At 31.1% G+C, this 57,671-nt stretch carries 40 protein-coding genes and 1 pseudogene (2 of these 41 cut by a window edge); 11 read left to right on the top strand and 30 right to left on the bottom strand.

What is annotated here, in order from left to right; all coding sequences use genetic code 11:
• The 5 genes from J3359_RS16905 to J3359_RS16885 all read right to left on the bottom strand — a co-directional run.
• Window positions 1-1,393, bottom strand: partial view of a glycoside hydrolase family 13 protein gene (locus tag J3359_RS16905; protein WP_208078274.1) — the 5' portion only. It extends 563 nt beyond the left edge of the window; only the first 1,393 of its 1,956 coding nucleotides appear in the window; it begins with the start codon at window positions 1,391-1,393; its stop codon lies off the left edge, out of view.
• Window positions 1,394-1,432: 39 nt separating this feature from the next.
• Window positions 1,433-3,739, bottom strand: coding sequence for a glycoside hydrolase family 65 protein (locus tag J3359_RS16900; protein WP_208078273.1), 2,307 nt, complete (start codon window positions 3,737-3,739; stop codon window positions 1,433-1,435).
• Window positions 3,740-3,887: 148 nt separating this feature from the next.
• A complete protein-coding gene (gene pgmB, locus J3359_RS16895) occupies window positions 3,888-4,544 on the bottom strand; it encodes a beta-phosphoglucomutase (protein WP_208078271.1) in 657 nt (218 codons plus the stop codon).
• 8 nt (window positions 4,545-4,552) lie between these two features.
• The gene (locus J3359_RS16890) at window positions 4,553-5,923 is read right to left on the bottom strand and encodes an MFS transporter (RefSeq protein ID WP_208078269.1); all 1,371 of its coding nucleotides are present in this window, start codon (window positions 5,921-5,923) and stop codon (window positions 4,553-4,555) included.
• 144 nt (window positions 5,924-6,067) lie between these two features.
• On the bottom strand, window positions 6,068-7,090 hold the full coding sequence (locus J3359_RS16885; protein ID WP_208078267.1) for a LacI family DNA-binding transcriptional regulator: 1,023 nt from the start codon (window positions 7,088-7,090) through the stop codon (window positions 6,068-6,070).
• 198 nt (window positions 7,091-7,288) lie between these two features.
• Between J3359_RS16885 and J3359_RS16880 the strand changes: the two genes are divergently transcribed.
• The 7 genes from J3359_RS16880 to J3359_RS16850 all read left to right on the top strand — a co-directional run bounded on the left by J3359_RS16880 (window position 7,289) and on the right by J3359_RS16850 (window position 28,524).
• On the top strand, window positions 7,289-10,408 hold the full coding sequence (locus J3359_RS16880; protein WP_208078266.1) for a SusC/RagA family TonB-linked outer membrane protein: 3,120 nt from the start codon (window positions 7,289-7,291) through the stop codon (window positions 10,406-10,408).
• Between the two features lie 11 nt (window positions 10,409-10,419).
• Window positions 10,420-11,994, top strand: a complete 1,575-nt coding sequence (locus J3359_RS16875) for a RagB/SusD family nutrient uptake outer membrane protein (RefSeq protein ID WP_208078265.1) — start codon at window positions 10,420-10,422, stop codon at window positions 11,992-11,994.
• 22 nt (window positions 11,995-12,016) lie between these two features.
• Window positions 12,017-13,147: a SusE domain-containing protein gene (locus tag J3359_RS16870; RefSeq protein WP_243765948.1), complete on the top strand. Its 1,131-nt coding sequence runs from the start codon at window positions 12,017-12,019 to the stop codon at window positions 13,145-13,147.
• A gap of 29 nt (window positions 13,148-13,176) precedes the next feature.
• The gene (locus tag J3359_RS16865) at window positions 13,177-14,853 is read left to right on the top strand and encodes a SusE domain-containing protein (RefSeq protein WP_208078263.1); all 1,677 of its coding nucleotides are present in this window, start codon (window positions 13,177-13,179) and stop codon (window positions 14,851-14,853) included.
• A 62-nt stretch (window positions 14,854-14,915) separates the two neighbouring features.
• Window positions 14,916-17,714, top strand: a complete 2,799-nt coding sequence (locus J3359_RS16860) for an alpha-amylase family glycosyl hydrolase (protein ID WP_208078262.1) — start codon at window positions 14,916-14,918, stop codon at window positions 17,712-17,714.
• Window positions 17,715-17,921: 207 nt separating this feature from the next.
• Window positions 17,922-26,954 carry a T9SS type A sorting domain-containing protein gene (locus J3359_RS16855; protein WP_208078261.1) on the top strand — a complete coding sequence of 3,011 codons (9,033 nt, stop codon included), beginning with the start codon at window positions 17,922-17,924 and terminating at the stop codon, window positions 26,952-26,954.
• A gap of 232 nt (window positions 26,955-27,186) precedes the next feature.
• A complete protein-coding gene (locus J3359_RS16850) occupies window positions 27,187-28,524 on the top strand; it encodes a transposase (protein ID WP_367890392.1) in 1,338 nt (445 codons plus the stop codon).
• 359 nt (window positions 28,525-28,883) lie between these two features.
• Here the strand turns inward: J3359_RS16850 and J3359_RS16845 are convergent, their stop codons facing one another.
• From J3359_RS16845 to J3359_RS16835, 3 genes are all read right to left on the bottom strand, one after another.
• Window positions 28,884-30,080, bottom strand: coding sequence for an IS256 family transposase (locus tag J3359_RS16845; RefSeq protein ID WP_208078260.1), 1,197 nt, complete (start codon window positions 30,078-30,080; stop codon window positions 28,884-28,886).
• Window positions 30,081-30,262: 182 nt separating this feature from the next.
• Window positions 30,263-31,261, bottom strand: coding sequence for a glycosylasparaginase (locus J3359_RS16840; protein WP_208078258.1), 999 nt, complete (start codon window positions 31,259-31,261; stop codon window positions 30,263-30,265).
• 2 nt (window positions 31,262-31,263) lie between these two features.
• Window positions 31,264-33,600 carry a GH92 family glycosyl hydrolase gene (locus J3359_RS16835; protein ID WP_208078257.1) on the bottom strand — a complete coding sequence of 779 codons (2,337 nt, stop codon included), beginning with the start codon at window positions 33,598-33,600 and terminating at the stop codon, window positions 31,264-31,266.
• Window positions 33,601-34,089: 489 nt separating this feature from the next.
• Between J3359_RS16835 and J3359_RS16830 the strand changes: the two genes are divergently transcribed.
• Together J3359_RS16830 and J3359_RS16825 are read left to right on the top strand one after the other, a co-directional pair.
• Entirely contained in the window at window positions 34,090-36,384 is a 2,295-nt protein-coding gene (locus J3359_RS16830) for a beta-N-acetylhexosaminidase (RefSeq protein WP_208078255.1), read from the top strand.
• A 53-nt stretch (window positions 36,385-36,437) separates the two neighbouring features.
• Complete coding sequence (locus tag J3359_RS16825; protein WP_208078254.1) at window positions 36,438-37,136, top strand: copper homeostasis protein CutC; 699 nt, start codon at window positions 36,438-36,440, stop codon at window positions 37,134-37,136.
• 1,243 nt (window positions 37,137-38,379) lie between these two features.
• Here J3359_RS16825 and J3359_RS16820 read toward each other — a convergent pair.
• The 9 genes from J3359_RS16820 to J3359_RS16780 form a co-directional block, all read right to left on the bottom strand.
• Complete coding sequence (locus tag J3359_RS16820) at window positions 38,380-39,336, bottom strand: glycosyltransferase family 2 protein (protein ID WP_208078252.1); 957 nt, start codon at window positions 39,334-39,336, stop codon at window positions 38,380-38,382.
• 258 nt (window positions 39,337-39,594) lie between these two features.
• Window positions 39,595-40,401, bottom strand: coding sequence for an enoyl-ACP reductase FabI (locus tag J3359_RS16815; protein WP_208078251.1), 807 nt, complete (start codon window positions 40,399-40,401; stop codon window positions 39,595-39,597).
• A 37-nt stretch (window positions 40,402-40,438) separates the two neighbouring features.
• Entirely contained in the window at window positions 40,439-40,960 is a 522-nt protein-coding gene (locus J3359_RS16810) for a hypothetical protein (RefSeq protein WP_208078250.1), read from the bottom strand.
• Between the two features lie 26 nt (window positions 40,961-40,986).
• Window positions 40,987-42,639: a DNA repair protein RecN gene (recN, locus tag J3359_RS16805; protein ID WP_208078249.1), complete on the bottom strand. Its 1,653-nt coding sequence runs from the start codon at window positions 42,637-42,639 to the stop codon at window positions 40,987-40,989.
• Between the two features lie 71 nt (window positions 42,640-42,710).
• Complete coding sequence (locus J3359_RS16800; protein ID WP_208078248.1) at window positions 42,711-44,867, bottom strand: peptidase domain-containing ABC transporter; 2,157 nt, start codon at window positions 44,865-44,867, stop codon at window positions 42,711-42,713.
• Between the two features lie 106 nt (window positions 44,868-44,973).
• The gene (locus J3359_RS16795; RefSeq protein WP_208078247.1) at window positions 44,974-45,138 is read right to left on the bottom strand and encodes a hypothetical protein; all 165 of its coding nucleotides are present in this window, start codon (window positions 45,136-45,138) and stop codon (window positions 44,974-44,976) included.
• Window positions 45,139-45,308: 170 nt separating this feature from the next.
• The gene (locus J3359_RS16790) at window positions 45,309-45,479 is read right to left on the bottom strand and encodes a hypothetical protein (RefSeq protein ID WP_208078246.1); all 171 of its coding nucleotides are present in this window, start codon (window positions 45,477-45,479) and stop codon (window positions 45,309-45,311) included.
• Window positions 45,480-45,501: 22 nt separating this feature from the next.
• On the bottom strand, window positions 45,502-45,684 hold the full coding sequence (locus J3359_RS16785; protein ID WP_208078245.1) for a hypothetical protein: 183 nt from the start codon (window positions 45,682-45,684) through the stop codon (window positions 45,502-45,504).
• A gap of 197 nt (window positions 45,685-45,881) precedes the next feature.
• Entirely contained in the window at window positions 45,882-46,085 is a 204-nt protein-coding gene (locus tag J3359_RS16780) for a cysteine peptidase family C39 domain-containing protein (RefSeq protein WP_208078244.1), read from the bottom strand.
• Between the two features lie 128 nt (window positions 46,086-46,213).
• Here J3359_RS16780 and J3359_RS16775 point away from each other — a divergent pair, with 128 nt between their 5' ends.
• Window positions 46,214-47,551 (top strand): transposase, encoded by a 1,338-nt coding sequence (locus J3359_RS16775; protein WP_367890395.1) that lies wholly within the window; start codon window positions 46,214-46,216, stop codon window positions 47,549-47,551.
• Between the two features lie 168 nt (window positions 47,552-47,719).
• Here the strand turns inward: J3359_RS16775 and J3359_RS18595 are convergent.
• From J3359_RS18595 to J3359_RS16745, 6 genes and pseudogenes are all read right to left on the bottom strand, one after another.
• Window positions 47,720-47,863 (bottom strand): annotated as a pseudogene (locus J3359_RS18595) (cysteine peptidase family C39 domain-containing protein); the annotation flags it as partial.
• Window positions 47,864-48,132: 269 nt separating this feature from the next.
• Window positions 48,133-48,315 carry a bacteriocin gene (locus J3359_RS16765; RefSeq protein ID WP_208078241.1) on the bottom strand — a complete coding sequence of 61 codons (183 nt, stop codon included), beginning with the start codon at window positions 48,313-48,315 and terminating at the stop codon, window positions 48,133-48,135.
• Window positions 48,308-48,484: a hypothetical protein gene (locus J3359_RS16760; protein ID WP_208078239.1), complete on the bottom strand. Its 177-nt coding sequence runs from the start codon at window positions 48,482-48,484 to the stop codon at window positions 48,308-48,310. The genes J3359_RS16765 and J3359_RS16760 overlap by 8 nt, the downstream gene beginning before the upstream one ends.
• Before the next feature lie 12 nt (window positions 48,485-48,496).
• Window positions 48,497-48,694 carry a hypothetical protein gene (locus J3359_RS16755; RefSeq protein ID WP_208078238.1) on the bottom strand — a complete coding sequence of 66 codons (198 nt, stop codon included), beginning with the start codon at window positions 48,692-48,694 and terminating at the stop codon, window positions 48,497-48,499.
• A 198-nt stretch (window positions 48,695-48,892) separates the two neighbouring features.
• On the bottom strand, window positions 48,893-49,201 hold the full coding sequence (locus tag J3359_RS16750) for a DNA-binding protein (protein ID WP_208078236.1): 309 nt from the start codon (window positions 49,199-49,201) through the stop codon (window positions 48,893-48,895).
• Window positions 49,202-49,251: 50 nt separating this feature from the next.
• A complete protein-coding gene (locus J3359_RS16745) occupies window positions 49,252-50,412 on the bottom strand; it encodes an HlyD family secretion protein (protein WP_208078234.1) in 1,161 nt (386 codons plus the stop codon).
• Between the two features lie 415 nt (window positions 50,413-50,827).
• Here J3359_RS16745 and J3359_RS16740 point away from each other — a divergent pair, with 415 nt between their 5' ends.
• Window positions 50,828-51,178 (top strand): helix-turn-helix domain-containing protein, encoded by a 351-nt coding sequence (locus tag J3359_RS16740; RefSeq protein ID WP_208078232.1) that lies wholly within the window; start codon window positions 50,828-50,830, stop codon window positions 51,176-51,178.
• 233 nt (window positions 51,179-51,411) lie between these two features.
• Here J3359_RS16740 and J3359_RS16735 read toward each other — a convergent pair whose 3' ends face one another.
• The 7 genes from J3359_RS16735 to J3359_RS16705 form a co-directional block, all read right to left on the bottom strand.
• The gene (locus J3359_RS16735; protein ID WP_496559661.1) at window positions 51,412-52,659 is read right to left on the bottom strand and encodes a transposase; all 1,248 of its coding nucleotides are present in this window, start codon (window positions 52,657-52,659) and stop codon (window positions 51,412-51,414) included.
• Between the two features lie 245 nt (window positions 52,660-52,904).
• The gene (gene porD / locus J3359_RS16730; protein ID WP_208078230.1) at window positions 52,905-53,795 is read right to left on the bottom strand and encodes a type IX secretion system protein PorD; all 891 of its coding nucleotides are present in this window, start codon (window positions 53,793-53,795) and stop codon (window positions 52,905-52,907) included.
• Window positions 53,796-53,924: 129 nt separating this feature from the next.
• Window positions 53,925-55,133, bottom strand: coding sequence for a bifunctional phosphopantothenoylcysteine decarboxylase/phosphopantothenate--cysteine ligase CoaBC (gene coaBC / locus J3359_RS16725; protein WP_208078229.1), 1,209 nt, complete (start codon window positions 55,131-55,133; stop codon window positions 53,925-53,927).
• Complete coding sequence (locus tag J3359_RS16720) at window positions 55,133-55,453, bottom strand: DNA-directed RNA polymerase subunit omega (RefSeq protein WP_208078228.1); 321 nt, start codon at window positions 55,451-55,453, stop codon at window positions 55,133-55,135. The genes coaBC and J3359_RS16720 overlap by 1 nt, the downstream gene beginning before the upstream one ends.
• Window positions 55,454-55,463: 10 nt before the next feature.
• Window positions 55,464-56,324: an outer membrane protein assembly factor BamD gene (locus J3359_RS16715; RefSeq protein ID WP_208078227.1), complete on the bottom strand. Its 861-nt coding sequence runs from the start codon at window positions 56,322-56,324 to the stop codon at window positions 55,464-55,466.
• 348 nt (window positions 56,325-56,672) lie between these two features.
• On the bottom strand, window positions 56,673-57,548 hold the full coding sequence (gene dapA / locus J3359_RS16710) for a 4-hydroxy-tetrahydrodipicolinate synthase (RefSeq protein ID WP_208078226.1): 876 nt from the start codon (window positions 57,546-57,548) through the stop codon (window positions 56,673-56,675).
• 105 nt (window positions 57,549-57,653) lie between these two features.
• On the bottom strand, window positions 57,654-57,671 hold the 3' portion of the coding sequence (locus tag J3359_RS16705) for a DUF6913 domain-containing protein (RefSeq protein WP_208078225.1). Its footprint extends 498 nt past the window's final position; the window shows 18 of its 516 coding nt (coding positions 499-516); its start codon lies beyond the right edge, outside the window — the gene reads right to left on this strand; its stop codon occupies window positions 57,654-57,656.

Below are 57,671 nucleotides of genomic sequence, written 5' to 3'. Positions count from 1 at the left end.
TTAGAATGTCTTTTGGTGAAGCATAATGAAAATCGTTTGCTAAGCCTTCATAAATTTTCACCAAACCTGTATCCCAAGATTCTTTCTCATTTAATGCTTCTACTACTTTTCTTTGCATGGCAAAATCCATCGTAGAAGTTAAATTAGATTCGTAACCATCTCTATTATTTGCGCCTTTTTGCCAATAACCAATTAATAACGGATTGTAGCTCCATTCTTCGCCAACAATAGAAAAATTCGGATATTCTGTCATAATTGCTCCAGCCCAATCACTCATAAACTGCTTGTCTGGATAAGGATAAGTGTCTTGTCTAATTCCACCTAAACCAATGGTTTCTATCCACCAAATACTATTCTGAATGATGTATTTTGCCATAAATGAATTCTTCTGATTCAAATCTGGCATTGTAGAAACAAACCAACCATCTGCGTTTTGTTTTTTATCAATTTTTGAAGCGTATACATCTTGATTCGAAGTTCTCCTATGATTTGAAGTGATTAATTCGCCTTTATTTTCGAAATTTTCTTGATAATTTACCCAATCTTCAAAAGGCAAATCTTTCATCCACCAATGTTCGCTACCACAATGATTGGCGACTTGATCCATAATTAATTTAATGCCTTTTTCTTTGGCTTTATCTGCCAATTCTCTGTAATCTGCTAACGTTCCAAAACGAGGATCGATCTCATACAAATCTGTAATTGCATACCCATGATAAGACTGTTTTGGCATGTCGTTTGTTAGTAAAGGTGAAGACCAAATTGCAGTAAATCCCATCTCATTTATATAATCTAAATGATTGGTGATTCCCTTTATATCTCCTCCATGTCTTGCATAATCATCATTTCTATCTATTTTATTTTCTTTTAAAAACTGAAAAGATTCTACATTCTCATTGCTTTTTGATGTTTTAGAACCAATATCGTTTGATAGATCTGCATTTGCAAAACGATCTGGCGTTATTAAGTAAATAACATCAGAACTATTAAAACCAACGTAATTATCTGCAGGTTTTTCTCTTTTTTTTAATTCGTAGGTATGTGTTTTTTTTGTTCCCTTTTTATCTTTAAAGACTATATCGAATTTTCCTGCTTTTGTTGATGCATCAATTTTTAAATCGATAAATAAATAATTCGGACTTTTTGCTGTATGTACTTTTTCAATAGAAACTCCTTTATAAGAAATAGAAGGTGTAAAATTACCAATATTGGGTTCTTTTACCAATAATTGAAGTGAAGAATTTTTGAAACCAATAAACCAATTGGGTGGCTCAACTCTTTCTAAAGAGGTGTTTGAAATAGAAATTTTAGGAGTATTTTCTTTGGTTTCTTCGTTTTTACAAGAAAAAATAGTTATCAAACAAGTTAATAAAATTGCTTTAAGTGGTTTCATAATTTATCTAATTTAAACCTCGTATGTTTGTAATTCTAATTAAACAGTTACCAAATTATTTGGAGAAACTGTAATTAATTTTCCATTGACCAAAATGTTTATTTCGTTATTTCCATCAATTTCAAAAACAGTTTCGTTTTGAGAAACATTTACAGTTATAATCTGGTTTCTAAAGTTAACTTTAAACGAATAGGTTTGCCATTCTTTTGGTATTTTTGGTGCAAAAGAAAGTGTATTGTTTAGCACTCTCATTCCACCAAAACCTTCTACAATACTCATCCAAGTTCCAGCCATAGAAGTAATATGTAACCCTTCTTCTACTTCGTGATTGTAATCGTCTAAATCTAATCTCGATGTTCTTAAGTAAAAAGTATACGCTTGTTCCATTCTATTTAACTTTGCAGCTTGAATACTGTGTACACATGGAGAAAGTGAACTTTCATGGACTGTAAATGGTTCGTAAAAATCGAAATGACGTTCTAATTCTTCCGTAGAAAAATCATTTTCAAACATATAGAAACCTTGTAAAACGTCTGCCTGTTTGATGTATGGAGAACGTAAAATTCTGTCCCAACTCCATTTCTGATTAATAGGTCTTTGACTTTTATCTAAATCTGCAACAGTAATTAATTTTTTGTCTAAAAAACCATCTTGTTGTAAGAAAACATTGTGCTCTTCCGAATATGGAAAATACATATTGTCTGCCACTTTTTTCCATCCAATTAATTCATCATCTGTAAAAGAAACTTTTTCTTTAATTCTAATATAATCTGAAATATGGTCTGTTTTTACAAGTTCTATATTTTCCAAAGCATAATTAATACACCATTTTGCAATGTAATTTGTGTACCAATTATTGTTGATGTTATTTTCATATTCATTTGGACCTGTTACTCCCAAAATCATGAATTTATCTTTATGGGTAGAAAATGTTGCTCTTTGATGCCAAAAACGTGCAATTCCTATTAACACTTCCAAGCCTTTTTCTGGAATGTAAGAATAGTCGTTTGTAAAACGATGGTAATTGAAAATTGCAAATGCAATGGCTCCATTTCTATGAATTTCTTCAAATGTAATTTCCCATTCGTTATGGCATTCTTCGCCATTCATGGTAACCATTGGATACAAGGCTGCTCCGTTTTTAAAACCGAGTTTTGTCGCATTTTCAATCGCTTTTTCTAAATGATTGTATCTATATTCTAATAATTTTCGTGCGACAGATTGGTCTTTTGTTGCCATATAAAATGGAATGCAATAGGCTTCTGTGTCCCAATATGTGCTTCCTCCATATTTTTCTCCTGTAAACCCTTTTGGACCAATATTTAAAGTTGAATCTGTTCCTAAATAAGTTTGATTTAAGTGAAAAATATTAAAACGAATTCCTTGTTGTGCTTTTACATCACCTTTAATAGTAATGTCGGACATTTTCCAAATCTCTGTCCAAGATTGTTTTTGCATTTCTAATAAAGCGTCGAAACCAAAACTTACTGCTTTGTCTAAAACATCTTTTGCTGCAGTAATCAATTCGTTTTTATTATAATCTCTATCCACCACATATCCTCCGAATTTATGGATTGTAAATGTTTTATTTTTTTTAATTTCTTGTTGATAAGTGCAAGAGGCAGTATTTTCTGTTTTAGAATTGTTACAGAAAGTTAAAATTTCATCATTATTTATAAACAAACGAGATTCCATAAAAGTACACGTGTAAAAGTGCGTTTTCATAGTTCTTGCTTGAATAAAAGATTGTTTTTCGTTTTGTACAACTTCTAAAATATCCCAAAATTGGTCGTCCCAATTGGTATCTTCATTTGTAATTCCTGCATCTATATAGGGTGTGTAGGTAATTTTTGCATCTGCATTTAAAAGCGTTACGTTGTAATTAATTGCACCAACCTCATCTAATTCTAAACTTAAAAAACGCTTTGTATCAACTTTAATTTTGATTCCGTTTTGCAATTCAGCTTCAAAAGTTCTAGACAACCAACCTTCTTTCATGTTGAGTTCTCGCTTAAAATTAGACACTTTTTTACAAGTATGTAAATCTAATTTTTCGTCGTTAATAGTTACGTTGATTCCTATCCAATTGGGTGCATTTAAAACTTTTGCAAAATACTCTGGATAACCATTTTTCCACCAACCAACTCTTGTTTTGTCTGGGTAATAAACACCACCAATATAACTTCCTTGAAAAGTGGTACCCGAGTAATTTTCTTCGAAATTAGCTCTTTGACCCATTGCTCCATTACCAATACTGAATAGACTTTCGGACGATTTTACCATTTCTGGATTAAAACCTTCTTCTATAATGGACCAATCATTGGGTATGATATAATCTTGATTCATTTTTTATTTTTTTATTTTCCTGCAAGGTTTCAAAGACCTTGTAGGTATTTATTTTTTATTCTCTAAAAACAATAATTAAACTATTTTGCAACTTTAATTTTATAGCTACAAGGTTTTAAAAACCTTGCAGGAAATGCTAAGAGTGTTGTTAATTTTTATTGATTAAATCTTGTATAAAATTGGTATCGATTTCTGTAAAATCGTTGAAATTATATTTTGCTTCAAATAAAACTTTAGCATCTCCAATTCCTATACTAATCATTTTTGCGCTGTTTGCAGCTTGTACGCCTGCAACAGCGTCTTCAAAAACCACGCAATCGCTTGAATTTACTCCTAATTGCTCTGCAGCAAGAAGAAATACTTCTGGATCTGGTTTTGCTTTGGTAACATTGTTACCATCTACAATTACATCAAAATAAGATAATAAACCTACTTTTTCTAAAATTGGTTGTGCGTTTTTGCTTGCAGAACCTAATGCAATTGGGTGTTTTCTATCTTTTAAATACTCTAATATTTTTGGAACGTCTGGTAGTATTTCAGAAGCGTCCATATTTTCTATGTACTTTAAATAATCAACGTTTTTCTCGATCATCCAAGTATCAAATTGTTCTTGTGTTGCTTCAACTTTACCAATTTCTAACAAAATTTCTAAACAACGTTTTCTACTAACACCTTTGAATAATTCGTTTTGTTCTTTGGTAAATTCGAAACCTAATTCGTTGGCTAAATTTTTCCATGCTAAATAATGATATTTGGCAGTGTCTACAATAACACCATCCAAATCGAATATAAATCCTTTTTTCATTTTAAATTTTAAATTTCTTCTTGATAACGAATTGCTTTTTTGTTAGTAATTAGTAAATTACACAAACCAGCAATTATTAAACTTACTCCTGCAACTGTCATTGCATTGATTGCTTCTTCTCCAATTAAACTGGAAACATAATTAATACCACCTAAAGCAGCCATAATTTGTGGAATTACAATAAACATGTTAAAAATACCCATAATAACCCCCATTTTCTTAGGATCCACAGAACTCGATAACATTGCATAAGGCATGGAAAGAATACTTCCCCAAGAAATTCCGATTAATACAAAACAGTATTTTAGAGATTCTGGTGAAGCAGTATTCATTAATAAAAAACCTGCACCTCCAGCAATTAATGAAAACATATGAACATATTTTCTATTGATATTTCTTTTTGAAGTATACAAGGTTAATAATAAAGCGAAAGCCATAGAAGACAAACCATAAATTCCCATTGATGACCCCACCAAGTTAGAAGATTCTTGAAACTTTGTGTTTGCGACTACAAAAGCATCTTTTTGTGCCAAATCTTGCATATTATAATCGGTTTCAATGGGTGCTGGAGATCTATAAACATGCTCTGTCAAAGCAGGATTTGCCAAACTCCACATTGTAAAAAATGCAAACCAAGAAAAGAACTGAATAATTCCTAACTTTTTCATAGTTAAAGGCATACTTCCAATATTATTTAAAATATCAGGAATAAAATTATTCTTTTTTACTTTTTCTCTTTCGAATTCTTCCATGTTTTCTGGTGGATATTCATCCGTTGTAAAAACAGTGTATAGAATACTTGCTAAAAAAACAAAAGCTCCAATTGCAAAAGCAACTTTTACAGACATTGGTACAACTCCAGATTCAGCAACATTACTAACTCCTAATTGAGAAACCATCCAAGGTAAATTACTGGCAATCCAAGTTCCAATTCCTATAATTAATGTTTGAACAACAAAACCGTAAGAACGTTGAGATTCTGGTAATTTATCTGCTACTAAAGCTCTAAATGGCTCCATAGAAATATTTATGGAAGCATCTAAAATCCACAAAAAACCAGCAGCAACCCATAAAGCAGGTGAATTTGGCACTAAAAACAAGGCAATAGAACTTAAAATTGCCCCTATTAAAAAGTAAGGTCTTCTTCTACCCCATTTTACACTCCAGGTTCGATCACTCATATAACCAATAATTGGTTGTACAAGTAAACCTGTTAAAGGTGCAGCAATCCACAGCAAAGGAATATCTTCCTTTCCTGCTCCTAAAGTTTGAAAAATTCTTGACATAAATCCACCTTGAAGGGCGAATCCAAATTGTATTCCTAGAAACCCAAAACTCATGTTCCAGATTTGCCAGAAGCTTAATTTACGCTTTTCCATTATCGAATATTATAAATGAATATTACGATAAGTTTTTCGACTTATCAATTAATAAATTTTGTGGAATGTAATTTATTGATAAACCTTAATAATGCAACAAATATATGTTTTTTTTATCAAATTGATAAAAAACCACTATAAAAGTTACGACGACGTTTTCGTAGATTCTCGTAGTTTTAAGTCACTGGAAATCACAATTTTTTTAGGTTTAAAAATTTCTGCTTCATTTTCTATTCTTTCTATTAATAACTCCACTGCTTGTTTACCCATCGTAAAACCATGTTGTGCAATTGTAGTAATGGATGGCGAAGAATATTCCGATATTAAACCATCTGTAAAACCAATTACAGACATATCTTTTGGTACTGTAAAACCTCTCTCTTTCGCTACTCTCATTGCATTTGCAGCATAAATTTCGTTTACTGCGAAAATAGCATCAATATCTTCATGAAAGACTTTTTCTATTTGAGGTTTTATGTCTTTGCTTTCATCGACCTCTACAATTAAGTTTTTATCAGTTTTAATGTACGATTCAATTAAAGCTTTCTCGTAACCCTGCCTTCTTAAAGCTCCAACATTTACGTGGTTTGGTGTGGTTATTAATGCTATTTTTTTGCATCCATTTTCTACTAAATATTTTGTTGCTTTGTAACCTGCACCAACATCATCTACCACTACTTTATCACAAGATATTTCGTCTACAACTCGATCAAATAACACTAATGGAATCTCTTCAGAAACCAATCCTTTTATATGATTAAAATCCTTATTTTCAAGCGTTTCACTCGCTATTGAAATAATTAAACCATCTACACTTCCGTTCGATAAAACCTTTAACGTTTCTACTTCCTTTTTGTAAGATTCGTTAGAGAAACAAACCATAATATTATAGCCTTTTGCATTGGCTCCATCCTCTATACCCATAATTACTGTAGAGAAAAAATGATGTACAATTTTAGGCAAAATAACTCCTATTACCTTCGTCTTTTGGTTACGAAGTTGAAGCGCTAAATTGTTAGGTTTATAGTTATAAAGATTAGCATAAGCTTGAATCTTATCTTTGGTATCCTTGCTAATTTCGTGGCTATCTTTTAACGCTTTAGAAACTGTAGATGTAGAAACTCCTAATTCCTTTGCGATTGTTTTAATTGTAATTTTTTGCTTCATTTTTTATGAAATGATAAATTTTAATGCGCTATTTTGCTAATTTAATGATAAATTCTAAGAAAAAGTTGTCAACACGAAACCGATTTCGTAAATTTTATTCTATTGAAAACAAGGGTTGTCTGTATATATTTACAAAGTGGAATGTAAATTTATTGTTAACACAAATCAAATTTACAGTTATTATTTAACAAATTATACATGAAAAAATTTAAATTATTGTTAATAGGACTTCTTTTAACTACATCTTTTAGCATGTTTGCACAACAAACAGTAAAAGGTATTGTAAAAGAAAAAGCAACAGGCGAACCTTTGCCTGGTGTAAGTGTTGTTTTGAAAGGTACACAAAGAGGTACTGAAACAGATTTTGATGGGAATTTTACTTTAGATAAAGTAAAAACGGGTGATACTTTGGTTTTTAGATATCTTGGTTACACCACTAAAGAACTAGTAATAGCATCTAAATATAATTTAACTGTTACTCTAAAAGAATCTTCAGAACAGTTAGATGAAATTGTTATTGTAGGTTATGGTAGTGTTAAAAAAGAAGACTTAACAGGTTCTGTAGATGTAATTTCTGCAAAAGACTTTAACAAAGGGGCAGTAGTTTCTCCAGATCAGTTATTACAAGGTAAAGCTGCTGGTGTTAGAATTACGAATGCTGGTGGACAACCAGATGCTGCACCAAATATTAGAATTCGTGGAGGTTCTTCTCTTTCTGGTAATAATGCACCTTTAATTGTTATTGATGGTGTACCACTAGACAATGGTGGTGTTGCTGGTGTTGGTAACCCTTTAAGCTTAATAAACCCAAATGATATTGAAAGCTTTTCTATATTAAAAGACGCTTCTGCAACTGCTATTTATGGTTCTAGAGCTTCTAATGGTGTACTTATTATTACAACTAAAAAAGGAACTTCTGGAGATACTAAATACAACTTCTCTACAAGAACTTCTGTTAGTGCAATAAGCCCTGGAAATCAAATTCAGGTAATGAACTCTGATACATTTGTAAATTTTGCTAAAAAGTATTATCCTAATAGCTTAGAAGCTTTAGGTGTGCCTGTTGGTTCTGTTAGCACAAATGAGCCAAGTAGAATTATTACACTTAAAGACAAAAATGGAAACTCTTTTAAACGCCAAATCTTTAATACAAATTGGCAAGATGCAATTTATAGAACCGCTGTTACAAAAGATTATAATTTTGGTGTTAGTGCAAACCTATTCAAAAAAATACCACTTAGAGCCTCTGTAGGTTTTAATGACACAGAAGGTGTTGTGAAAACAAATGATTACCAAAGAATTACAGGATCTTTAAGATTAACACCTAAATTTTTTGACAAACACTTAAAAATAGACATTAATGCTAAAGGAACTTTGGTAGATAAAAACTCTATTGATGATGGTGGCGCTTTAGGTGGTGCTATTTCTATGGATCCAACAAAACCTATTTATGATAGTAGCTCATTTTTTGGCGGATTCTATCAACAATATAGACCTTCTACAGATACCAATGCTCCTAACGCTAAAGCAGGCGCAAGTAATCCTTTAGGCGTTTTATTACAGAGAACAAGACCAGAAAAGGTAAAACGTATTTTAGGAAATGTAGAATTTGATTATAAATTTCATAATTTGCCTGAATTAAGAGCTGTGTTAAATTTAGGCTTAGAAGCTTCTACTGCAGAGATTGAAGAAGTTTATGCTGACAATGCTATAAATTCTTACACATTGGTTCCAGACACAAATCAGCCATTAGGTACTTATATTTTTAATTCTGGAAAGAGTTATGGTGAAAACCAAGATATAAAAAACACAACAATGGAAGGTTATTTAGCATATCGAAAAGAATTAGATGAATCATTCATCAATAATTTTGATGTACAAGGAGGCTATTCTTATCAGAATTTTAGAAATGAAGGCACCAAAGATCTTTATATAACAGACCCTACTTCTGGTGTAAGGATTCCAAACGTTAATCCTTTAAATCCTACAAACAGATACTTTAACGAATTAAATTTACAATCATTTTTTGGTAGAGCAAACTTAAATTTAGCAAACAAATATTTAGTTACTTTATCATTAAGAGCTGATGGATCGTCATTCTTTACAAAAGAAAACAGATGGGGTTATTTCCCTTCTGCAGCCTTAGCTTGGAAATTAAAAGAAGAAAGTTTTGTAAAAGGCGTAGAATTTATCAATGATTTTAAGTTGCGTATTGGTTGGGGGCAAACAGGACAACAAGATGTTTCTGGTCAAGTAGGTTTTTATCCTTCTACTCCATTATTTGAAATTGGATCTCCAGAAAGCCAATATATAAGTGGTGTAAATTTATACAACGCTAAAGAATTCAATCCAGATTTAACTTGGGAAAAAACTACTACTTACAATGTAGGTATAGATTTCGACTTCTTCAAAAACAGTTTTATTTCTGGTTCTTTTGATGTGTATAAAAGAGAAACTACAGATTTATTAGTAGTTGCTACAGTTCCTCCTGGACAAGCTTTAAGTGATCAAGTAATACAAAACATAGGTTCTACAGATAGCAAAGGTTTTGAATTAAACTTAAATGCAAACATTATAAGAAAAGAAGATTTAGATGTTTCTTTAAACAGTAACTTGTCTTATAATTACACAGAAGTATCTGACTTGGAAGGCGTTAAACAAATAAACGCTCCAAATGGCGGTCTTGCTATTGGAACTGGTAATATTTTGCTAAGACATGCTGTTGGGCAACAAGCAGGTTCTGCTTGGGTATTAAAACAAGTATATGACAATGCAGGAAACCCTATTTTAGGTTCTTTTGTAGATTTAAACGGAGATGGCAGTATTACTGAAGATGATAGGTATTATAGAGCCATACAACCTAACTGGACATTTGGTTTTGGTTTTAATGTAAACTTTAAAAACTGGGATTTTAGTGCAAGTTTTAGAGGTCAGTTAGATGGAGAAGTGTATAACTCTAGAAGATTAACCAATGGTGTTATTAGAAATACACAATCCTTAGATGGTACATTCTTTAACAATGCCTTAGATTTTTCTGCAGGAGAAGCAAACCCTGCTTTTACAAACATTTTAGATCCAATTCAATATTCAGATTACTTTTTAGAAAATGCTTCTTTTTTAAGATGTGAAAATATTGTGCTTGGTCATACATTAAACAATGTATTTAAAAGTGTAGGTTTAAAAATCTATGGTGCTGTTAACAATCCTTTCTTAATAACAAACTATTCAGGACAAGATCCTGAAAACTTTTCAGGAATAGATAATAACTTCTACCCTAGAGCAACCATATATAATATTGGTGTAAATATTGATTTTTAATGAATAGAATTATGAAAAATATAAAAAACAAATTTTTAAAATTATTCACAAGTTTTGTCGTTGTTTGTACGCTATTTACGGGCTGTATAAATGAATTAGACACAAAACCTGAAGTAGAATTATCTTTAGAAGAACTTTTAGCACAAGATCCACAAGCTGTAGAAGGTATTCTTTCTAGATTATATGGTTCTTTTGCACTTTCTGGAGCTGCTGGTTCTGGTAGTTCTGATATTAGTGATGATGCTGGAGAATCTCCTTTTTTAAGAGGAATTGTAAACCTGCAAGATTTTGCTGCAGATGGTATGAAAAACAGATGGGGAGATAATGGTTTAGACCAATTAACTACCACAAGCAACTGGACACCAGAAAACAAATTCTTTAGATATTTATATAATAGAATTTTCTTTACAATACCACAATGTAATAATCTGTTATCTATATTACCAAATGTAGAAGTAGATAAAAAAGAAGTTATTATCTCTGAGGTACGTTTTATTAGAGCATTAGCTAATTTTTATTTAATTGATGTTTTTGGTAAAGGTGTACTTGCTACTGAGCAAACTTACGGACAAACTGAACAATTACCTGAAGCTTCAAGGTTAGAATTATATAACTTCGTGGAATCAGAATTGCTAGCTATTGAACCTCTTTTATTAACTTCTAATAATTATGGTAGAGCAACAAAAGCGGCAGCTCAAATGTTATTAGCTAAGTTATATCTAAATGCAGAGGTTTACACAGGAACACCTCAATATGACAAAGCTGCAATTTATGCGAAAAAAGTAATTACTGAAGGTAGTTATACATTAGCAAACGATTTTGTAAGTCTTTTTTCTGGAGACAATAACACATCAACAGAAATTATTTTCCCTTTAATTGCAGATGCACAAGTAAGCCAAAGTTTTGGTAACACTACTTATATAGTTAATGGTAGCTTAAATGCAGATACTACACCTTTAGCTCAATTTGGTGCTACAGAAGGTTGGGGTGGTCATAGAGCATCAAAAGCTTGGTATGGTTTATATGGAGATTTATCTACTACTACTGATGAAAGAGCTGCATTGTTTTTTACAAATGGACATACGTATGAAATGGATGATTACAAAGAATGGACTAATGGTTATCCTTCAGTAAAATTTAGAAACACAAACTTTTCTGGTGCTTCTGTTCCTTCAAAATTTTCTAGTACAGATTTTCCATTATTTAGATTAGCAGATGCTTATTTAATGTATGCAGAGTGTGCAGTAAAAGGTTCTTCTGAAGCAGATATTGCAACTGCTGTAGGTTATGTAAATGATCTTAGAGAACGCTCTAAAGCCTCTACAGTTACAGCAACTGATATACAAGGTAATGAGTCTAATGGTTTACCGTTTATTTTAAACGAAAGAGCAAGAGAATTAAATTTAGAAGGTCACAGGCGTACAGATTTAATACGTTATGGTAAATTTACAGGAAACTCATATTTATGGCCTTGGAAAGGTGGGGTAAAAGATGGTACATCAATTCCAAGTAATTACAATGTGTATCCTATACCTTCTTCTGCATTACAAGCAAACCCTAATTTAACGCAAAATTTAGGCTACTAATTTTAAACACAAATTACAAATGATGAAAAATATAAAAATATTTTCAGCAGTTAGTATCATTGGCATAATACTTTTATTTTTCCAATCTTGCGAAGATACTTCTGAAACATTCGCGGTATCGCAACGAACAGCTCCTGTTTTGGCAGAATTAAATTTTACCAAATTAGAACTAGATGCTGTAAATACATCAAACCCTGCTTTAACATTAAATTGGGAAGAAGCAGATTATGGTTTTCAAGTGGTTGTTAATTATGCAATTCAGTTTTCTAAAGATGATACGTTTGCAGAACCTGTAACTGCATCAACACTTTCTAGTAAAACTTCTCTTACTTTATCTACAAGCGAATTAAATTCAATTGCTGGCAATACAGGTTTAAACCCTTTTAATTGGGCAGATATCTATGTAAGAATTGTTTCTTCTTTAGGAACTGATAAAAATGAAAAAGCGAACTCTAATACAGTTATGTTAAGTATATATCCTTACTTTAATTATGTTTTTGAAGATTATTACTTAGTAGGTAATGGAGTTGCTCCAGGGTGGAATAACGACAATAACAACCCTCCTTTATTTAGAGATGAAAAAGACAGCAATGTGTTTTATTACACAGGTCTAATAAAAAATGATAATGGAGATCTTGGTGAAGGAAGATTTAAAATCTTAGAAAATAAAGGACAATGGCAACCACAATGGGGAGTAATTGAAGATGAAGGAAATGATGGTTTTAAAACTGCTGGAAAAATTGCTGGAAACCCAACAACTCAAGCTGGTGACCCTGGAAGATTTGGAGCTGCTTCAACTGGTTTTTATTCTTTTAAAATAGATTTTAAAGCAAAAACCTATACTATGGAGCCTTTTGATGCTACAGGAAAAACGAGTCCTGCAAGCTTATCATTACAAGGTACAAGTACAGCAAATGTTGCAATGACTCCTTTGGCTTTTGACGGTCATATATGGTATGCAAATAATATTAAACTAATACCTGGCAAAGTAGAATTTGTAACTGATGCTAATGCAAAATGGGGAAGCACTACTTCTTTCTCTGGTGTTGCTACTGATGGTGGTGGTTCAATTCCAGTAATTGTAGAAGATAACTATGATATCTGGTTTAATGATTTAACAGGACGTTATATCTTAATTCCTTTGAATTTATAATATTAAAATAACTCTTAATAGATAAAAAAATGAATATTTATATAAAAAGAATTAGCTACCTGTTTTTATCACTAATCCTTTTATTAGGTGCATGTGAAGCAGAAGAAAGCTTAAAAATTACAACACCAGATCCTGAGTTTGTTTTAGACACTCCAGGAATCAGTAATATTTTACTAAATTTCGATTTGCCAGACAATCCTGCATTTACAATTACTTGGAAAGACGAAATTAATTCTAGTGCAACTTATAGTGTGGAAATGGCTACAGATGCAGAATTTACAACTCCGGTTGTTTTAGGTGCTACTGAAAAAAATAACTTTTCAATGACGGTTGCTGCATTCAACCAAGTATTAAGTGATGTAAATATTAAATCTTTTGCAGATACTGGTGTTTACATGAGATTGAATACTGGTTCTGTTGTTTCGAATACGATTTTGTTTCAAGTTTCGAAATTTGCAGTAAATCCTCCTTCAATTACAAGTCCTGCAAATGGATTTAGTGTTGTTTTAATGAGCGCAAATGCAGATGATACTGCATTAACATTAGGTTGGGAAGATTCTGAAATTGCAGAAAACAGTACTGTAAATGTTACCTATAATGTAGAAATGGTAATTGCAGGTGGCGATTTTAACGACGCTACCCAAATTGGTACTTCTAACACGATGTCTTTTGAAGTTACACACGATGCTTTAAACGATTTTGTTATTGCTGGTGGTGGAAAAGCAGATGTTGCATCAGATTTTGATTTCAGATTAAAAGCAGTTGCAAAAACAGCTTCTGGAGATTTAACGAGAACTTCAGAAAAAATAACACTTTCAATTACAGCTTTTAAAGCGCCAATTCCAGACAACTTATTTATGGTAGGTTCTCATAATGGATGGAACAATGCAGATGCTTCACAGCAATTTTTTAATGATGGAAATGGAGTATTCTCTAGAGTACAAAAGTTTGATGCTGGTGCAGAGTTTAAAATGATACCTGAAACAGGTAAATGGGATGGAGATTATGGAGAAGATAAAAATAATCCTGGAAAAGTAGTACAAGATGATGAGCAAAATATTAAGGTTGCCAATGCTGGAACTTATGTAATTATTGTAGATTTTAATACATTAAGCTTTAAACTTTCTAACATAGACAACATGTTTATGGTGGGTGCTCACAATGGTTGGAACAACGCAGATGCTTCTCAACAATTTAACACTTCTGGAAATGGAGTATTTGTAAGAATGCAAACTTTTAGTGCTGGTGACGAGTTTAAAATGCTACCAAATTCTGGTTCTTGGGATGGAGATTGGGGAGAAAATAAAGAAACTCCTAAAAGATTAGAACAAGATAATGAGCAAAACATTAAAGTGGAAACTGCTGGAACATATATGGTTACTTTAGATTTTAATACTTTATCATTTTCCATGGTAGAAGCGCCTGCAAACTTGCATTTAGTAGGCTCTCCAAATGGATGGGATAATGCTACAGCTCCTGCTTTTACTAAAACTGCAGATGGAGTTTTTGAAATTACGCAAACACTAACAGCTACAGACGAATTTAAGTTTTTACCTGTACAAGGTTCTTGGGACAATGACTGGGGAGAAAGCAAAAAGTACGCTGGTATGGTTGTAAGAGATAATGAAAATAATGTAAAATCTCCTGGAGATGGCACTTATAAAATTACTGTAGATTATAACAAAGGAACTATTACAGTTCAGTAAAAATTAATATTGCAAAGGCTATCTCTAATGGATAGCCTTTGTTTTTTATTCCCTAAATTATTATGAAAAAAATTATACTTCTTTTTACTTTATTAATCACTTCAATAGGATTTGGGCAACAAGTAACAATTACGCCAACACCTTTCGACCTTACACAATCGATTACGATTAATGTGGATGTTAAAAGTTCGCAATCGGATTGTAATGGGCTAAAAACAGCTACAAAAGTATATTTACATTCTGGAGTTGGAGATAACTCAAATGCTTTTGGAACTAGTGTTGTTGGAAATTGGGGCGCAGATGATGGTGTAGGAGAAATGACAGACACAGATGGAGATGGTGTTTGGTCTATTACTTTTGTACCCAAAACATATTATTCTCTAACAGATGCACAGGCTGCAAATGTTACCAAAATTGGAATGGTTTTTAGAAATACAAATGGAAGTAAAGAACTAAAAAATAGTGGTTGTAAAGATTATATTTTTAATGTAGGAAGTTTTCAACTTACTTTAAACATACCAACAAAAACAGAGACAATTTTAAACTCAGGCGAAACATTACCAATTAGCGCAACAACTTCTTTAAATGCTAATTTTAGTTTAAGAGCAAATGGTACTTTGGTCGATCAAAAATCGAACTTAAAAACCTATAGCTTCTCTCCTACTGTTACTCAAAATACAAATTTTGTTTTAGAAGCAACAAACAATGGTAATTCTAAATCTGTTTCGTTTAAAGCTATTGTAAGACCAACTGTAACAGAAGCTCATGTTCCTTCTGGAATGAAAGATGGCATCAATTTAAATCCATCAGACAATACAAAAGTCACGTTAGTTTTCTATGCTCCAAATAAAGATTTCGTTCATTTAATTGGAGATTTTAACAACTGGACAATCAACAACACCTATCTTCTTAAAAAAGATTCTTCAAAAGATAGATTTTGGATTGAATTAACCGGTTTAACTCCAAAGACGAATCATATGTATCAATATTTAATTGATGGAAATTTAAGAGTTGCAGATCCTTATTCTACGGTTATTCTTTCAGAATTTAACGACCAATACATTAACAATACCACATATCCAGACTTGGCAGCATATCCAACTGGAAAAACAAATGATGCTGTTACTTTATTAAGAACTGGTGACGATCCTTACGTTTGGAAAACAACCAATTTTACAAAACCAAAAAAAACCGATTTAGTAATTTACGAATTATTAATTAGAGATTTTGATGCTCTACATAGTTTCGATGCTGTAAAAGCAAGATTAGATTATTTAGAAGGTTTGGGAATAAATGCCATAGAATTTATGCCTTTAAATGAGTTTGATGGAAATGAATCTTGGGGATATAACCCATCATTTCACATGGCTTTAGATAAATATTATGGAACTAAAAATGCTTTTAAAGAGTTGGTAGACGAATGTCATAGAAGAGGAATTGCTGTTATTGTAGATGTTGTATATAACCATGCAACAGGACAAAACCCTTACTACAGGATGTACAATACAGATAATGGTGGTTATGAAGGTCAAGCAAGTGCTAACAGTCCCTTTTTTAATACAACTGCCAAACATTCTTACAGTGTTTACAACGATTTTAATCACAGTAAACAAGCAGTACAAGATTATGTAAAAAGAACTGCACAATATTGGTTAAAAGAATATAAAGTAGATGGTTTTAGGTGGGATTTAACAAAAGGATTTACCCAGAATTGTTCTCGCTCAGATCAAAGTTGTACAAATGCATATCAACAAGACAGAGTCGATATTTTAAAAGAATACGCAGATTACCAATGGGAAATTGATGCCAATTCTTACGTAATTTTCGAACATTTAGGCACCAATAACGAAGAAAAACAATGGGTAGATTATAGACTTTCGGAAGGCAAAGGAATAATGCTTTGGGGAAACCATAATGAAAATTATTCTGAAGCTACAATGGGGTTTCATTCAGGAGGAAAATCGGACTTTTCTTGGATTTCATACAAAAACAGAGGTTGGTCTGTACCTGCAAACGTGAGTTATATGGAAAGCCATGACGAAGAACGCTTAATGTATAAAAACTTACAATTTGGTAATTCCAACGGAAGTTACTCTGTTAAAAATAAATCTACTGCATTAGACAGAGTAGAAATGGCTGGTGCATTTTATTTTACTGTTCCAGGACCAAAAATGATTTGGCAATTTGGAGAATTAGGATACGATATTGGCATCAACCAAAATGGTAGAACTGGTAACAAGCCAATTTTATGGAATTACGAAGCCGAAGAAGATAGAAGAGATGTAAAAAACACTTGGTCTAAACTTATAAAATTAAAACTTCAATACGATATTTTCGAAACAGAAGATTTTACTTTAGATGTTGGCAATTCTAACGGATTAAAGAAAATAAAGCTTACAGATGCTACTGCAACAGGCATACAAAATATTGTTGTTCTTGGAAATTTTGGAACCACCACACAAAGTATAAATCCAACTTTTCAAAAAACAGGCACTTGGTATAATTTATTAGACAATAATAAAACCATAAATGTAACCAATACAAATAGCACTATTTCTTTAGCTCCTGGAGAATATAAAATGTATGGAAATATGCCTGCAACTTTATCTAATAAAGATGTAGTTATAGAAAAAGATAAAATTCAATTATACCCTAATCCAGCAACAAATCAATTTTACGTATCTAAAGAAGTTGTAAGTGTTACCATTTTTGATATCACTGGAAAAATGATAAAAAAGTATGACAACAAAGCTGTAAAAAACAATAGTTTTACAACTTCTAATATGAATAAAGGTATCTATTTTGTTCGATTTAAAAGTGAAAATAATATTATAAATGTAAAAAAACTAATACTTCATTAAGTACTGGTATAAATCATACTCTTACAAACATTCTTTCGAAACAAAAATAATGGAGCAAATACAACTGCTCCATTTTTTTATTTGTAACTATTTTATTTAAAGTGTTTCTAAATATTGTTAGGGAAATTATATTCTTAGGTAATATTAAATAATTTATTATTACTTTTGAAAACTCCCCCAACTTTTATAATATATATTTATAGTTATATGAAAAATACTTTTTTATTAGTATTTGAATTTGGGGGAATTCAATACTTATCAAAAAAAAGCACAAAAGTTATATGCTTTTTTGTAATTCTATTCTTTTTAAGTTTTAATATTCAATCGCAAACCATACCAAGTACAGGTTCTTCTGCAACAACCTGTGGAGACTGTACACCTACTGGTTGGTTAGATACTGGTGGAACACCAGATATTTCTGGAAGATTAGTTTCTGGAGGAGAAGGTTCTACTGGTGGTGGTGCAACATGGAACAGTTCTCCTTTACCTTTACCTCCCACTGGTCATACCACTTGGATATCTATTCGTGATGTTGGACCAGATTATCCAGAAGAATCTGTAACTGCAAAAATTGGAGGCTTAATACCTAATAAATTTTATACAGTTACAGTTTATGCGATGACAAGTATAAGTAACCAAGATGGTGGAACTGGTAACAACGTATATTATGCTGGCACTTATATGGATAAGTTTGATTATCAAATCGATACAAATCCAAGACAAACAATTATTGCGATATCGAAAGAATCTTGGTCAGTTGCAAAAACTTTTTTTGTTGGTACTCCAGATATTAATGGAGAAGTTTCTTTAACTTTTTTTCCAAGAAATGATGGTGGTTTTACTGCTGCTAATCAAAATACCCAATTATTAGAAGAAGTTAACATTGCCGTAGAAATTAATGCTGTAGATGAAGTAGATACCGACAAAGATGGTATCCCTGACACCATAGACATCGATGACGATAATGATGGTATTTTAGACACAGTAGAAACAACAGTTAGTGGAACATATTATAACCCTTTAGGAGATGAAGATGGAGATGCTTTACCAAATTATTTAGATAACAGAGATGATGGAACTGGAGATGGAAGTAGTACAAGTTACGACGATATTAATGGAGATGGAATTCCAAATATTTTTGATTTCGATAACGATGGTATTCCTAACCACTTGGATTTAGATGCCGACAACGATGGTATTCCAGATATTATCGAAGCTCAATCTACAACTGGCTACATACCTCCTTCAGGAATTGTTGGTGCCAACGGTTTAGATAGTGCTTACGAAGCTGGTAATGATACTACTGCAGCCAATGGTTTAGGAGGACTTAATGGAACTGGCTTAATTAATTTTGAAAGTACTGGAAACCCAGATTATTTAGATTTAGATTCTGATGGAGATGGAGTTTCAGATACCATAGAAGCAAACATTACACTTACAGGAAATATAGGAAACAATGGTTTAGATAGTGCTTACGACAATGGAGATACCTATACAGATCCGAATGGTAGTTTCGACAATACACAGCTTAATAACTTTCCGAATACAAATGGAGCAGATTCTCCAGATGATGTAAACTGGAGAGATGCAACTGTTGCCACTGGAAAAGATACAGATGGAGATGGAATTCCAGACTCTGTTGATATTGATGATGATAATGATGGAATAATAGATACTGTAGAATGCACAACAGTAAATGTGGCAGCCACCAATGCTTCAGCCATTCAAAGTCAAACAGGAGTCGTAAATTCAGCAAATGCACTCGGTTCAAATAACGCAAGGGCTCAATTAGATCAAGAATCCGATATTTTAACTATAGATTTAGGAAGAATTGTACCCAAAAATACAATTATAGAAATTGAATCTAGAGTTACAGGTACTATTAATCATATTATGAAGTTGCAACAATCTATAGCAACAACAACGAATAGCTTTACAAATCCTAAAATTTATAATTGGATAGCTACAAACTTAGAACAAAACAAACAATATAAATTAGTAAAAGATGCACGTTATATAAGAATTACATTAGAAGTAGATGCTGGAGCAGGTAATTTAGAAATAGACAATGTTAAATATCAAGGATTTACTGTAGCATGTGATACAGATGGAGATGGAATCCCCAATATTATAGATTTAGATTCCGATAACGATGGAATACCAGATAATATAGAAGCACAATCTACTTTAGGTTATCTAGCACCCTCAGGATCTGTTGGAGCAAATGGATTATATAGTATTTATGAAAACAACGATTCTGCAGGAGCAACTGGTTTAGGTGGTGCAGGAGGAACAGGTATAATAAATACAGACAGTGCAAACGATACAATTCCAGACTACTTAGACACAGATTCAGACAACGATGGCACTTTAGATAGAATCGAAGCAAATAACTCTATAAGTGGTGTTTTTGGAAAAAATGGTTTAGATAAAAATTATGAATCCGCAGATAATTATGCAGATGCAAATGGAACTTTCGATAACTCACAAGGAGATAATTTCCCAGATGCAGATGCAGATGTAAACTCAGGTGGAGATGTAGATTACAGAGACGCAGACTCTTCTTTTAAAGATAATGATAATGATGGAATACCAGATTCCGTAGATTTAGACGACGATAACGATGGTATTTTAGACAGCGTAGAAGGTGATGAAACCTTTTGTTTTAATGCTACTTTAGTATCTCAAACAGGAGTAACAAATAGTGCAAATATATTAGGCTCTCCAAATGGTAATTTTGGAGAAATAAATACAAATGGTAATGTTTTTACATTAGATTTTGGAAAAATATATCCTGCTGGAACTCAGTATAGAGTAGTCTGGAAAAGATCTACTGTTCCTACATCAGGAACAGCAATAATGGTTTTAAGTGAATCTGCTAATAACACCACTTATACAACACACCCAAACCCACCACAATCATCTCAAAGTGCCGTTTTCGAAACAGATATCGTAACTTCTAATATCGCATTTAGATACATTAGAGTTACAAAAAGCACACCACCAAGTGTAGTAGATTTTTTTGTAGATGCTATTGGTGTAAACTGTACTTTAGACACAGATGCAGATGGGGTTCCTAATTATTTAGATTTAGATTCCGATAACGATGGAATACCAGATAATATAGAAGCACAAACCACAGTAGGCTATATACTACCTAATGGAATTTTTAGCACTAATGGTGTAGATACTGCATATACAGGAGGTTTAACTCCAGAAGACACAGATGGAGATACTCTAAAAGACTATTTAGAAAATGACTCCGATAATGATGGTATTTTAGATAATATTGAAGCTAATTTAGTTTTATCTGGTATTTATGGCACAAATGGTTTAGATAATAATTACGATAATGGAGACAACTACACAGATGTTAATGGTAGTTTCGATAACTCTCAAGCAAATAATTTTCCTGATGCAGATGGAGACGTTTTCTCTGGTGGAGATGTAGATTATAGAGACGATACTTTTACAAATGATAAAGATGGAGATGGCATTAGCAATCAAGTAGATTTAGATGATGATAATGATGGTATTTTAGACGCTTTAGAAATTGGTTCATGTACACCAACAACTGCTCCTTATGTTTGGGAAAACTTATACCAAGTTACTTCTCCTAATGGAACTTTAGTTACAAATGGAGATGACCCAATAAGTGCAGCAACAAAAAATGTAAATAATGTAAATGTAACACTATCAAGAACCTCAAATGTTTCAAGCGATAGTAATTATAGAGTAAATGATAACATTACCACAAATAGTTCTTTAAATTTTCATCAAAGAGGTATTATAAGTGGTCTTTCTAGAACTAATTTCGATTTTAGTGACCCTGTATTTGGTTTATCTTTTACAATCTACGATATAAATATAGATAATGCTCAAACAATAGACAATGTAGAAATCTTTATAACCAAACAAGATGGTACAAGATACTTATTACAACCAGCAGACTATAGCACAGTAGGTAAAACTTTTACATTTAATACAACTACTAGAAATTTTACGGGTAGTGGAACTATTGGTACCACAGGCACAACTACAAATTTAACAATTAATGCAATTGCTGCATGGATTATTAAAATGCAAATTGTGTATAAGAATTCAGGTACAGGAACAATTTCAGGCCACCAAGATATCGCTTTAGGTAACTTAAATTTCTGTACACCTTTAGATAGCGATTCAGATGGCGTTTTCGATTACATAGATTTAGATTCAGACAACGATGGTATTCCAGATAATTTCGAAGCCCAATCTACAGCTAGTTACATACCTCCTACTGGAAGTTTTAGCAGTACAGGAATAGATTTAGCTTATGGTATGGGAGTTACACCTCAAAACACAGATGCTACAGCAACAACAGGTGCAGATACAATTCCAGATTACCTAGATTTAGATTCAGATGGAGATGGAACATTCGACATTTTAGAATCTGGTTTAACAACAATTACCCCAAATTCTAGTGGTAGAGCAACAGGTGCTGTAGGCTCCAATGGTTTATTAAACACATTAGACAATGGAGACACTTATAACGATGTTAATGGTAGTTTTGACAACACAGTAAAAGATAATTTTACAGATGGAGATGGAGACGTAAATATTGGAGGAGATTTAGATTATAGAGATATCGTAATTGGAGTTGATACAGATAAAGACGGTATTCCTAATGCAGATGATATAGACGATGATAATGATGGAATTTTAGACGTAGATGAATTAGCACCATTTGCAACTACAGCTAACATCACTTATCAATTTACAGGTACAATAGACGGAAGTAGAGATAGAAATGCTCCAAATAATTTAAATAGAGATTTTGTTTTCGGAGATAATTTTGGGTTTTCTGTTACTTTTAATACTGCACAACCTATAAGAATAAAGTCTGTTATAGGAGACCAAGATAATGGAAGAAATGCTGCTGTAACTGTAGATGGTAATACTGAAAACGTAGTAACAACTGCTGGTAATTTTAAATCTGTAATACAACAATCCTCAAGTTCAACAACACATTCAGTAAATTTTATTGGGGCAGATATTTCTGTTACACAAATAATCATTTATGATATTTATGATAACGTTATTGCTAAATTCGACCTTGGTACTTCAACTCCTAGCCCACTTGAATCAGGTTTTATTGCAGTAAACGAAACACTTACACCAACAACAATAACATACAATGCAATTCCTATTTCAGCAGATACAGATGGAGATGGCGTAAATAATCATTTAGACATCGATGCAGATAATGATGGTATTCCAGATAACATTGAAGCACAATCTACTGTTGGATACATTAGTCCAAGTGGTATGGGAGCTGGAATAACAGATACTAACAATAATGGTTTAGACGATAATTATGAAGTAGCTCAAGGAGGTACAGATATTTCTACAACACCAAGAAATACAGATAATGATTCTGGACCAGTAAATCCAGATTATTTAGATTTAGATTCAGATAATGATGGAATACCAGACATTCAAGAAAATGGAGATTCAGACAACGCAATTAGCGGAAACGACTCAGATGGAGATGGTTTAGATGATAATTTTGAAGGATCTAATATAAACGATGGATATGATGTGAACAACGAAATAAATACACCTTCAACAGATTTACCAGATGTAGATTCTGATGTAAATACAGATGATGTAGATTATAGAGATGACGATGTAGATCCTGTATCACCAGATTATACTGGAAATACTTTGTGGTTACGTGCAGATTTAGATATTGTAGGTGGTTCAAATGTAAGTCTTTGGAAAGATCAAACTACAAAAAACTTACCTACCCCAATAAATAGAGTAGAATTTACACAAACTGATGTTAATAAAAGACCTAATGCTACAACAAATTTATTAAACTTTAACCCAACAGTAACCTTTACACCTGCAAATGGAGATGGATTGGCTTATTCTGGAAATTTAAATCCTAGAACAATGTATATTGTTTATAACGATATTTCTAACACAAGTTGGGCAACACCTTTTACAAATGACGATGCAGATGGAATTGGTCATGGACATTCAAATGACACTCAAATTTACAACGCAACTTATACTCCATTAGCTGTGAGAAATGGTTTAGAATATGTAAATGGTTTAGCTACAGATTTTTTAACAAAAGATAGACCAGATACTTTTGAACAGCAAACTCGTATATACACTGCTAATATATCCAACGAAAATAGAAATTATTTTGTAGGTAACGATAGAGGTTACACCAACAGAGTAATTAATGGTAGTGTTGCCGAAATTATATTATATAGTGATGCACATTCAGATGCAAGAAAACAACAAGTAGAAACCTACCTAGCAATTAAATATGGTTTTACTCTAAATAATTCCAATAGCTCTTCTGTAACAGATGGAGATTATGTTTTAACTGGTGGATCTCCAAAAGTTTGGGACTATACAGCTAACAGCACGTTTCACAATGATGTAGCAGGTATTGGTAGAGACGATGCCATGGTTTTAAACCAAAAACAATCAAAATCTGTAAATTCAGATGCTATTATTACTATTGGTTTAACAGCAATTTCTGCAACAAATGCCGCAAATACAAATTCATTCTCATCAAATAAAGATTTCCTAGTTTGGGGAAATAACAATGGAGTTATTAACACCACAACAGAAACAGAACTAATTTGTGCTCCAGAAAAAACAATCGGTAGAACTTGGAAAATTGTTGAAAACGGAAGCGTTGGTTCAACTCAGGTTGCCGTTAATAAAGCAATTATAGACGGTGCTTTAACAACTCCAAACACAATAAAAGTTTTAAAAGTTGCAGATAACGCATCATTTACTACAAACGTTAATTATGTTCCATTAACAAGTACAACCATAAATTTAGAAGCAGTTTACGCTGCTAACTATAATTTTAATGGCGTAAAATACTTTACGTATTCAGAAATTAATGGAATTTTCTGGAATGGAGATGCAAATACTTGGACAGGTGGAAATAGTGCTACAGTAACTGGAGGACCAAGTACAAACGCTGCAGACACAAACAAAGTAATGGTTATAGATTCGCAAACATCTCTTACACACGCTGTTCTAAATGAAAATGTAGAAGTAGAATGTGTTTGGATTAAAGCAAACTCTAAACTAATGGTTTCTAACAATAGATATTTAGAATTTGATGAAGATTTTATTTTAGATGGAGAAATTAAATTAATTGGAGATGGTCAGTTAATTCAAACCCACTCAGGATTATCGAATGTACAAGGTTCAGGTAAGCTATATAGAGATCAAGAAGCTGTTGTGCCTAGTGTTTATAGATATCACTACTGGTCTTCTCCTGTTAGAGAATATAGTTTAGATACCTATAGAGTTGGAGAGGTAATGAAAGATGGTAGCACACCAACCTCTGCATCTTCTACAATTACAAATATCAATTGGATTTCTTTAGATCAACCAGGAGAACCGAATCGTGGTTTAGATGGTGTTCCAGGAGTTCCTGGTGTTACTCCAATAAAAATTTCAACATTTTGGATTTACACTTATTTAAATGGCACAAGCCAAGCAGATTATGTAAGAAAACTTGAAACAGGTACTATAGAAAGAGGTCAAGGATATACTATGAAAAGTACTGGACAAAATCCACAGAATTTTACATTTGTAGGAACTCCAAACGATGGTTCTATTACATTTAATATCAACCCAGGTACTACAAACTTATTAGGAAACCCATACCCAAGTGCTTTAGATGCAACAGATTTTATTAATACAAATATTAATGAAATAGATGGAACCCTTTATTTCTGGGAGCATACAGGAGAAGATAAAGAAAATCCAGCAACTACAGAGGGGCATAATTTAACAGGATATCAAGGTGGTTATTCTCAAAGAAATATTTCTATGGGTATTGCTGCAAATAGTGTTGGAAGTATTCCTCCATTAGTATATGACTGGACAAATGCAGTAGTAAGTGGATCATCAATTACACAAACTGTAGATGGTATAACAACCACTGTAACCAAATCTTCAGGCAGTATAAATTTACTTCCAAATCCATTAGGTGTTGGTGGAACTTTAGGAAATGTAATTGGAGATGTAGGTTTATCTACAAGTACCTACGATGTAACTTTTACGTTTGATAAAACTGTAGATGTTAAAAGCATCTTTTTATTTAACAATGTAGTTCTTCCTCTAACAAACCCTACAGTAACCATTACTCCAAATAATGGAGAAGCTCCTATAAATCAATTGTTAAGTGGAGTAACAGGACAAGAAGTTAATTTAAACTGGGAAGATCTTTCTGGCTTTACAATTACCACGAATAATCCTTATAATTTAATAATAGATAATTTAAAATTTGCTAGAGGAAATTTACCCAGTCTTGGAGATGGAGTTTACCATGCTCCTAATAGATATATTCCTGTAGGACAAGGATTTTTTGTATCTGCATCTAATACAGGAGGTACAGTTAGATTCGAAAATTCGCATAGGAATTATCAAGACAATAATTTTGCAAGTGGTGGCACTTTCTTTTTTAAGAGTTCAAGTAAAAAATCTCATAAAAAAGCATCTCAAGAAAACAGCGATTTATTACCAATTTTAAAACTTGGCTTTAATTATGATGCAGGTGGAGGAATTAAATATCACAGGCAAATAGGAATATCATTTAGAAAAACAAACTCTTTTGAATATGATAATGGCTATGATAGTGAAATTTACGATTTACACGACACCGATTTCTATTGGCATTTTCCAAATTATTCAGATAAAAAACTAATTATTGCAGGGATTTCAGAAATTAAAAATTCTTTAGAAGTTCCTTTAAATATTGTTTTAGGTTCTAACAGTCCATTTGAAATACAAATAGACGAAGCTAAAAATATCAACAGAGATGTTTATTTATTAGATAAATTAACAAACACTTATTACGAAATAAGCCCAGAAACTACAGAATTAAATATTGGGTCTGGAACCTATACAGATCGTTTCTATATTACTTTCTCTAAACAAAATGTGTTAAATACAGAAGATGTAAACCTTTTAAATAAAGAACTTACAATCTTTATGGACAATACTTCCAAAGAAGTAGTTATTCAAAATAACAAATTACTTAAAATTAAGAAAGTTGCCTTATTTAATGTTTTAGGCCAAAAAGTTCGTGAATGGAAAAATATAGACAATATTACAGAAAACAGATTTAAAACAAACAAGCTTTCTGCAACTGTATATATTTTAAATATTGAAACTGAAGAAGGTAAAATATCTAAGAAACTATTTATTGAATAAAAAAATAATCATAAATAATATCGAAAACCGAGACTTAATTTGTTTCGGTTTTTTTATTTTAAAAATTGGTAATGGGTTTAAAAATGTTGTTTAGGCGCTTTCATAAAACAACGCATCCCTTGTTTTTACGAGGGATTTGTTGTATTTTGTAGCTATAATAAACCCCGAAAATGGCCAATATAGGCAAAAAACGGGGTTTTAATTTCGATAATTATGAAAGTACGAAGAATTTCTGAAATGCAACACCGCATTTCAATTTTTTCCCCTCAGCGAGAATTATGATGCTCATTATGCGCGATTTTTAGAGGGAGATTTAGGTAAAATCTACTCTGCAATTCCTTGGAATGATTTAGTTAGCTCTTTTGGTATTTCTGAACAATCAAAAGGGAGAAACTATCTTTTTAGTCCTAAAGGAAGACTAGGTTTAATGTTTTTAAAACATTATGCTAATTGTTCAGATAGAAAATTGATTGAGCAACTAAACTCGAATTTAGACTATCAATTTTTCTGTGATATAGAACTAGGTTTTGAACGCTTAACAAACTATAAAATAGTGAGCCAAATACGTTGTGAATTAGCAGAGAAACTCGATATTAATTCCATAGAAAAAATTCTATTCAACTCTTGGAAAAACGAAATTGAAAACCCCAATCAAATTGTAATGGATGCTACTTGTTATGAAAGTGAAGTTCGTTACCCTAGCATCCAAAAATTACTTTGGGAGTCGGTTCATTGGTTGTACAATCAATTACGTAAAACCTGCTCTATATTAGGGGTTAAAATGATTAGAAGTAAATATATCAAGTGGAAAAAACGTTATCAAGGATTTAGTAAAATGCGAAGAAAAACCAAGTCGAAACGTATTTCATTAACCCGAGGTTTACTCAATCTGTTAAGTAAATTTATCAACTTTGAAAAAGAGTTGTCAGAAAATCACAATATTGAGTTTATAGCTTTGTATTATAAGCGAATAAATACAATTCAAAGGATTTACAAACAACAAAAAGATCATTTTGATACAGGAGAAAAAATCAAAGATAGAATTGTAAGCATTCAAAAGGATTATATTCGTCCTATTGTTCGAGGAAAGGAAGTAAAACCTGTTGAATTTGGAGCAAAAGTTAACAAAGTTCAAATTGATGGAATTAGCTTTATCGAACATATTAACTTTAATGCATTTCATGAAGGAAATCGTTTTATTCAAACAGTCCAAAAAGCACAAGGATTAACTCGAAAAAAAGTAAAAATAGCTGGAGCAGATAAAATTTATGCCACCAATAAAAATAGAAAACACTGTAGTTCTAAGAACATAGAAACAGACTTTATCCCCAAGGGAAAAAAGCCGAAAAATCATAAAGAAAAAAAGCAACTTAGAGCTATTATCGCAAAAGAAAGAGCTACAAGATTAGAAGGTTCTTTTGGAAAGGATAAAGAATATTATCACTTACGAAAAATAAAAGCCAAAACTAAAAAGAATGAAATTCTATGGATATTCTTTGGAATACACACAGGGAATGCTCTTGAAATTGGCCGAAGAAAAATAGCTAAAACAGCACAACAAGTAGCCTAAATTTGAAGCATTGAATATAGTTTTATGGGAGAGGTATGTCTTGTTGGGAAATTTTTAAGAAACTGAACCCTTAAAACAGCTTTAAAACAAAAATTGAGGGTAGAATTTAAATAATTATGCCCGCAATTTTAGCTGCATTTTTAAAAATAACCTATTTTCTGAATGTGCCTGTTTAAATTTTAAGTTTTTAACACAGATTATTTCGAACGAAGCACAATGAAGCCAAGAAATCTTACACACCAAATTAACTCTTAAGATTTCTCCACAAGGTCGAAATGAAAAAAAAAAATAAACACCTAAATATTAATAAGACACTATCTTAAAATCTGTGTAAGTTTAATAACTCAGGACTAAATTATTTATAGTTTAATCCTATTTTCAAATATAGCTAAAAATTGATTTAGTATAATTCCCCAATTTCTAATGGGCATTGTCCATTTTTTGGTACTTTCTCTTAGTGCTAAAAAAACAGATTTCATAACTGCTTCATCAGTTGGGAACGAGAGTTTGTTTTTGGTGTATTTTCTGATCTTTCCATTTAGATTTTCTATTAAATTAGTGGTGTAAATAATAGTTCGTATTTCAATAGGAAAATCAAAGAATACGGTAAGTTCATCCCAGTTGTTTTCCCAACTGCTTATGGCGTATGAGTACTTCGAGTTCCACTTTGCTTTAAAGTCTTTTAAAGCGGCTTTTGCTGCTTCTTTTGTTGGAGCTGTATAGATTTGTTTCATATCTCTGGTGAACGCTTTCTTGTCTTTCCAAACTACATAACGACAGGAGTTTCTGATTTGGTGAACAACGCATATTTGGGTAACCGAGTTAGGAAAAATGGTCTTTATGGTATCTGTAAAGCCGTTTAAATTATCGGTAGCCGTGATGAGTATATCTTGTGTTCCTCGAGCTTTGATGTCCGTTAAAACGCTCATCCAAAAGGCAGAAGATTCATTTTTGCCCAGCCATAAACCTAGCACTTCTTTTTTACCGTCCGTTCTCAGTCCAACAGCGATATAAATGGTCTTGTTTGCTACTTTTGAGTTTTCTCTGACTTTAAATACGATGCCATCCATCCATACAATTAGATAGGTCGCTTCTAAAGGTCTATTTCTCCAAGCTATAATGTCAGTGGATATCCTATCGGTAATCCTAGATATAGTACTTGTTGAGATATTAAAATCATAAAGTTCTCGGATTTGTTCTTCGATATCGCTATTGCTCATACCTTTAGCGTAAAGAGAGATAATAATATTTTCAATGCCGTCTGTTGTGCTTTCTCTCTTCTTGACAATCATAGGATTAAAAGAACTCTCACGATCTCTAGGAACTTCTATCTCTGTTTCGCCCAATCTGGTTTTTAGCTTCTTCTTGGTGTAGCCATTTCTAAGATTACCTGACTTGCTTTTTTTGTGCTTATCATAGTCTAGGTGCGCATCGAGCTCACCTTCCAAAATCTTTTCTATACCGCGTTTGTGGAGCTGCTCTAAAAAACTGGTAAGTTCTGTTCCGTTTTTAAATTGTTTTAAAAAATCCTCGTTTAAAAAATCTTCTGGTTTCATAAGTGTGTAAAATTTAAAATTAATAAAAATTAAAAAGCTCAGGATTGAATTCAATCCTGAGCTTTTTTAAAACTTACACAGTTTATGAGTTAGTGCCATTAATAAATTAAAATAGAGTTATATACTCTCTCTTAAATCGAACTTACGTTATTTAAAAACTTAACTTTAAGGTTTATTTTGTTTTATGCTTTTTTAATATACGAATCAGACTCTATATACGTTTGTTCTCCTTCTTGGTATTTGCTAATTCCAAATCCACCATGAATACAATAACAACCATATTCACCTTTTTTATTTAAAGCAATATACCCCACTTGAAAGTTTTTAAAATTAGGATTCGATGTTACAATTCTCCTTACCCCTTCTTCACATGCTTCTTGTGGCGTTCTTCCTTGTCGCATTAACTCAACAATTAAAAAACTACCTACCGTTTTTAAGACTTCTTCTCCCATTCCTGTTGCTGTAGCTCCACCAACTGCATTGTCTATAAATAAGCCAGAACCAATTATGGCAGAATCGCCTACCCTACCAGCCATTTTATATGCCAAACCACTTGTGGTACAACCTCCAGAAATATCGCCATTTTTATCAATCGCTAACATACCAATTGTATCGTGGTTTTCTATGTTGATAATCGGTTTATATTCCGATGTTTCTTTCCACTTTTCCCATGCTTTTCTAGTATTCTCATTTAGCAAATCTTGTCTTTTAAAACCTTTAGAAACCGCAAATTGCTCTGCTCCTTTTCCTGCTAATAAAACATGTGGAGTTTCTTCCATTACTTTACGAGCCACAGAAATTGGGTGTGCAATGTTTTCCATACAAACAACTGCGCCATAATTTCCTTCTTTATTCATAATACAAGCATCTAAAGTAACATTTCCATCTCTATCTGGTGTTCCTCCATTACCAACTGTTGTGTTTTCTAAATCTGCTTCTTCTACTCTACAACCAGCTTCTATTGCATCTAAAGAATTACCCCCTTTTTCTAAAACTTTCCAAGCTGCTTTTGTTGCATTTTTAAAATTCCAAGTTGCTACAACAACTGGAATTACAGTTTTACCTGTTGCAACAGCTTTTTTTTCTTTTTTAGTATCGTCGCAACTAATTATTGAAGAAGATGCTGTAACCAATCCCAATCCTGTTACTGATGCTTTTTTTAAAAATTTTCTACGTTTCATACTTAATTTCTTCCTTTTAAATCTTTGGTTTTACTTAGTGAATATGGTAAATCTTCCTCTTTATTCCCCCAATTTTTATTCGGTTTATTAGTCATTTCAAAATTAAATGCACCCCCTTTTTGTATATCATTATAATTGATAAAATTTTTGGTGGTTGTTGCTCCATTTAAGGTTGTAGATGCTATATAAAAATTATTTTTAGAATTGTTTTTTGCATGTATCTCGAACGTATTTCCGTTTTCTAAATGCAAGGTTGCTTTCTTAAATAAAGGACTTCCAATAACATATTGGTTGGTTGCTGGTGTAACAGGATAAAAACCTAAAGCACTAAAAACATACCAAGCAGAAGTTTGTCCATTATCTTCATCTCCACAATAACCATCTGGAGTTGCACTGTATAGCTTTGTTAAAACATCTCTTATTTTTTCTTGTGCTTTGTAAGGTGTTCCTGCATGATTGTATAAATAAATCATATGTTGTATTGGCTGATTTCCATGAGCATAATTCCCCATATTTACAATTTGCATTTCGCGAATTTCGTGGATGGTTCCTCCATAGTAAGAATCGTCGAAATCTGGCGGCATTGTAAAAACACTATCTAACTGTGCAATAAACTTATTTTTTCCACCCATTAAATTAATTAAACCTTCTACATCATGGAAAACAGACCATGTATAATGCAAACTATTTCCTTCTGTAAAAGCATCGCCCCATTTTAAAGGATTAAAAGGAGATTGAAATGTACCATCTTCATTTTTACCACGCATTAAATTGGTAGATGGATCAAAAACATTTTTATAATTTAAAGATTTTTGATAATATTTTTCAGCAATTGCTGTTTCGCCTAATTTCTTCGCCATTTGAGCTATGGTAAAATCGGCATAAGCATATTCTAAAGTTCTTGCTACATTTTCGTTAACCCCAACATTATAAGGAACATAACCAAGAGAGTTGTAGTAATCTAAACCTTCTCTTCCTACTGATTTTACAGGTCTTCCTTTTTCTACTTCTGCATTTTTTAATATTGCTTCGAAAATTGTTTTCACGTCTGCTTCTTTTACATTTCCTTTTAAAAATGCATCTACAACAATGGGTGCAGAATTAGAACCTATCATACAATTTCTATGTCCAGGACTCGCCCATTCTGGAAGCCAACCAGATTCTTTGTACGTATTTGCTAACCCCTCTACAATGTTGCTATTGAGCTCTGGATACATCATGTTAAAAAATGGATACACAGCTCTAAAAGTGTCCCAAAATCCATTATCTGTAAACATATAACCTGGTAAAATTTTCCCATTATAAGGGCTATAATGTACTATTTTATTGTTTTTGTCATATTCATAAAACTTTCTTGGAAACAATAAAACACGGTACAAACAAGAATAAAAAGTTCTAATATTATCGATATTATTATCTTCAATTGTAATTTTATGCAGCTCTTTTTCCCATGTTTTTTTTGCTTTTTCTTTTGTAGTCTCAAAAGAATCTTCTCCAATTTCTCTATCTAAATTTAATTGTGCTTGCTCTAAACTTATAAAAGACGATGCTACTTTTACGTTTACAGTTTCTCCTTTCTTCGTTTTAAAACCTATAATAGCTCCAACATGTTCTCCTTCACTCTTCAAATTATTTTCTATTAATTTCCATCCATCTGTCCAAGTATGGTTTATCTCGAAATCTTTATCAAATTCCGCAACAAAATAATTGTGAAAATTATCTGGAACTCCTCCACTATTATTTCTACAATATCCAATAATCTTTCGCTCTTCAGGAATAATTTTAACCATAGAACCTCTGTAAAATGCATCTAACATTATGTAAGAGGAATCTGCTTTCGGAAACGTAAATTTAAAATGAGCCGCTCTTTCTGTGGGTGTAACTTCTGCTACAACATCGTAATCTGCTAAATAAACTTTGTAATAATGTGGTTTTACAGTTTCTGCTTTGTGAGAAAACCAAGATTGCCTGTCTTCCTCTTTGTATTTTAACTTCCCAGTAACAGCCATAAAAGAAAAAGCGGCATAATCGTTTATCCAAGGACTTGGTTGGTGGGTTTGTTTAATTCCTCTAATTTTATTTTCGTTGTATTTATACGTCCAGCCATCTCCCATTTTAGAAGTCATTGGTGTCCAAAAATTCATGCCCCAAGGTGTTGCAATTGCAGGATATGTATTTCCATTAGACAAACTGTATTTAGAATCTGTTCCCATTAACGGATTTACATAATCTACCAAAGAAACCGCTTCTACGTTTAACTTGTTTGTGTTTTCTTTTTTAGAATCGCAAGAAGAAAAAACAGTTGTTAAAACAATTAGTAAATAAACAGTGTTTTTCATTTTTTTTTTTAAATTTTAAATTTAATTTATTTGTTGAGATTGTACACCCTAAAAGTTATTTTTACTTATTGGAGGCAGCATTTATATTAAATAATAATTATCTATTTAAGTTACTTTATAATCTTTACCTTCATTAGGAACTGGTCTTCTATAACATATTATTAACCAATCGCAAACCAATTCTCGAAAACATGGTTAAAAAAAAATAAACTATTATTTTTCATAAGCATTAGGCATTGTAAAGATAATTTCGCAATGCAATATATAGTTTCTATCAATTTCTTTTTAAAATTTTCCTGCTATAAAAGTTATTTTAAATACAACTTAATATTAAAATTGCGAACGTAAAGAAAATTATTTTTCTTTATCATTTTTTATGATTTAATGTGCGATTTTACATCTATTATTAGAACTAAATGTTAAAAAAAATGAAGATAAAATAATTTTCATAAAAATATATTATTAAATTCGTATCAAATATAATAGAAAATGAAAATTAGCCATTACTTTCTCGTACTTTTTATTGCAATTTTATCGAGTTGCAACAACCAAATTAAAAAACCAATTGAACCGAATATTATTCCAATACCTTTGAGCCAGAAGATTCAGGAAGGTGTTTTTATATTAGATAGTAGTACTTCAATTATTACTGATAATCAATTGAAAAACGTTTCGGACTTTTTTACATCTTTTCTAAAAGACTCTTACAATTTGAATCTTTCCGATAAAAAAGAGAAAAATTCTATTCAATTTAAAATAGATGCTTCTATTAAAAATGAGGAAGGTTATACTTTAAAAGTTGAGAAAAACATTGTTTCAATTGCTGCAAAAACAGCGAAAGGAGCTTTTTATGGAGTACAAAGTTTTATACAATTATTGCCTGTAAAATCTGCATCCAAGCAAATTGCAGTTCAATGTTTAGACATTAAAGACGAGCCAAGATTTGTGTATCGAGGAATGCACTTAGATGTTGGACGTCATTTTTTCTCTGTCGATTTTATTAAAAAATACATCAATATAATGTCAATGTTAAAAATGAACACCTTTCACTGGCATTTAACAGAAGACCAAGGCTGGCGAATTGAAATTAAAAAATACCCGAAATTACAAGAAATTGCTGCTTTTAGAAAAGAAACTTTAATTGGTAGTTATGCAAACAAACCGCACAAATTCGATGGAAAAAAATATGGTGGTTTTTACACGCAAGAAGAAATAAAAGAGGTGGTAAAATATGCTACAGAAAGACAAGTAACAGTCATTCCAGAAATTGAAATGCCTGGACATTCGCAAGCAGCAATTGCAGCATATCCAGAGTTGGGTTGTACAGGAAAACAAGTAGAAGTTGCTACAAAATGGGGCGTATTTGATGAAGTTTATTGCCCTAATGAAAAAACTTTTCAATTTTTAGAAGATGTTATAGATGAAATAATTCCACTTTTTCCAGGAAAATACATTCATATTGGTGGAGATGAAGCACCTAAAACTCGTTGGAAAAACTGTGACTATTGTCAAAAATTAATTAAAAAAGAAGGTTTAAAAGACGAGCACGAATTGCAGAGTTATTTTATTACCAGAATGGAAAAATACATCAACTCTAAAGGAAAACAAATTATTGGTTGGGACGAGATTTTAGAAGGTGGTTTGGCGCCAAATGCAACTGTAATGTCTTGGAGAGGAATTGCTGGCGCAATTAAAGCCGCAAAAGAAAAACACGATGTAATTTTAACACCAAATACACACTGTTATTTCGACCATTATCAATCTAAAAACCCTAACGAACCTTTGGCTATTGGCGGTTTTCTTCCTTTGAGAAAAGTTTATAATTTTAACCCGATTCCAGAAGAATTAACTAAAGAAGAAGAAAAATATGTGTTGGGAGCTCAAGGAAATTTATGGACAGAATACATCCCTACAGAAGACCAAGCAGAATATATGGCGTTTCCAAGAGCAATTGCTTTGGCTGAAGTGGTTTGGTCTTCAAAAGAAAACAGAAATTACAACAATTTTGTAAAAAGATTAGCCTTTTTTAATGAGAGATTAGATGCTATGGATGTAAATTATGCCAATCATTTATATGAAATTAAAGGAACTTTGCATAGTGATGTAAATAAAATTAGCTATCAATTAGAAGCACCCTCTCAAGGAAAAGTAATTCGTTTTACAACAGATGGTTCTGAACCCGATAAAAATTCTAAAATATATTCTGAAGAAATTTTAATTACAAAAAACACCGAAATAAAAGCTGCTACATTTAATGCCGAAGGTAAAAAACTAAGCAGTGTTTTTACGAAAAAAATACAACCACACAAAGCTGTTGGACAAAAAGTTTCTCTAAATGTAAACCCACACAGGTCTTATAACGAAGGTGGAATAAAAGCATTAACAAACGGAATTTATGGGAGTGATAAAAGTTATGAGGATAAAGAATGGTTAGGTTTTAATGGAGATGATGTAGAAGTAACCATCGAGTTCGATAAGCCAACAGAAATTAACTCGATTTCTACGAGATTCCATAATGGAAATTCGCAATGGATTTATGCACCAAAAGAAGTTACTATAAAACTTGAGTTAGAAAATGGAAAAGTAGTTTTATCAAAAAATAAACTAGCAGATAGAGAAACTACTTTAATAGATTTAAAATTTAATTTCGCTGAATTAAATACTGATAAACAAAAAGTAAAATCCCTAAAATTAACAATTCCAAATTACGGAATTATACCAAAAGGGAATCCTGGAGAAGGAAATAAAGCTTGGACGTTTATTGACGAAATTATTGTAAAGTAAAAATCCAAACCTCAAAGATTTTAAAAACCTTTGAGGTTTAAATTAAATAAACAATGCTTTTAGAAATTTGCGCTAATTCTTATCAATCTGCTTTAAATGCTGAAAAATCTGGAGCTCATAGAATTGAATTATGCTCAGAATTATCTGTTGGCGGCATTACACCTTCTTATGGTTTACTAAAAGAAGTGGCAGCAAAAATTACGATTCCTGTAAATGTTTTAATTCGTCCAAGAAGTGGTAATTTTTATTATTCTAATGCGGAATTTGAACAAATAAAACAAGATATTTTAATTTGTAAAAAATTAGGATTTCATGGAATTGTTTCTGGAATTTTAAATGCGGATAATTCCATCGATATTAAAAGAACTGCAAAAATTATTGAACTTTCCAAACCACTTTCCTTTACCTTTCACAGAGCTTTCGACTGTGTTACAAACCCACAAGAATCCTTAAAAAGATTAATGGATTTAAAAGTAGATAGAATTTTAACTTCTGGTTTGCAGGAAAAAGCAATCAACGGAATTCATTTACTAATTGAACTACAAAAACTAGCCAAAGAAAATATAATTATTCTACCTGGAAGTGGCATAAATGCTGAGAATGCTCCTACTTTTAAGGAAGCTGGTTTTATGGAAATCCATACTTCTGCTTCTAAAATTACAAATTCTGAAAAAAGTATATTTTTTGGAAGTGTTGCTCAAACAGAATCTAATATTGAAGAAATACAAAGTATTTTAAAAGTGATTCAATAGAATAAATTAGATTCATTTAAGACAATCTCTTAAAGCCTTTTTTTTCATTTTCAACAAGTTAACTTTTCAATTACAATGGTTTATAATTCACTGTAAATATGTTTTTAAAATATCGACTTTAGTCAAAATGTTTTCAAAGCGATTGAGTGTTTTTGGCTAAAGCCAACCATACATAAATTGTTTATAACATCCAGCTAAAGCTGGATGCAATTGAAAAAAATAAAATCAACAAAATTTAATTACAGCCATTTTTTTTAATTGCAATGGGTTTTAACCCATTGTAAATATGTATACAAAATTTAGGCTTTAGCCAAAATGTTTTCAACACAATCGAGTATTTTGGCTAAAGCCAACCATACATAAATTGTTTATAACATCCAGCTAAAGCTGGATGCAATTGAAAAAAAATAAAATCAACAAAATTTAATTATAGCCATTTTTTTTAATTGCAATGGGTTTTAACCCATTGTAAATATGTTTTTAAAATATCGACTTTAGTCAAAATGTTTTCAAAGCGATTGAGTGTTTTTGGCTAAAGCCAACCATACATAAATTGTTTATATCATCCAGCTAAAGCTGGATGCAATTGAAAAAAATAAAATCAACAAAATTTAATTACAGCCATTTTTTTTAATTGCAATGGGTTTTAACCCATTGTAAATATGTATATAAAATAAAAGGCTTTAGCCAAAATGTTTTCAAAACGATTGAGTGTTTTTGGCTAAAGCCAACCATACATAAATTATTTATAACATCCAGCTAAAGCTGGATGCAATTGAAAAAAATAAAATCAACAAAATTTAATTATAGCCATTTTTTTTAATTGCAATGGGTTTTAACCCATTGTAAATATGTATACAAAATTTAGGCTTTAGCCAAAATGTTTTCAACGCAATCGAGTGTTTTTGGCTAAAGCCAACCATACATAAATTGTTTATATCATACAGCTAAAGCTGGATGCAATTGAAAAAAATAAAATCAACAAAATTTAATTATAGCCATTTTTTTTAATTGCAATGGGTTTTAACCCATTGTAAATATGCATATAAAATAAAGGCTTTAGCCAAAATGTTTTCAACGCAATCGAGTGTTTTTGGCTAAAGCCAACCATACATAAATTGTTTATATCATACAGCTAAAGCTGGATGCAATTGAAAAAAATAAAATCAACAAAATTTTGATGTGTTATTCTGGATGCCAGTTTTACTGAAACAAGCTCTGCACAAATCACAGGAATAATAATTTACTTTTTGGCAAAAAATTTTGATTCCAAAAACCCAAATCCATAACCCAAAAACTGAGTAAAAGAAGTAATAATACTCAAAAAAGCAACCTTACTATTTTTATTTTGAAGTAAAGAATCTAAGAAAATCAATAAAAAATAAAATCCGTAAAAATATAGTAATTGAAAATATCCGAAAAAAGCCAATAAAATACTTACATCGAAACCTAAAATAAATACACTTGGAAACCAATACGTAATTTTAGCAGTTTCTGGATATTTTTTAGTTAAAATGGGTCTTGCTGTTCCAAAACCAAAAGTCTGTTTGTAAAATTGTTTTATGGTACTTCTGCGTTTGTGATATACAAATGCTTTGTCTATTAACTGCGTTTCGAATCCGTTTTCCCATAAACGAAAGGTTAAATCGATATCTTCTCCATTTTTCATTTTAGAGAAACCGTTAGTTTTTTCAAATGCTTTTTTAGACAAACCTAAGTTGAAGCTTCTGGGTTGAAATTTTCCAATGCCTTTTTTCTTTCCACGAATTCCTCCTGTGGTTAAAACCGAAGTCATGGAATAATTAATGGCTTTTTGTAAAGAAGTAAAACTTTTATGAGCAGCATCTGGCCCACCAAAAGCATCTGTAAAATTAGCTTCTAATGCTTTTTTTACTTCCAATAAATATTGAGGTGGAACAAGAACATCTGAATCTAAAATAATAAAATAGTTTCCTGTGGCTTTTTCCATCCCGAAATTTCGGCTGGCTCCTGCTCCACTATTTTCTTTGAAAAAATAGTTTAAATCAAGTTGATTTTTATATTTTTCTACAATTGCTTTTGAAGAATTATCGGAACCATCTTCAATAATTACCACCTCGAAATCATCAGAAAAATCTTGTTTTGTAAGACTTTCTAATAACTCGTCTATTTCTTGTGGACGATTGTAAACTGGAATTATGATACTAAAAAGTAGTTTCAAAGTTTTAAAGTTTTAAAGTTTTAAAGTTTTAAAGTTGAGTTACTTTTAAAACTTTCTTTAATGTAAATGTAAAAAAATAAAAAAAGTTGAAGGTTCTTATTTATTAAAACTTCAACTTTTAAATATGATTTAATTAAAAATTTTTCTAATCGTTTGCAAACAAGTCTAGCCCTGATTGAGTGGTCTGTTTGAGCTCTTTTATCTCTTAGAAAGAGATAAAAAGCGAGTAACGAAAGCAGGAAATAGCTCCAAATAAAACTACTCGAATTTTTCCATAACAGCATCACTTACGCCCATATTAGAGAAACCTCCATCGTGAAATAAGTTCTGCAAAGTTACTTTTTTTGTTAAATCGGAAAATAGAGAAATCGTGTAATCTGCACAATCTGCAGCAGTTGCATTTCCTAACGGACTCATCTTTTCTGCATAGGCAATAAAACCGTCGAAACCTTTTACACCACTACCTGCAGTGGTTGGAGTTGGCGATTGAGAAATGGTGTTTACTCGCACTTTATGGTCGCGCCCAAAGAAGTACCCAAAACTACGTGCAATGGACTCTAAATAGGCTTTATTATCTGCCATATCATTATAATCTGGAAAAACTCTTTGTGCAGCCATGTATGTTAAAGCGACAATGCTTCCCCATTCGTTCATGGCGTTTTTGTTGTATAAAACATTCATTGTTTTGTGGAAAGAAACCGCAGAAACGTCCCAACCTTTTGTGGTGAAATCGTATTTTGGATCGGTGTAGTGTTTGCCTTTTCTTACATTTACAGACATTCCTATGGAATGTAAAACGAAATCTATTTTTCCGCCTAAAATTTCCATAGATTTTGCGACCAAGTTCTCTAAATCTTCTACTGAAGTTGCATCTGCAGCAATAATTTGCGAACCTGTTTTTTTTGCCAAAGCATTCAATTCGCCCATTCGCATTGCAATTGGTGCGTTTGTTAACACAAATTCTGCTCCTTCTTCATGTGCTCTTTCTGCAACTTTCCAAGCGATGGAATGTTCGTTTAATGCTCCAAAAATAATTCCTTTTTTTCCTTTTAGTAAGTTGTACATAGTTGTTTTTGGTTTTATTGTTGATAGTTTTTGGTTGTTAATGCTTATTTATTAGTGAAAGTCTTTCAAAAAAACCCATTTTACTTTTTACCCTTAATAAAGAGCTATTTATTTCTTCCATATAATTGGTAGCTGTAGTATTTTTTCTTGCAAGCATATAATACTTGTATGCTTCTTTTAAATTATCTCTTAGCTCGTACGCCTTTGCTAATTGATTATAGAGTGTTCCTTTGTCTAAAAATTCTTTCTGCAGATTTTTATTTACAAAATCGATTAATTCTTTGTATTTACCACTATCGAATAAGAAATATAAATAATTATGATATGCTGCGTGGTATTTGGGGCTTAATTTTATAGATAATAAATAGTGCTTTTGAGCTTTTTCGTAATCAATCATTTTATAATGATAAATCCACCCTAAATAATTGTGAAACTTCCCATAATCTGGGTATTCTGTTAAAGCTGAAAACAGCGCCTCTTTTCCTTCAACTATTTTATCTTCAGAAATTAATTTGTCAGCTTCAAACAATAGGTTTTCTGCCTCGTTAAAATTATCCATTTGTATTTGAATTTTACAAAAATATATTAGTTTAATAATTCCTTCGCATGTGTTAAAGCAGATTCTGAAATCTCTTTTCCGCTTAACATTTCTGCAATTTCCACAATTCTTTCTTCGTTTGAAAGTTGTTTTAAATTTGTGGTTGTAACGCCTTTTACTTCTTTTTTATAAACTTTATAATGGTTGTTACCTTTTGCTGCGATTTGTGGTAAATGTGTAATGGCAACAACTTGCATGTGGTTGCTCATTTGTTGCATTATTGCTGCAATTTTGTTGGAAACCTCTCCTGAGACTCCTGTATCTATTTCATCGAAAATAATGGTTGGCAAATGTATGTTTTCTGATAATACTTTCTTTACAGACAGCATTATTCTCGACAATTCTCCTCCTGAAGCAACTTTTTTCAATTCTCCAAAATTACCGCCTTTGTTTGCTGAAAATAAAAATTCTAAATTATCTTTTCCGTTTGAAAAATAAACGATTGTCGGTTTTACTTTTATGGAAAAACGAGCATTTTGCATACCTAAATCTGCCAATAAGCTTTCTAATTCTTTGGTTAATTTAGGAATTGCAGTTGTTCTTGATTTTGTAATTAAATCGGCAACTTTATCTAATTTTTCTGAAACGGAATGAATTTCCTGTTTTTTCTTGTTGATGGTATCTTCTGCAGATTCAACTTGTTGTACTTTTTCGGATAATTTCTCGAAAACGACTAATAATTCTTGAATTGAATTTACAGTATGTTTTTTCTGTAAATTGTAAATTAACTGCAATCTATCATTAATTTCTTCTGCTTCATTGGGGTTAAAATCTACATTTTCATTCGCATCTTCTAACTCTGTAACAATATCGTCTATTTCTATTTTTACGGATGTTATTCTTTCTGCTAATTGTTGGTATTCTTTTGAAAAAGAAGCAATTTTAGACACTCTATTTTCTAAGGAATTTAGCAAATTCTGAATTCCAATTTCTTCATTTAAAGAAATTTCTAATGCTTCAGATAAATTTATTTTTATATCTTCTATATTATTTAATTTCTCTAATCGCTCTTCTAAATCTTCTTGCTCATCAACTTTTAAATTAGCTTCTTCTAATTCTTTAAACAAGTGCAAATTATAATCGTATTGCTTATTTGCTTCTTTTTGAATGTGCTCTAATTCCTTTAGTTCTTTTTCTAACTGCTGTAATTGTAAAAAACCTCTTTTGTAAGAATCTATTTTATTTTTGTTTTTCGCCAATGCATCAATAATAGAAAATTGAAAGGCATTGTCGGACAATTCCATGGTTTGATGTTGCGAATGCACATCAATTAATTTATTTTTTAATTCGTTTAAAACTGAAAGCGTAACAGGTGTGTCATTTACAAAAGCACGCGATTTCCCTGAAGGCAAAATTTCTCTTCTAATAATGGTTTCTGCTTCGAAATCTAAATCGACTTCTTTAAAAAAATCTTCTAAATTATAATTCGCAATTGCCATTTTAGCTTCCACAATACATTTTTGTGAAGTATCTTTTAAGGAAGACAAATCTGCTCTGTTTCCTAAAACCAAGCCTAAAGCACCTAAAAGTATCGATTTTCCTGCGCCAGTTTCTCCAGTTATAATGGATAAACCCGAAGAGAAATTAATTGATAACGAGTCGATTAATGCGTAGTTGTTTATGGAAAGTTGTGTTAGCAAATTCAGTAATTTTTGTGAGATAAAATTAGTGAATTAAATCTACAAATTGAAAATCTAATTTATAAAATTGATCAACTAAACTTTGGCATTTGTTGTTGCCATAAATTGTAATAATTTCCTTTTTTCGCATACAATTCTTTATGATTTCCTTGTTGTAATACTTCTCCTTTTTGTAAAACAACAATTTCATCTGCATTTATAACGGTGCTTAATCTGTGTGCAATAATTATAATCGTTTTATTTTGTAAACGTAATCTTTCTATTGCTTTTTGAATATAATTTTCTGACGTTGAATCTAAAGAAGAGGTTGCTTCGTCTAAAACCAACACTTCTGGTTGTTTATACAAAGCTCTTGCAATCGCAATTCGTTGTTTTTGACCTCCAGAAAGTGTTGCACCATTTTCTCCTAAATACGTATTAAATCCATTGGGTAAACTTTCTATAAATTCTAAAATACCAATCGATTTGCATATATCTATAATCAACTCCATATTTGGGGAGAAGTCACCAACAGCAATGTTGTCGATTACATTCCCAGCAAATAAATCTATTTTTTGAGGTACAACACTTACTAATTCTCGTAAACTTTCCAATTGTACATATTTTAAATCTAAATCTCCAATAGTAATTTGCCCTCTCTGTAATGGATATAAATTTTGAAGTAAAGAAATTAAAGTTGATTTACCTGAGCCACTTTCGCCAACAATGGCTGTAATATTTCCTTTTTTTATTTTTAGATTGAAATCTGTAAAAACTTGTACTCTTGTACCATATCTAAAAGCTACGTTTTTAAATTCGATGTCGTTAATCTTCTCTTTTTTCAATACTACCTTTTCCGTGTTTTCTTCTCTCTCTAAATCCATAATTTCAAACAAACGATCTGCTGCAATTAGCGCATTTTGTATTTGCTTGTTTGCGCCAATTAAACTGGCAACAGGATTCATAAAATAACCAATTATGGCATAAAAAGAGAGTAATTCTCCTGGTGTAATTTCTCTTGCAATAACAAAATAAGAGCCACTCCATAAAAGTATGATTGTAAATAATTGTGCAATAAAAGTAGTGGAAGTTCCAGAAAAAATGGAATTTAAAGCTGATTTATAACCAATATGTAATAAATTAATAAAACGTGTTTCTGTTTTGATATTTGCAAAACTCTCTAAACCAAAACGTTTTATTGTACCTACCGAATTTAAAGATTCTACTAACTGACTTTCTAATTCTGCTGAACGCTCCATTATTTTACGCTCTGTTTTTTTGTTGAGTTTGTTTATAATGAAATAAACTACCAAATACAACGGAATAACCAATAACATAATTAAAGCCAATTTCCAGTAATACATAAACATAATACCAAAAGAGAAAAACAGAATGAGTATGTTTACTGTTAAACTTAAAGATACATCATTTATAAAGGCTCTAATTTTAACAGCATCATTTATACGAGAAATTATTTCTCCTACACGCATCGTGTCAAAAAATTGCTGTGGTAATTTTAGTAAATGTTTGTAATACCCTAAAATTAAACGCGCATCTATTTGTTGACCCGATTTAATTAAAAAGACATCTTTAAAAACACCTATTATAATTTGTAAAACCAATAATAAAAGCATTATAACGCTTAATAGGTTTAACAGTTTTGTATTACCACCTACTAAAACATAATCTGTAATTTTTTGTATATAAATTGAGGTAGAAAAACCTAGTAACGTATAAATGACTGCACCTATTAAAGCTTGCAATAACACAAATTTATGAGGCTTTAATAAGAACCAAAAACGTTTTAAAACGGATACTTTTTCGTTTGCTGGTGTAAATTCTTCTTTTGGTAATAGTAAGACTAAAACACCTGTCCACTCTTTTAGAAACTCTTGGTGTGTCTTTTTATGGATTTTTCCATCTCCTGGATCCATAATTTTAATGTATTCTTTGGTTACTTCATAAATAACCACATAATGGTGCAATTGTTCTTTTACAATAAGATGTGCTATAGCAGGTTTTGGTATTTTAAATAAGCTGTCTAATTCGCCTCGAACACCTTTTGCCTCGAAACCCAATTTTTCTGCGGCTTCTATTAAACCTAAAACATTGGTTCCTTTTTTATCTGTGCCTGCATATTGGCGAATACGTGCAATGGGTATTTGTAAATTAAAATGTGCTGAAATGGAAGCCAAACAAGCTGCCCCACAATCTGTAATGTCGTGTTGTTTTATGTTAATTTTTGCCATTTCTAGTTTTTATGGCAAAGAAAGGGGTGTTTACTGCATTTTTATTGCAGGGAAAATATAACTTAAGTAAGAATAAATATAAAATCGATTATTTTTTGAAGAATTTCTAGTTTTTGTCTTCTTTTTTGCCAACATAGTAATATATAACATATAACCACCCAAATAACCCATGTACCAGAGCCATAAGTATAGATTTGTTTCTATCCCATGATATAATCATTGCCAATACATTACCTACAGAAATACTTATTTTAATTTTTTCTAAATCCATAAAGTATTTCTATTTTTTTGAAATTAATTAATTTACAACACATAAGTGATTTTAAATTTAATTATTTGTAACTAATATTATTACTTTAAAAAAAATCTAAAACAAAAATAGTTAATTAATTAAATAAAAGGTTAAACTAAAAGTTAGTCTAACCTTGATCTAAATTTTAATTAAAAAATATCAAATATTGATCTAAATTGTCTTACTGTATTTCCAATAGCTCTTCCAATTCTATAACCAAAACTATAGCCTGATTGAACAGTTGCATTATCACTTACACTTGGAGGTGCAGTATTACCTCCATTAATTACTATTAATTCATTTAATGTTAATTCTTTCATTTTATACTAATTTTTGTTGTTTTTATTTATTACCCTCATCAAAACCATCTGATATACCTGCGAACATGCCCAAAACAAATAAAGTATTTCGTACCGCATACTTACTCATATTAAATAAATATCCAGCTACATCATTTCCTCCATCAATTTCTTTAACTTCCTCAGCATTCAACTCTTGAACCCCAAAATTTTGTAAATTTTTCATAAAATTACGTTTTTTTAATTATTAATTTATTTTTTGGTTGTGAAAATTGATTGTGAAATTCCTACTTTTATAAGAATTACGATCTTTTATTTTCACAATCCACATCAAAAAAAATAAAATAAGTTACGTCTAACTTTTGCTACGTCTAGCAATCTATTACTTTTTTGATACTACAAATATAAATGTGTTCACTGCAACTAATTTGCAATGTGCAGATTAGTTTGTAAAAAATAACTACCTCCAAAAATTTGGGTTATTTCAGTGTTTTTTTTTACAATAAGATGTGCTATAGCAGGTTTTGGTATTTTAAATAAACTGTCTAATTCGCCTCGAACACCTTTAGCTTCAAAACCTAATTTTTCTGCGACTTCAATTAAACCCAATACATTAGGCGCTTTCATAAAACAACGAATCCCTTGTTTTTACGAGGGATTTGTTGTATTTTGTAGCTATAATAAACCCCGAAAATGGCCAATATAGGCAAAAAACGGGGTTTTAATTTCGACAATTATGAAAGTACGAAGAATTTCTGAAATGCAACACCGCATTTCAATTTTTTCCCCTCAGCGAGAATTATGATGCTCATTATGCGCGATTTTTAGAGGGAGATTTAGGTAAAATCTACTCTGCAATTCCTTGGAATGATTTAGTTAGCTCTTTTGGTATTTCTGAACAATCAAAAGGGAGAAACTATCTTTTTAGTCCTAAAGGAAGACTAGGTTTAATGTTTTTAAAACATTATGCTAATTGTTCAGATAGAAAATTGATTGAGCAACTAAACTCGAATTTAGACTATCAATTTTTCTGTGATATAGAACTAGGTTTTGAACGCTTAACAAACTATAAAATAGTGAGCCAAATACGTTGTGAATTAGCAGAGAAACTCGATATTAATTCCATAGAAAAAATTCTATTCAACTCTTGGAAAAACGAAATTGAAAACCCCAATCAAATTGTAATGGATGCTACTTGTTATGAAAGTGAAGTTCGTTACCCTAGCATCCAAAAATTACTTTGGGAGTCGGTTCATTGGTTGTACAATCAATTACGTAAAACCTGCTCTATATTAGGGGTTAAAATGATTAGAAGTAAATATATCAAGTGGAAAAAGCGTTATCAAGGATTTAGTAAAATGCGAAGAAAAACCAAGTCGAAACGTATTTCATTAACCCGAGGTTTACTCAATCTGTTAAGTAAATTTATCAACTTTGAAAAAGAGTTGTCAGAAAATCACAATATTGAGTTTATAGCTTTGTATTATAAGCGAATAAATACAATTCAAAGGATTTACAAACAACAAAAAGATCATTTTGATACAGGAGAAAAAATCAAAGATAGAATTGTAAGCATTCAAAAGGATTATATTCGTCCTATTGTTCGAGGAAAGGAAGTAAAACCTGTTGAATTTGGAGCAAAAGTTAACAAAGTTCAAATTGATGGAATTAGCTTTATCGAACATATTAACTTTAATGCATTTCATGAAGGAAATCGTTTTATTCAAACAGTCCAAAAAGCACAAGGATTAACTCGAAAAAAAGTAAAAATAGCTGGAGCAGATAAAATTTATGCCACCAATAAAAATAGAAAACACTGTAGTTCTAAGAACATAGAAACAGACTTTATCCCCAAGGGAAAAAAGCCGAAAAATCATAAAGAAAAAAAGCAACTTAGAGCTATTATCGCAAAAGAAAGAGCTACAAGATTAGAAGGTTCTTTTGGAAAGGATAAAGAATATTATCACTTACGAAAAATAAAAGCCAAAACTAAAAAGAATGAAATTCTATGGATATTCTTTGGAATACACACAGGGAATGCTCTTGAAATTGGCCGAAGAAAAATAGCTAAAACAGCACAACAAGTAGTCTAAATTTGAAGCATTGAATATAGTTTTATGGGAGAGGTATGTCTTGTTGGGAAGTTTTTAAGAAACTGAACACTTAAAACAGCTTTAAAACAAAAATTGAGGGTAGAATTTAAATAATTCTGCCCGCAATTTTAGCTGCATTTTTAAAAATAACCTATTTTCTGAATGTGCCACATTAGTTCCTTTTTTATCTGTGCCTGCATATTGGCGAATACGTGCAATAGGGAGTTGTAAATTGAAATGAGAAGATATAGAGGCTAAACAAGCTGCTCCACAATCTGTAATGTCGTGTTGTTTTATGGTAATTTTTGCCATTTCTAGTTTTTATGGCAAAGAAAATCATCTTTACTGCAATAAAATTGCAGTAAAGATGATAAATTAATTTATTTTTTGCTTATCAAGTATGTTATAAAAGTTTATACAGCATAAAATATTTTATGCTGTATAAACTTTTGTAAGAAGTTATTAGCTAATTAATTTTAAAAGGATTGAAAACTCCTATCACGAAGTTTTTAATAATATTATAAAGTAATAGACTAACCAAAAATAAAAATATAAAATGCTTATTTTTCAACTTCATATTTTTAACATTCAGAAGGGCATTCTCCAACAAATAACCCATATATAAAACCGCCAACATATTGCCCTGTATCTTCAACGCTCTTTAACCAAGCATCCCATAACGGACCACCTCCGTTTATTTCAATTAATTCTTTATTAGTTAACTCTTTTAACATGATATTTGATTTATTATTATTATTATTCATTTGAAGTAAAAGGATTAAACATTCCTGCAACAAACTCTTTACCGTGTTCGTAAATTGCCATACCTAGAATAGCTAGTCCAATACCTGCTAAAATACCAATTCCTCCATTAATATTTTTACTTTCTTCTAAATATAGTTCTTCGACATTAAATTTTTGTAAATTTTTCATAAGATTTAAATTTTAAATTCCATATTGTGTATGGGTTCCTCCTCTTGAGTATCCTTCTACAAAAGCATCAAAAGCATTTCCAATCCACCTTCTAAGTGCTAAACCAGCAGAACAACCTGCACAACCATCAGGGTCTGTCATTCCTCCATTTAAAACAACCGATTCTTTAAAGTTCAACTCTTGAACACCAAAATTTTGTAAATTTTTCATAAAATTACGTTTTTTTAATTATTAATTTATTTTTTGATTGTGAAAATTTATTATGAAATTCCTACTTTAGTGAGAATAACCGTCTTTTGACTTTCACAATCCACATCAAAAAAAATAAAATAAGTTACGTCTAACTTTTGCTACGTCTAGCAATCTATTACTTTTTTGATACTGCAAATATAAATGTGTTCACTGCAACTAATTTGCAATTTGCAAATTAGTTTGTAAAAAATAACTACCACCAAAAATTTGGGTTACTTCATTATTTGTTAAAACACTTACAGAAATATTTACTTTCAAATCGAAATTTTCACAGTAATAGTAGGTTTTTCTACTTCTACTATAACATATATTTGCATGATAATCTTTTAATTCTTCTATTAATAAGTGAATAGAACGTTCGCTTATTTGCATTAAACTGGCTAATTCTTTAGGTGTGCCCGTATTTTCAATAGCAATTAAATTGTGTAATTGTTGTAAACGTTCTAGTGTTTTTAAATTTTTCATGATTTTTATTTTATTGAAATTTTTCAACTATACTCAAAATTATATTTATATTAGTTTTTAGCTATTTGACTTGATGGATTCATCCAATCATCTACTTTATCATATAACAAATCAAATAAGGTACGTTCTGTCAATTCAAAACGAGCATTTACTAGCATCCCTTTTTTTAATTGCCCTTTAAATCCATTTTTTAGCTGTAGAAAATCTTGGTCTAGTGAGCACAATACTTTAAACATTGGTATATCATTAATCATCTGTATATCATTGCCAATTTCTAAAATTTTTCCATTTGCTAAACCCCATTGATTATAATTAAATGCACTTACTTGAAAATTTACTTGAGTTTCTTTTTTTAACAAACCGATATCTGTAGGATTGATATAACATTCTACAATTAAATCGGTCTTGGGAGAAATTTCCGCCAGTTGCATTCCTGTTGTAATAAAACTTCCTTGCTCTATACCTTTTACATTTAACAAAGTTCCTGTAACTGGAGCTTTAATAATGGATAAATTATTATTCTCCTCTAATTGAATTTGATTATTCTCTAATTCTTTTAGTTGATTCTGAGAATTAACTAACTCTGCTTGCCAAGTACTATGTTGCTGTTTTTTATATTGATAGGTTGCACTTAAAGCTAAATCATATTCTAACTTACTATTATTCAAATCAGTTTTAGCGATAACCCCTTTACTAAATAATTTTTGACTTCGATTATAATCTTCTTTTATTTTTTGAAAACGAGTATTTAATTCGCTTAATTTTTGTTGATAGAAGTTGTATTCTCGTTTATATTTTAATGATTTTAATTTATTTAAAATTCTGTTTTTATTAGATAAAAGTTTTAAATCTTCAATAAAAATTTTAGTTTCATTCAACCGGCTTGTAGTATTATTTATTTTTTGAGTTATGGCTAAATTATTAATCAATAACAGCGTATCTCCTTTTTTTACTTGACCATTATTTTTAAGTTGCTGAAATATAACTTTACCACTTGTACTACTCTCTAGAAGGACTCTCTCTTTGTCGGGTCTTATTAAACCTTGAGAAGTATTATAAATAGTAACCTTAATAAAAGGCAAAGAAACCAATACTATAATTAAAAAGATTAAAATAATACTGTAAATAACTTTACTTTTATTTGTATGTTTAAATTGATGTACTTCAACCGTACTTTCTATAATCTCTTTTGGAAATATTTGCTTATTCATGTCTTAATTTCTATGAAAAATAGTTTTAGAATAAATAATAGCTCTATAAATCATGTTACAATCTTAAAATAAGTTTAAAAAACAGCCACGATATGCATTTAGTACACAAAAAAAAGATATATTTATGCGATAAATACTTGTGTAAAAGTATAACTGTTTCTAGTTAAAGTGTTATTCGTATATCGGGTAAGGTTACCCGTTTTTTGCATAAAAAAACACAAATCACTTATTAACAGTAAATTACATAAAACAAAAAAATTATTTTTAACCTTAATTTATGAAACAATTAGTGTTTTTTAACAGAAAAAATTAAATAATTAAAACTAATTCTATTGCTTTTTTCTACTAGAAAATTATTTTTTCTGTAATTTTACTGCTACTATTATTTTTTATACCTTTACTTAAAAGATTTAAAATGAATTTATTAGTTGCTAAAAAGTTAAAAAAACTGCGTATACAAAAAGGTTTTAGTCAAGAAAAAGTAGCTGATTATTTACAAATATCGCAATCTGCTTATAATAGAATTGAACATGGCACTTGCCATTCTTGGGTAAATTATATAAACGCTATTTGTAATTTATACAATATAAAGCCTGAAGATTTATTAAAAAGAGAGGAAGTTACAGATCCATTAAATAGTAATGTTGCAAAAGAAAATTTTTGTACCTCGTGTGACATAAAGCTAATTGAGCAATATGAATTAAGACTAAAAGAAAAAGATGCTTACATTGTTTTATTAGAAAAAATGATAAGTAATTATAAGTAATTAAGAATTGATAAGTTTTAATCTAATATGGAGCCTTATCTTTAAGACAAGCTTGTTTTATAAAGGCACATTCAGAAAATAGGTTATTTTTAAAAATGCAGCTAAAATTGCGGGCAGAATTATTTAAATTCTACCCTCAATTTTTGTTTTAAAGCTGTTTTAAGTGTTCAGTTTCTTAAAAACTTCCCAACAAGACATACCTCTCCCATAAAACTATATTCAATGCTTCAAATTTAGACTACTTGTTGTGCTGTTTTAGCTATTTTTCTTCGGCCAATTTCAAGAGCATTCCCTGTGTGTATTCCAAAGAATATCCATAGAATTTCATTCTTTTTAGTTTTGGCTTTTATTTTTCGTAAGTGATAATATTCTTTATCCTTTCCAAAAGAACCTTCTAATCTTGTAGCTCTTTCTTTTGCGATAATAGCTCTAAGTTGCTTTTTTTCTTTATGATTTTTCGGCTTTTTTCCCTTGGGGATAAAGTCTGTTTCTATGTTCTTAGAACTACAGTGTTTTCTATTTTTATTGGTGGCATAAATTTTATCTGCTCCAGCTATTTTTACTTTTTTTCGAGTTAATCCTTGTGCTTTTTGGACTGTTTGAATAAAACGATTTCCTTCATGAAATGCATTAAAGTTAATATGTTCGATAAAGCTAATTCCATCAATTTGAACTTTGTTAACTTTTGCTCCAAATTCAACAGGTTTTACTTCCTTTCCTCGAACAATAGGACGAATATAATCCTTTTGAATGCTTACAATTCTATCTTTGATTTTTTCTCCTGTATCAAAATGATCTTTTTGTTGTTTGTAAATCCTTTGAATTGTATTTATTCGCTTATAATACAAAGCTATAAACTCAATATTGTGATTTTCTGACAACTCTTTTTCAAAGTTGATAAATTTACTTAACAGATTGAGTAAACCTCGGGTTAATGAAATACGTTTCGACTTGGTTTTTCTTCGCATTTTACTAAATCCTTGATAACGTTTTTTCCACTTGATATATTTACTTCTAATCATTTTAACCCCTAATATAGAGCAGGTTTTACGTAATTGATTGTACAACCAATGAACCGACTCCCAAAGTAATTTTTGGATGCTAGGGTAACGAACTTCACTTTCATAACAAGTAGCATCCATTACAATTTGATTGGGGTTTTCAATTTCGTTTTTCCAAGAGTTGAATAGAATTTTTTCTATGGAATTAATATCGAGTTTCTCTGCTAATTCACAACGTATTTGGCTCACTATTTTATAGTTTGTTAAGCGTTCAAAACCTAGTTCTATATCACAGAAAAATTGATAGTCTAAATTCGAGTTTAGTTGCTCAATCAATTTTCTATCTGAACAATTAGCATAATGTTTTAAAAACATTAAACCTAGTCTTCCTTTAGGACTAAAAAGATAGTTTCTCCCTTTTGATTGTTCAGAAATACCAAAAGAGCTAACTAAATCATTCCAAGGAATTGCAGAGTAGATTTTACCTAAATCTCCCTCTAAAAATCGCGCATAATGAGCATCATAATTCTCGCTGAGGGGAAAAAATTGAAATGCGGTGTTGCATTTCAGAAATTCTTCGTACTTTCATAATTGTCGAAATTAAAACCCCGTTTTTTGCCTATATTGGCCATTTTCGGGGTTTATTATAGCTACAAAATACAACAAATCCCTCGTAAAAACAAGGGATTCGTTGTTTTATGAAAGCGCCTATAAAAGAAAGCCATTTAATCCATCTTTCTCCACTTAGAATTATTGTTTGGAGATATTTTTCTTAAAGTTTGTATCAACTGGTTTTTATTTCTAGTTCCTGGACCTTCTGAATAAATATTTACCAACTCATCGCCTTTTGCATCGAAAAACAAACGAATTAAGTAATTTCCAATTGATTTGTTGTAAATGTTCTGCAAAGCAATAACACTGTCTTCTACACCTTGTTTGCCTGCATTTTTATTCGAAAAAAACAAATCTAAACCTTTTCTATGGTAATTGTACAATGTATTTCTGTAGGCTTTTAATTTTGGAGATAACAAATTATCTATCAATAAATATTTATTTTGTTTCCCCACCACATTTTGCCAAGTTGCCAAACCACTCTGCTGTGCTTGCAACATTACATTTTGTGCTTCTTTTAATTGTGCTTCTCCACCAAACTTTAAAAAAGTATCTGCATCTAATCCTAAAATTACATTTACGTAAAAAACAATGGTAGAAACTAAGTTGCTATCGAAAGAATTTCTATTGTAAATTAACGGATCGAACTCATTATATTTAAAAGAAAAATCGTTGTCTTTTATATTTAAAACAGGACTTGCATAACTAGAATTATAGATAGGTCTTGTAGATTGTACTTGCAACGTCGCTTTAAAATTATTGTTATCTCTAGAAGTAATAATCATGGTAATTGCACAATCGATACGCTCTTCTGGTTTAACCGTTTTATTTGTCCATTTTGTTTGATTAATGTATTCTGTTAATGCTTTTTGGAGTGTAGAAAAAACTTGCTTATTAGAACCTGCAATTTGCTCGGAATTTATAGTTACCAAGCAATTTAATTCTTGAGCATTTAAGCTTAAAATTGAGAAGAATAGTATAAAGGTAATTAATATTTTTTGCACTTTAATGTGTTTTAATGGTCTGTTCGATCGCAGTCGAGAACTAACTAAAAAACCTCTCGCAAGCTACGCTTTTATCTTCAAACTGAAAATCATTTCATTTTTCAATAATGCTCGAGGAGACAAGAAATATTAAGTTAGTTTCTTTATAATTTCGTTGATAATGTCTTTGGCTACTTCTTGCTTCGATTTTAGTTCGAATGCTTTTTCATTCAAATTTTTATCAATAATAGTAATTTTATTTGTGTCTGTCGCAAAACCTGCACCTTTATCTTGTAAAGAATTTAATACAATCGCATCTAAATTCTTTCTAGCTAACTTACCTTTTGCATTTTCTAACTCGTTATTTGTTTCCAACGCAAAACCAACTAAAAATTGATGTTTTTTAATGGCTCCTAAAGAAGCCAAAATATCTTTTGTTGGTGCAAGATGAATCTCTAACGATGCATCTGTCTTTTTTATTTTCTGAGTCGCAATGTTTTTTGGTTTATAGTCTGCAACTGCTGCAGAAAGTATCGCAATATCTACTTCACCAAAATATTTGTGTGATGCTTTGTACATTTCTTCTGCAGAAACTACATCTATTCTATGAACAAAAGAATGTTTTATTTGTTGATGCGAAGGCCCAGAAATTAAGAACACTTCTGCTCCTAAATTTGCAGCCGCTTTTGCGATTGCAAACCCCATTTTTCCTGAAGAATGATTTCCTATAAAACGAACAGGATCTATTGCTTCGTAAGTGGGACCAGCTGTTAGCAATAATTTTTTTCCTTTTAACGGTAATTTAGACAGAATATCGTTTTCCATAAAAGAAACAATATCTTGCGGCTCTGCCATTCTTCCTTCTCCTACCAAACCACTTGCCAATTCGCCTGAGGTTGCAGGAATTAGAATGTTTCCAAAACGTTGTAATGTATCTAAACTTTGTTTCGTAGATGGATGAATGTACATATCTAAATCCATTGCAGGCGCAAAATAAACAGGACATTTTGCAGATAAATAACTTGCTAACAACAAATTATCGCAAGTTCCATGGGTCATTTTAGACAAGGTGTTTGCAGTTGCTGGAGCAATTATCATATAATCTGCCCAAAGACCTAAATCTACGTGATTGTTCCATAATTCATTCTCGTCTTCTTTATCGTAAAAAGTAGAATGAACAGGATTTTTAGAAAGTGTGGAAAGCGTGAGAGGTGTTATAAAATCTTTAGACGCAGGCGTCATAATAATTTTGACTTCTGCGTCTAATTTTATAAATAAACGGACCAAACTAGCCGTTTTATAAGCGGCAATTCCAGCAGTGATTCCTAATAGAATTTTTTTTCCGCTTAAAACAGACATTATTGTGCGTCTGGAGTTCTGTGATAAATTTTATCGTTTAACCATTCTTCTACAGCAATTGCAGTAGGCTTTGGTAATCTTTCGTAAAATTTAGAAACTTCTATTTGTTCTTTATTTTCAAATACCTCTTCTAAACTATCGTTATAAGTTGCAAATTCGTCTAATTTCTCTACCAATTCTTTTTTCAAATCATTATTTACTTGTTCTGCTCTTTTTGCAATAATAGAAATCGCCTCGTAAATATTTTCTGTTGGCGCTTCCAATTTGTTCTTGTCGTAAGTAATTGTTGTTGGAGCCGCTTTTGTATCTTTATAATCCATAATTAAATTATTATTTCTTTTGAATATTTTCTATTTTTTTCATTTTTGCTATTATAGCATCTATTCTTGCTTCTTCTTTTTGAAGTTTAGCCAACATTTCGTTAACTTCTTCTAAATAAGTTGTTTTAGGAAAGCTTCTTACCAACTTATCATAAGCATCTATAGCATCTTTAATACGTTCTTTTTTTCTTCTATCTGTACTTTTAAAAACAAAGTCGTTTGCTGCTTTAAATCGATAATACAAAGCTTCTTCTTTAAACGATGTTCCTAAATAATCTTCTAATAAGTTATCGAAAGCTTGTATTGCTGCTTTGTAATTTCTAGCATCGTAATCTGCTGTTCTATAATACGTTTTTGCAATTTCGAAATATTTTTTCTCTAATTTATAACGTAGTTCTTTATAATCTTTATTTGCTTCGTCAATTCTATCGGAATCTGGGTATGTATTAATAAAACTCTGGTAAGCTTCCAATGCTTTGTTCGTGTCTGTTGGATCTAAACTAAAACGTGGAGAGGCTAATTTGTAACTATTTGCAGATAAAAATGCGGCTTCTTCTTTCTTAGAACTTTTTGGATAGTTTTTTGTAAAACGATCGAAATAATAACCTGCCAATGGATAATTTTTCTCGTTATAATTAGACTGTGCTATCATAAATTGAATACGCTCCATTTGAGGTTTTGCTCTATAAGCTGGTGTTACTTTTTCGAATAAACGCAAAGCTTTACCGTATTTTTGACTTTCGTACATTTTTACGGCCATTTTATACTGCTCTTCTGCAGTACCTTTATTTAATACTTTTTGATATTCACCACATGAAAACAGTAGTAAACTAAGTGTAAATAAACACGCTAAATTTTTTATTTTTTGCATCGGGCAAAATTAGTGATTAATAATGGATAATAAAAGAATTTATTTTTTCTTAAATAATTCTTTTCTTTTAGTTCCTGAAATACTGAAACTTGTTAAGCATTCGCAAGTCCTAGATAACATTTTCAAAGGGAACTTAATGCACAACATTAAGCAACATTTTTCGAAAATAAAACGATTTTTTACACGATTAATTGCGTTGTGTAATTATCATCACAAAACAACAAAAAAATGAATAAAGTGTTCCTAAAAGTTTGTTAATCTTAACAATGTCTTATTTGTGAAGTTATAATGAAAGATATTTTACCATCAAATAATTAAAAAATAATAGCCTAAACATGTTTATCCGTTTTAAAAATCATTCACAAGTTTTGCGATTTTTGCCTGTAACTCTTTACTTGCTGGCACTAAAGGAAGTCTTACATAACTTGAAGAAATGCTTAATTCTTGTAAAACGGCTTTTATTCCTGCAGGATTATTTTCAGCAAAAATTAAGTCGATAATTTCCATCATTTTAAAATGAATCGAGTAACCTTCTTTATTTTTTCCTTGTAAACCACAATTAATCATCGTAGAAAATTCTTTTGGAAATGCTTGCCCAATTACAGATATTACTCCAGCACCTCCTGCTAAAGTTACTCCTAAAGCCAAATCATCATCACCAGAAATAATTAAAAAATCTGCTGGTTTGTCTCGTAATAATTCTAAATATTGTTGTGTATTATTACCTGCTTCTTTTACACCAACTATGTTTTTAAAATCTTTCGCCAAACGAATGGTTGTAGAAGCTTCCATATTTTTTGCGGTTCTTCCTGGAACGTTGTATAAAATAATTGGTTTCTCTGTAGCTTCTGCAATTGCTTTAAAATGCTGATAAAACCCTTCTTGTGTTGGCTTACTATAATAAGGTGCTACTGATAAAATACCATCGATATTTGTTAAGTCGGTTGTTTGTATATCTTTTACAACTTCTAACGTATTGTTACCACCAATACCTAAAACTAAAGGCAAACGTTTGTTATTAGTTTTTACAATAACGTTTATAATTTGTTTTCTTTCTTCTTTCGAAATTGTAGCACTTTCTCCTGTTGTACCATTAATTACCAAGTAATCTGTACCATTTTGTATGTTAAAATTTACCAGTTTTACAAGTGCATCAAAATCTACACTTAAATCTTCTTTAAAAGGGGTAATTAAGGCAACTCCTGTTCCAATAAACTCTTGCATCTTTTTTTCTTTTTAGAAGTACAAAATTACACTTTTAAGATTGATATTTTTATACTTTTATAAATTCTTAGAAAGAATAAACAACTTTATAATTAAAGTTTAATTTTAAAGCTTTTTTATAAT

Origin of the sequence: Polaribacter cellanae (assembly GCF_017569185.1) — a bacterium.
Lineage (GTDB): Bacteria > Bacteroidota > Bacteroidia > Flavobacteriales > Flavobacteriaceae > Polaribacter > Polaribacter cellanae.
The sequence above is the reverse complement of the archived record's forward strand: the minus strand, read 5'-3'. Positions and strand labels throughout refer to the sequence as shown.

Bases quoted from the DNA above. Each gene is read 5' to 3' on its own strand.
- J3359_RS16890 (WP_208078269.1), bottom strand. From the start codon at position 5,923: ATGGAAAAGCGTAAATTAAGCTTCTGGCAAATCTGGAACATGAGTTTT.
- J3359_RS16740 (WP_208078232.1), top strand. From the start codon at position 50,828: ATGAATTTATTAGTTGCTAAAAAGTTAAAAAAACTGCGTATACAAAAA.
- J3359_RS16885 (WP_208078267.1), bottom strand. From the start codon at position 7,090: ATGAAGCAAAAAATTACAATTAAAACAATCGCAAAGGAATTAGGAGTT.
- J3359_RS16875 (WP_208078265.1), top strand. From the start codon at position 10,420: ATGAAAAATATAAAAAACAAATTTTTAAAATTATTCACAAGTTTTGTC.
- J3359_RS16845 (WP_208078260.1), bottom strand. From the start codon at position 30,080: ATGAAACCAGAAGATTTTTTAAACGAGGATTTTTTAAAACAATTTAAA.
- J3359_RS16795 (WP_208078247.1), bottom strand. From the start codon at position 45,138: ATGGATTTAGAAAAAATTAAAATAAGTATTTCTGTAGGTAATGTATTG.
- J3359_RS16860 (WP_208078262.1), top strand. From the start codon at position 14,916: ATGAAAAAAATTATACTTCTTTTTACTTTATTAATCACTTCAATAGGA.
- J3359_RS16840 (WP_208078258.1), bottom strand. From the start codon at position 31,261: ATGAAACGTAGAAAATTTTTAAAAAAAGCATCAGTAACAGGATTGGGA.
- J3359_RS16835 (WP_208078257.1), bottom strand. From the start codon at position 33,600: ATGAAAAACACTGTTTATTTACTAATTGTTTTAACAACTGTTTTTTCT.
- J3359_RS16750 (WP_208078236.1), bottom strand. From the start codon at position 49,201: ATGAAAAATTTAAAAACACTAGAACGTTTACAACAATTACACAATTTA.
- J3359_RS16880 (WP_208078266.1), top strand. From the start codon at position 7,289: ATGAAAAAATTTAAATTATTGTTAATAGGACTTCTTTTAACTACATCT.
- J3359_RS16760 (WP_208078239.1), bottom strand. From the start codon at position 48,484: ATGAAAAATTTACAAAAATTTAATGTCGAAGAACTATATTTAGAAGAA.
- J3359_RS16715 (WP_208078227.1), bottom strand. From the start codon at position 56,324: ATGCAAAAAATAAAAAATTTAGCGTGTTTATTTACACTTAGTTTACTA.
- J3359_RS16790 (WP_208078246.1), bottom strand. From the start codon at position 45,479: ATGAAAGAATTAACATTAAATGAATTAATAGTAATTAATGGAGGTAAT.
- dapA (WP_208078226.1), bottom strand. From the start codon at position 57,548: ATGCAAGAGTTTATTGGAACAGGAGTTGCCTTAATTACCCCTTTTAAA.
- J3359_RS16810 (WP_208078250.1), bottom strand. From the start codon at position 40,960: ATGGATAATTTTAACGAGGCAGAAAACCTATTGTTTGAAGCTGACAAA.
- J3359_RS16825 (WP_208078254.1), top strand. From the start codon at position 36,438: ATGCTTTTAGAAATTTGCGCTAATTCTTATCAATCTGCTTTAAATGCT.
- J3359_RS16800 (WP_208078248.1), bottom strand. From the start codon at position 44,867: ATGGCAAAAATTAACATAAAACAACACGACATTACAGATTGTGGGGCA.
- coaBC (WP_208078229.1), bottom strand. From the start codon at position 55,133: ATGTCTGTTTTAAGCGGAAAAAAAATTCTATTAGGAATCACTGCTGGA.
- J3359_RS16720 (WP_208078228.1), bottom strand. From the start codon at position 55,453: ATGGATTATAAAGATACAAAAGCGGCTCCAACAACAATTACTTACGAC.
- J3359_RS16900 (WP_208078273.1), bottom strand. From the start codon at position 3,739: ATGAATCAAGATTATATCATACCCAATGATTGGTCCATTATAGAAGAA.
- J3359_RS16855 (WP_208078261.1), top strand. From the start codon at position 17,922: ATGAAAAATACTTTTTTATTAGTATTTGAATTTGGGGGAATTCAATAC.
- J3359_RS16870 (WP_243765948.1), top strand. From the start codon at position 12,017: ATGAAAAATATAAAAATATTTTCAGCAGTTAGTATCATTGGCATAATA.
- pgmB (WP_208078271.1), bottom strand. From the start codon at position 4,544: ATGAAAAAAGGATTTATATTCGATTTGGATGGTGTTATTGTAGACACT.
- J3359_RS16865 (WP_208078263.1), top strand. From the start codon at position 13,177: ATGAATATTTATATAAAAAGAATTAGCTACCTGTTTTTATCACTAATC.
- J3359_RS16755 (WP_208078238.1), bottom strand. From the start codon at position 48,694: ATGAAAAATTTACAAAATTTTGGTGTTCAAGAGTTGAACTTTAAAGAA.
- J3359_RS16780 (WP_208078244.1), bottom strand. From the start codon at position 46,085: ATGAAAGCGCCTAATGTATTGGGTTTAATTGAAGTCGCAGAAAAATTA.
- J3359_RS16785 (WP_208078245.1), bottom strand. From the start codon at position 45,684: ATGAAAAATTTACAAAATTTTGGGGTTCAAGAGTTGAATGCTGAGGAA.
- J3359_RS16815 (WP_208078251.1), bottom strand. From the start codon at position 40,401: ATGTACAACTTACTAAAAGGAAAAAAAGGAATTATTTTTGGAGCATTA.
- J3359_RS16830 (WP_208078255.1), top strand. From the start codon at position 34,090: ATGAAAATTAGCCATTACTTTCTCGTACTTTTTATTGCAATTTTATCG.
- J3359_RS16765 (WP_208078241.1), bottom strand. From the start codon at position 48,315: ATGAATAATAATAATAATAAATCAAATATCATGTTAAAAGAGTTAACT.
- J3359_RS16745 (WP_208078234.1), bottom strand. From the start codon at position 50,412: ATGAATAAGCAAATATTTCCAAAAGAGATTATAGAAAGTACGGTTGAA.